Source organism: Paenibacillus sp. GYB004, from assembly GCF_036577605.1.
GTDB classification, from domain to species: Bacteria; Bacillota; Bacilli; order Paenibacillales; family NBRC-103111; genus Paenibacillus_AB; species Paenibacillus_AB oceani.
Map to the genome: position 1 here is coordinate 1 of NZ_JARBDB010000064.1, position 57,671 is coordinate 57,671.

The following is a 57,671-nucleotide window of genomic DNA, read 5'->3' on the forward strand; positions in this document are numbered from 1 at the left end:
AGGGTCATTCATCGTGGAAAAGGCTTCGTTTAGAAGCTTTTCTTATTTTCCGGAAAGGCTGCGCTTTCGCACGATTTTTCGGCAGCGGTAATAATTCCGCCGGATGTAGGAAAATGTATCAAGAGGAACTTTTTCTGTTCAACCTACCGGTGGGGAGGGACGCCGATATTGAAAGCCGCATGGATGATCGGACTGCTGCTGCTGGTCCAACAAGTGAACGCCCCAGGGGAAGCCGTAATCCAGCATGAGGGGCAGCGGGTGGCTACGGCCGTTCGCAACGAGTATGCGCTGCCGGGGCAGTCGATGGTCGATAGGGACCGGCTGGGCCGGCTGATGGACGAGCTCGACCGTAACATGTACCGGGCTCCGCAAAATGCGCGAATCGGCGCGAACGGCAGGATCGAGAAGGAGCAGCCCGGCTACAGGTTGAACCGCACCGCGTTCGAGGAGCGGTTTTATTCGTATTTTTACGGAACCGGCCCTTCGGTCATCGATCTGCCGAGGACGGCGCTGTATCCGAAGGTGGACAGCGAGCTGCTGGCCAACATCCGGGTCAAGCCGATCGGGCACTACGTCACCTACTACAATTCGAACAACAAAAACCGGATGCACAATATCTCGACCGCGGTAAAAGCGATTAACAACCATGTGCTCTTCCCCGGAGAGCTGTTCTCGTTTAATCAGGTGGTTGGCGAGCGGACCGAGAAAAGAGGATACCTGAAAGCTCCGATAATCGTAAGGGGAGAGCTGGCCGAGGGGATCGGGGGCGGCATCTGCCAGGTGTCGTCGACGCTGTTCAACGCCGCGGACCGCGCCGGCATGCATATCGTGCAGCGTTATTCGCACAGCCGCAACGTGCCGTACGTGCTGCCCGGACGAGACGCTACCGTGAGCTGGAACGGCCCTGATTTTACCTTTATGAACAAGTACAATCAGCCTGTTCTGATCCGCGCCTTCACGGGCGGAGGCAGTTTGTTCGTCAGCCTGTATTCGTCGGACGTGATCGAATACAAGCCGCGTGAAGTGCCCAGCACGGCGGTACGCATTCCGGAAGAAATCTCGATCGAAACGGATGCGGACGATCCGGGCGGCCCGCCCCGGGCGCGGCAGGAAGAGCGCGAGTAACCGGTAATTCGAGTGCGATGCCCAAATAAACCTCCAAGTTCGCGAGTTCCGCGGATTCGGGGGTTTTTCGCGTTCCGCCGATCAACGGAACGCCTATGCGGGCCGGAGAGGGGGTTCATTTTGTACAAAGATAAGGTTACGTTTGTCCATTGCCATGCCAAGCCATGCGAGGCTACAATAGTCAGGAAGATATTGAGAATCAATATCAATTACAAATACAAAACGTTTTGTTGCGGAGGAACGGGTTATGGTGGAGCCATTGGAATTGTACGACGTGACGATCATCGGCGGCGGCCCTGCCGGGATGTACGCCGCTTTTTATAGCGGAATGCGCGATTTGAAAACAAAGCTGATCGAGGCGAGGGAAGAGCTTGGCGGGCGTATGCTCATTTATCCGGAGAAGATGATCTGGGACGTAGGCGGCTTCGCCCCCGTCGTCTGTCAGCAGCTGATCGCCCAGCTTGCCCAGCAGGCGACCGTGTTCGACCCGACTCTCGTCTTCGGCCAGCATATTAAGCATCTCGAACGGAAAGAAGACGGCACGTTCGTGCTGATAGCCGATTCGGGTGAGAAGCATTGGACGCGGACGGTGGTGCTTGCCCTGGGCCGGGGGATCTTGAAGATGGCGAAGCTGGATATCGAAGGAGCCGACCGGTTCGAGATTACGAATCTTCATTATACGGTGCAGGAGCTAGAGCCGTTCCGCGGCAAACGCGTGCTTATATCGGGAGGAGGCAACTCGGCGGTAGACTGGGCCAACGAGCTGCAGCCGATCGCGCAAAGCGTAACGGTCGTCCATCGGCGTGACATGTTCGGCGGACACGAGAAAAATATTATCCGGATGAAGCAATCCGTTGCGGCTGTCCGTACTCCGTATGCGTTAACCCAGCTGCACAGCGAGAACGGGCAGACGATCGGCAAAGTGACGATCTGCCATGTGGAGACAGGCGAAACCGAGCAGCTGGAGGTCGATGCAGTTATTGTCAATCACGGCCTGAAGTCGGACTTCTCGGGAATAAACCAGTGGGGACTCGAGATGGACGATTGGAACGTGTACGTAAACGGCAAGCTGGAGACGAACGTGCCCGGCATCTATGCCGCCGGTGATTTCGTCAATTTCGACAGCAAGGTGAATCTGATCGCGGGGGCGTTCTCCGACGCCGTGCTGGCGGTCAACAGCGCGAAATTGCATATGGAGCCGGAGGCGCCGCGGATGGCGTACGTCTCGTCGCACAACGACCGGTTCAAAGAGAAAAACCGCGCGCTTGGCGTCGCGGACGAATAACAGCCGTCCCACTTCAGGGGCGGCTGGGCATGAAGCCGGGGCAGGGGGAGTGGCCGAGGCAGGGTTCAAATGTTGGCGAGGAGCAGGCGGGGAAGCGCATCGAGCAGCTTTTCCCGGGTCAGGGCGTCCCCGTAGTTCCATTTGGCCGCTTCCACGCAGTAGACACGGCCGTTCCGGACGGGAGGCAGGCTGTGCCAGAGTGCGCTCTCCATCAACTGCTCCATCGCGACTTTCGATTCGGCGTTTCCCGGCAGCAGCATGAAGATATGGTCTCCCGTATAGGCGGGCAGATGACGCTCCGTTATTTCCGCGAATCCTAAACCGGCGTCCAACAGATCGCGGATTTTGTCCACCGGCTGGAAGCCGTGCGGATGGTACAGCACCGAGGAAAGTCCGGAAGCCCCCATCACGAACAGCCGGTTTCCGTGATCGAATACGAATACGGAAGCCGTCTCGCCCGGCTCGATAACCGACCGAAGCTGCTGCCACACGACAGCGGCTTTATTGTTGTAGGTGTCCAGCCATTTTTCCGCTTCGCGTCTTTTGCCCAGCAGATGTCCGAGCGTAAGCAGCCGCTGGTCGAGAGGGGCGAAGGAGTTAAACGTTACCGTAGGAGCGATTTTCGATATTTTCGTATACTGCTTCTCGTCCGAGCAGGCGAATATGATCAGATCCGGCTTCAGCTCCATCAGCTTGTCCGGGTTGATCGGATTGCCGACGTCCTGCACGTTGCGTACTCGGTCTTTGAAGAAGGTTCGGTTTTTCCAGGAGATATTACCTCCGATCGCGTCGACTCCGAGAGCCAGCAGGTCGCCGAACGTTTCGCCGTAGTAAATGATTCGTTTCGGCTGGGCGGGGATATCGACTTCGTGTCCGGTCCAGTCTCTTACGCGCGTGTTATGCTTCATATATTTGGCATACTGCTTGGGCGTCACGCCTGTCGTTTGGCGGAAGCGGCGGTTGAAATAATATTCGTCGGCAAAGCCGACCCGGCCGGCGATCTCGCGCAAAGGCTCGTCGGAATGGACCAGCAGTTCCTTGGAGCGGTTGATGCGCAGTTCGGTCAAATAATCGAGCGGCTTCTTGCCGGTTAATTCCTGAAAGATCGGGGTGTACTGATAGTAAGGCACCCGGGCCATCTCGGCTAGCTGCTTCACGGTTACGCTGTGCATGTAATTGTTCCGCATATAACGGATCGTCGATGCCACCGCTTGCGTGGAGTTGGCGGGACCGGCGAACTCGAGGTTGTGCTCGATCAGAAAACGGATCAGTTCCTGAAGCCGGATGTGCCGGTTCATCGATTCGATATCGCCGTCGCTGTCTTTCGCGTCATACAGCTCCTCGGCGAGACGAATCAGCCTGGAGAACGGATAAGCGGTCATTTCGAGCCGGCCGGAGAACAGGCTGCCGGTGTACGTCTCGGTCCGTTGATCCGCGATATGGACGGCGGCAAAGGCAAGCTGGTAATACCGGAGCGAGCTGTCGAATCCGTTGACGGCCCGGTAGGTGCGGCCCGGCGGGAGCAGGTAGCATTTGTCGGTCTTCAGAAGGACCGTCGTATCGCCGGTATGGAGACTGCCGCTTCCGTTCGTTACGATCAGAAGCGTATACCGATCGCTGGTTTGTATATCGGAATCCCATCCGACAGGGCGGACGGACAGGCTGATGCCGGTCATATGAAATAGCAGGGAGCGAAACGGGACGGAAGTTGTCGGCTGTGAACCCATCATTCGTGCCTCCTTCAGGCAGGACATATTCGGAAGGATATTGATAATCATTATCAGTCATAATTCATGATATAAGATTTCGGATCGCCGCTCAACCGAAAAAACGTATTTTTCTCGGGAATGTTAAATTTGTACAAAAAAACTTTGATTTTGTCTATTGCCAAGGAGCGGTCAGCTGATCTACTATTTATAATTGAAATTGAGAATCAATATCAATCGTCATCTTGCTATAAGTGCTTGTTCAAAAAGTCCGGTTTTCAGCACCGAGAAGATGGGATGAAGCTAGGAAATGAGGAGCGGAGCGTAGTGAAAGCTTTTGTGAGCACCGGAAGTTCCGGCTGAATTCCATATTCGATGTCGAGCAGGCTTCCTGTATCTGCTTCGTGATCAAAAGTGGACTTTTTGAACTACCTCTAATAGAGGCGATCGAAATAATTGGTCCAACCAATGTGACAAAGGTGGCACTCATGAATCCAACAAGGAATGAAGCAACGGCTTCGAAGTCTCCCGTACAAGTCCGTTCCCGTCCGTGGGCGGCGACCCTCATCTTGATCGGAGGGGTGTTCGCGCTGATGCTCGGGATCGCGGTATCCGTGTCGTTCGGAGCGGCGGATATCAAGCTGTCCGTCGTATGGGAGGCAATCTTCAGGTTTAATCCCGATCTGACGCAGCATCAGATTATTCAGGAGCTCCGTCTGCCCCGCGTGCTGGGGGGAGCGATGGTCGGCGCCTGCTTCGCCGTAGCCGGGGCGATCATGCAGGGGATGACGCGCAACCCGCTTGCGGACAGCGGACTGCTGGGGCTGAACGCAGGCGCAGGTTTCATGCTGGCGATCTGTTTCGCCTTTTTGCCCGGCCTGCCGTTTATGTATCTGATCCTGTTCTCGTTCCTTGGCGCAGCGATCGGAGCCATACTCGTATACGGCATCGGCTCCCTCGCCAAAGGCGGCTTGACCCCGGTGCGACTCGTGCTTGCCGGCGCGGCGTTAAGCGCCCTGTTGTCGGCATTAAGCGAAGGAATCGCGCTATATTTCCGGATCGGCCAAGACTTGGCTTTCTGGTACGCCGGGGGAGTGGCGGGAACGAAATGGTTCCAGCTCAAAATTATGTTTCCGTGGATTGCCGCGGCCATTATCGGAGCGATTATTTTGTCGCGCTCGATCACGATGTTGAGCCTGGGCGAGGATGTGGCCAAGGGGCTCGGCCAGCGGACGGGACTCGTGAAGCTGGCCGGAACGGTGCTCGTGCTGATTCTGGCGGGAGCTGCGGTATCGGTCGTCGGCGCCGTCGGATTTGTCGGACTTATTATTCCTCACCTGACCCGTTATATGGTCGGCGTCGATTATCGCTGGATCATTCCGTGCTCGGCGGTGCTCGGCAGCCTGCTGGTCGTCTTCGCCGATCTGGCGGCCAGAATGGTCAATCCGCCGTTTGAGACTCCGGTCGGGGCGCTGATCGCGCTCATCGGCGTTCCGTTCTTCCTTTACCTGGCGCGTAAAGAAAGGAGGGAGCTGTAGGATGGAGCGTGTGTCTCTGATAAGAAGCGAGAAACAGAAAAGAAGGCGGAATGTTACCGTCCTCGTTGTACTCGGGCTGTTCATCGTCACCGCCTTTATGATCAGTATGAACACCGGTTATATCCGGCTTTCTCCGGTGGAGCTGATTCAGACGTTATTCGGGATGGGAACGAAGAAGCAATCGCTCATTTTGTTCGAATTCCGCCTGCCGCGCATCGTCATTTCGCTGCTGATCGGCGCCGGACTCGCCGTCTCGGGCTGTATCATGCAAGGGATATCGCGCAATGCGCTCGCCGACCCGGGTATACTTGGGATCAACGCGGGAGCGGGATTAACCGTGATGATGTTCATATCGTTTTATCCGGCGACGGCGGCCGCACCGGTCTTCATGCTACCGCTCGTCGCGCTGGTCGGCGCGGGACTGACTGCGATTCTGATCTACTCGCTGGCGTACAAGCGGCATCACGGCATAGCGCCGATCCGGCTGCTGCTGACCGGTATCGCCGTGGCCGCAGGGATTAGCGCGGCGACCATCGTCATGACGCTGCGGCTTAGTCCGGAGAAGTATCAGTTTGTCGCGACATGGATGGCCGGGAGCATCTGGGGGGCGAACTGGAAGTTCGTGCTTGCGCTGCTGCCGTGGCTCATCATCTTGCTGCCGTTCGTCTTCTACAAGGCGCGCGTCATGAATGTGCTGAATCTGGGGGATCAGACCGCGACCGGGCTTGGCGCGCCGGTGGAGAAGGAGCGGCTCGTCCTGCTCGCGGCAGCGGTCGGTCTGGCCGGCTCCTGCGTGGCGGTAAGCGGCAGCATCGGCTTCGTCGGGCTGATCGCTCCGCATCTCGCACGCCGCCTCGTCGGTCAGAAGCATCAGATGCTGCTGCCGGCCGCCGCGCTTGCCGGTGCGCTTCTGGTCATTACGGCCGATACGATCGGCCGCTGGATTTTACAGCCTTCGGAAATTCCTACGGGGATCGTGGTGGCCGTAATCGGCGCGCCTTACTTCCTGTATTTGCTGGCCAAATCGAAATCCTGATCGGTGAAGCCGGGCAAAGCGAGATGCGCTGTCAAGATCGATGCTAGGGGGATGTGGAACGGCGTGCCCGCCACGGCGGAATGCTCGTTGCAGGGCGGCGAGGAGGCGCGCATTTCCGCACGAGTGGCCGCGTATGTTGCGGACGGTTATTTTGCGCAAGCGGGCCGTCCGGCGTGTATCATAGGGATGAGCTATTCGAGCTCGACCGTGTGCTGACCGGGATCGGAGCAACGGACGACGTGGACATCCGCTTGAACGGCAGACCGTAGTAGGAGGCGCGGCTTGACGATTCGCTGCCGCCGGAGGCCCCTTTCCGAGAGAACAGGTCCCGCCGCGCGGAGGCGGGCTGCACCCCAACCGCGTTTGTATAAAAAAAGAGTAGAGTATGTGTATTGTGGCGCCAAAAAGATGTGAGATATAATGATCCCGAACGAAAATGAGAATGATTATCATTGAAATTCCGCTCTCTTTTCGTACCTTTTTGGTTAGACATAGGAGTGAACGCGGTTATGGCAAGATCACGTCGAATGCTGGCGGTAGGGATGACGCTGCTGCTCGTTCTGGCCGTCGGCTTGACAGGATGCGGAGCAACCCATAACGAGACGCCGGCAGCCGGCCAGACAGATGCGAACGAGGGGAAAACAAGGGTTGTCAAAGGGGAGTTCGGAGACGTTACGATTCCCGTCAAGCCGAAGAAGGTAGCGGGGATTTACGTCGAGGATTACTTGCAGGCGCTTGGCGTAACGCCGGTCGTCCAGTGGTATCACCCGAACTGGGGCAAGCAGGACTATTTGGGACTGAACGTGCCGACGTTCGATACAACCGGGAGCATCGAGGCGCTTGTCGCGGCCGGGCCGGATCTGATCATCGTCGACGGCGGGGTGGATGCGGCCAAGTACGAGCTGTACTCCAAAGTGGCGCCGACGTATCGTCTGCCGGAAGCCGTGTTGCAGAGCCCGCCGGAAATAGTAAAGAAAATTGCCGATGTGCTCGGCATCCCGGAGAAAGCCGAAAGCGTGCTGGCGGAATACAATCGGAAGATGGCGGACGCGAAGGCGAAGCTCGACAAAGCGGTCGGCGAACAGACGGTGGCGGTCGTCCGGATTAATGTGGGAGACAAATCGCTGGCTCTGTTCGGCATCAATAACCGGTATACCGGCAACATTTACTCCGAGCTTGGACTCGCGCCGCACCGGTTTGTCAAGGAGATGAAGGAGTTCCAGGCCGTCTTGTCCGAGGAGAAACTCCCCGAGCTGGACGCCGATCATCTGATCGTCTTTCCATCCAACGGAAGCTGGACGTCCGAGGAGAACAAGGAAGCGGTCAAGCTGCTGGACAGCCCGCTGTGGAAGTCGATTCCCGCCGTCAAGAACGGGCATGTGTACAAGGCGGAGCGGACGCACTGGCAGTCCGGCGCGGTTATGGCGAATAAGGCGAAAACGGACGATATTTTGAAATGGCTCGTGAAATAAGGAGACATGCCCCGCAGATCGGATAAAGCGGATCGGGAAAGCCGTCAACAGCAGTTGATGTGCTTTCCTTTTTTCTATATACTTAACTTGAAAATGATAACCATTCTCATTAAAGGTGAGCCGAAATGAAACAGGTAACGGAGCCGGCCCCGTTGGTCCGGACTTTGTTTTATGTGCTGAAGGATATCCAGTATAACGTAAGAGCTTCGAGATGGCAGGAACACGGTAAGACCGGCGGTCATTTTACCCTATGGGTCATTACCGGAGGTTCCGGAACGATCGATATCGGCGGCAACCGGCTTCCGCTCGGCCGGGGGACGTGTTGTCTCGCCGATCCGGATGCGGCTGTCGAACTGACGGCAGATGAGGACGGCCTGATCTACTATCGGGTCTCGTTCGAGCCGTGGAGCGTATGCGGGGCAGGCTCCGGCTCCGGGACCGGTCAGAACGAGCCGTCCGGCGGCGGATTTCCGTTCCAGGGAGAAGCGTTGTGTCATCCGTTCTCCACGTGTATGGACTATTTGGAATCAATCTACCGCCACCGGGATTCGGACGACGATCTGGAGCAGTTGGACAACCATGTGAGGTTTCAGGAATGGATGCGGTTCCTCTTGGCGCAAAATCGTTCCTCGAGCTATGAAGGAAATATGCGCCAAGCGGTGGAGCAATCGATCGAGCTTATTAAGGAGCAATACCGGGACGTGTGGACGGTGAACGCGCTGGCGGATCGGGCGAATGTCGCACGCTGGCAGTACTCGCGTCTGTTTAAGGAACTGACCGGACAAATTCCGCTGGATTACTTGAACGGGGTCCGGATCGACCGCGCCAAAAAGCTGCTGCTGACGACGGACGACCGGCTGTACGATATCGCCCAAAACGTCGGTTTCAGCAACGAATATTATTTCAACCGCCGGTTCAAGCAAACGCTCGGGATCTCTCCCGGCCAGTACCGCCGCCATTACCGGGAACATGCCCGCGTGTTCGCCCCTTTCCTGGAAGATTTTCTCGTGGCGCTCGGCATTACGCCGGTCGTCGAATGCTCCCACCGCGGCTGGGGGAGACAGGAATACCTCGGCTTGCACGATGTGCCCGTCCTCGACCTGGCAGAGGAGGATGAAGACGATCTATCCCGGCATCACCCGGACTTCATTATGCTGGACAGCGGATTCGACAAATGGATACCGAACGACCGGCTGGGCCGGCTGGCCCCGACCTTCCATATGCCGCATCCGGGTGAAGACTGGCGCTCGACGCTGCATAAAGCGGCGCGTCTGCTCGGGCGGACGGACCGGGTGGAGGAAGTGATCCGGCATTATGAGCAGAAAGCGCGCGACGCCCGCAGCGTGCTCGGCCGGTCGACCCGCGGCCAGACGGTCGCCTTTTTACGCATATCGGCGCTTGGCATAAGTTTGTACGCCGGGCCGGACTACGGTTATACCGGGCCGATCCTGTACAAGGATCTGGGGCTTGCACCGCATTCCCTCGTGATGGAGATGGAGCAGGAGACGAGAAAGATGAATTTGCCTCCGGAATGGCTGGAGCGGCTGGACGCGGACCATCTCTTTATAACGTTCGACCGGCGGCATTCCTCTGTGCCGGGAGAGGAACGGGCGATACTGGAGACGGCTTCGTGGCAGGCGCTGCCGGCAGTAAAGAAACGGTGCGTATACGAGGTCGATTTTATGACCTGGATGAACTACGGGGTTATCTCTAACAGCAAAAAGATCGACGATGTGCTGAAGGTGCTCGCTTGACAGGCGGGGGCATTCGGCAACAGCTTCTGCGGCCCGCTCGTTCGAGGGCGAACTGCATCTGTCGTCCGGCTGGACGGACGATAAGCGGCGACCGCACCCGCGCTGCACATTCGCGCCGGTAGCCGTGCGATCGCTGCTTCCGCTTACGCAGTCGCTTTCTTATCCAAGCGTAGAGCTTGAATAGGGAACGGCTGCGTTTTTGGGTTTATGAATGGGCGCCATCTCCTGCGGGCGCTTCGTGTATTGGGCATCTGCCCGAATATTTCCGCATCAGCTCCGCCGTCTGCAGGTCGCCTTCCATACCCCGCTGCTCCAATCCGCTGCATACCCGTGCGAACCGTTCCTCGTTCAAATGTTGGCCGAAGGCAAATTTGGCGGTAAGCGACTCCGCTGCCAGCCGCAGGACGGCCACGCCGCGAATTCGCGGCAAGTAATCCGGATCGGCCGGATCGATCGGCTCGTAGCCGCCTTCGGGCTGCAGCTTGCGCATCAGCGCCCCGAGCACCTCCGCTTTCTCCTCGACGCTTTCGACAAGCTCCGCCTGCCCCCGGATCAGGACGGATTTGAAATAGGCGGTCGCCGGGCAGGCCAGCTTCGGATCGCTGAAGTAGGAAGGGACGATGGCGTATTCTTTGCTGACGGAAAACGACACTTTGCCGCTCGCCCGGATCATCTCCATCTTGTGCCCCGCCTTGCTGCCGTGCAAATAGACCTGATTGCGGTGATAGACGAAGTTGACCGGCACGGCATACGGCCACTCCTCGCCCTGGATCGCCAGCGTTCCGTAGCTCATCTCGCTCATAAACCGGTTAATCTCTTCCTCGGACGTCATCTCGTACGCGGTTCTTCGGATTGTGCTCATACGGTCGGGCCCCCTTCCATTTTTTCTTATCATAAACAAAGGATTGACAACAGAAAAGCGCCAATTATGATAGAAATTAATAGACCATTGAAACGTTGGCTGCCGGATTTGTGACTTTGTTGGCGGATTCGGCTGTGAACTAAAGCCGCGGAAGGGTTGATTTTGCGCATCGGCGGTTTTTGAGGCGGATAGGCCAATTGAAGGGGAGGAGTACATATGACCGATTTTCATCTGCCATTAAATCTATATTTGGAGCGGTATCCGTTAAAATATTCTGCATTGTATCATGCGCTGAGGGATGCGATCACATCCAGCCGGCTGGAGTATGGCATGAAGCTGCCTTCGAGCCGGGAGCTCGGCGGGTTGTACGGGCTGTCCCGCGGCGTCGTTTGCCAGGTGTACGAGATGCTGGCGGCGGAGGGGTACGTCGTGTCCGGAGTCGGCCGGGGGACGTTCGTCGCTTACCGGCATGATCGTCAGCCGGAGGGAGGAGCGAACGTGCAAACCGAATTCGAGCTGTCCGCGTGGGGGCGGCGGATGTCCGGGCTGCCGCTGCGCCAGCCAGCTTCCGGGACGGACGGCGACATCCGCTTCGTGATCGGGTACAGCGACCGGAATCATTTCCCCAAGCAGGCTTGGAACCGGACGTTGTACGCCCAGGTGAGGGGGATGCACGGTACGTATTACGGCGACGGATTCGCCTCGCAAGGGCATCTGGCGCTGCGGGAGGCGATCTGCCGCCACCTGCTCCGGACGCGCGGTATCGAAGCAGTGCCCTCGTCCATCGCGATCGTTAACGGATCGATGCAGGCGATCGCGCTGCTCGCCCAGCTGCTGATCGACCCCGGAGAACCGGTCGTCACGGAAAATCCGTGTTATTCCGGCATCTTGTCCGCGATCCGGGCGGCCGGAGGCGAAGCGGTCGCCGCCTGCACCGACCGGCATGGACTCGTTCCGGACGACTGGGAGGCCAAGCTCATCTTCGTCACGCCGAGCCGGCAGTTCCCGACGGGAGCGGTGCTCAGTCTGGAGCGGCGACAGCAGCTGCTCGCCTGGGCGTCCCGGCGGGGAGCGGTCGTCGTCGAGGACGATTACGACAGCGAGTTCCGTCACCTGGGCAGGCCGATCGAGCCGCTTAAGCTGCTTGACCGCGAAGACCGGGTCGTGTATATCGGCACCTTCTCGCTGACGATGATGCACCATTTCCGGATCGGCTATGCGGTGCTGCCGGCGGCGCTCCGGGAGCCTTTCCTGCGCGCCCGTCAGCTGTTCGAGCCGCACCCGACCGCGATCCTCGAGCAGCGGGCGCTCGCCTCGTTTATGAACAGTGGCGAGTATGAGCGCCATTTGCGCCGGATGGGACGGTTATACAGCCGGAAATTCGAGCTGCTTCAAAGTTTGCTGAAGGACACGGAGCAGCTGGCCGAATTGTTCGAGCCGGTGGCTTCCGACGCGGGGCTGCACCTGTTTGCGCGGTGGAAGCGATCTGCTGACGAGTATGGCCGATTCCGCCAGTTCTGTCACGATTCCGGCGTCACTTGGACGGACGGCACCGGCTATTACCTGGAACGTCCGGTCCCGTCGGCCTGCTTCGGCTTCGCTCATTTGGAAGAGAATGAAATTAAGGAAGGTGTCGTCCGGATGGCGGCAGCTGCCGCTCGTTTGCAGCGCGTTATGCACGATTCGCCAGCGGGGAAGGATTTGGACTGAGGCTTTTTTTTAGTAGAGAATGTTTCATGGGAAAGGAAAGGGAAAGGGCCGATCCCGGCGCTTCGAGCGCGAAGAATCAGCCCTTCTGCCAAGATCGGCAGCGATGGATCAGGTTGGGGCATTAACAGCCGCAATGTTGATTTCGTAAGTTCCTGCTGTATTGAATTTGAATTGAAACTGACCGTCTGTCGTACGCAAGCGGATGCATGTCCATGCGCAGATTATTTGTCGATCAGCGTGCCCAGCGACTCGCCCATCTTTACTTTGCTGCCGACGGCGAGGTCGGATCGCGGCACGAAGATGTCATTTTCGGTTAACAGGACGACGGTCGAGCCGAATTCGAAATAGGCCAGATCGCCGCCCCGCTCCAGCTTGTCCGGAAGCGGTTCCGCATAGCGGATGCTGCTTACGTTGAGAGCGCCTACCTTGACGACGGCAATCTCTCCGCACTCGTGATCGATATACGTAATCAGCCGCTCGTTCCGGCTTAACACCCGCTTCATCTCACGAAGACCGAAATCGTTGACCGGGTACACTTTTCCTTTGACATGCTCCTTCTCCACAATCGTCCCGGTAACGGGGGAGTGAATCCGGTGATAGTCGGTGGGGCTTAAATACAGCACAAAAAAGAAACCGTTCCGGTAGTTTAACGTTCTGGGGGAACGGTTGAGCAGTTCATCCACGGTATAGTCCTGGCCTTTGACGTTCAGCATCGTGCCCGATTGAATCGATCCCATGCCGGTTATCAGCGCATCCACGGGGCTCAGCAGCGCGTCGGCCCGTTCGGCGAGCGGGCGAAGGCCCGGTTTTAGGCGCCGGGTAAAAAACTCGTTAAGCGACCGGTATTCCCCGATCGTCTTCTCCGCATCCTCGATCGGGATGCCGTAGGACTTGGCGAATTGCGGAATAAAGTACCGGCTTGCCTTGGACTTTGCGAAAGCGCCGGTCATGCGGGACACCCACTTGCGTGAGGAGAGTTCAGTCAATAGTCGAAATAACGGTTTCATTCAGTTCGTCCACCTGTTCCGTTCCCCGTCGTTAAGCGGTCCCGGTGCCGAAGCGGGAAACCGTTCGGCCGCGCCGCCGGGGGCAATCATACCTTAGTTTGACACAGAAACGAACGAAGCGCAACAAGTGCGGTCCCCATGAAGGCGAATCCCGGTCTCAGCCGTTCCGGCGTAAGCCGAAAGACGGCACGGAGGGAGCGGTCTGATCAGCCGCCTGACGCGATATCCTGACGCTCGTTCTTGTTGCTGCGCTTATATTCCTGGCAGGACAGACAGGTAGCGGTATTCGTATGTACCGGGATGGAGCAGCCGGAATACTTGACGCATTGTATCGGCGTTTTGTCTTCGGGATCCAAGGAGATTTGCACACAGAAGCGGCACCCGGAAATTAATTCGTGCGTGACGTTCAGCATCGTCTGCTTCAGCTTGACGATTTCTTTCATATTGTTGCGACTCCTTTGTCGACGTATCGGACCCATGGACACTCCTGCAAATAATCCGGATCGTACAGGCTTAGTCCTATCGTATCATACCAAAATGATTATTGTCACTATTTCCCAAATGATCCAGCGCGTTTATTCGAGGTCGGCCGGTCTTTGGAGCATGCGTTCCCGGATCTCCCTCCCAGTGGCGGCAATCGCTTCGTCCAGAGGCGTCGTGGAACCGGTGAACGGATGTTTCGCGCCGAACGTATGATCGCCTCCGGCTATGTGAATCCAAGGGACCGACGGAGCGGCCGATACGAGCTTCTCCGATCCGGCCCACAAGCTGCGGAAATCGTCCGTGCCTTGAATGAGCACGAGCGGCACTTGCAGCTGAGGGATTCGGGCGATTATATCGAACCGGTCGCGGTTGCGCGCCAGATCGTCCGCGATGACCCTCTCAAGCGGCATGCGCTGCTTCGTGCGCGCGTTGTCAATGTAGGCGATGCCGTCCTCGCGCATCGCGCGCAGCGCGGGCTCGCCGAATATCGCGGGGAACGACGTCGAGCCGTTCCAGGAGACGACCCCGTCGACGAGCGCCGGTTCATCCAGCGCCAGCACGATCGACTCGCCGCCGCCGCGGCTATGGCCTACAAGTACGACCCGTTCCGCTACCGGCTGTCTGCCCGCCACCGGCAGCTTGCCTTCGCGAACGAGGACGACGACATCTTTTAAATCTTCCAGATCACCGGTAAACGTTTGCTTTCCGAATTTGTCCAGCTCGTCGAAATCGGTTAGAGACGCCCCGACTCCGTTGCGGGACAGATTAAAGCGAATTACATCGAACGTCTCGGCGAGCCGCCCGGCCGCATAGGGGAACATTCCCCAGTCCTTGAACCCTTTGAAGCCGTGCACCAAAATGACGGTCGCTTGCGGGTTCGGGCGCAAGGCCGGGTGGAAATCCCCGCGGATGATCCGCTCCGGTCCTTGCTCATATTGAAACGAAATCGAACTCATGGTCAGGTCCTCCATTCCATATGTAATCGGATACAGCTTGGGGAAGCGATGTACGGGAATAAGCGGTTACATTCCCATGCGAACTAACCGATCAAAACGTTACCGATGAGGCGCGCCCGGGGTGTTGAAAGTGGTTTGCTTTCATTGAAGCATTGCTGCGGAGCTGTGTCAATTTGCCATGCTCCGAAATGGACGAATCGCTAAAGTATTCGCAGCGTTTGCCGGAAAAGGGGATATTGACAACAACATAAATCGTGTTAAGATAAGGGTGTCACTAGGGGAGCCCGGCAGGGCTGAGATTGGATGTGCGCACATCCTAGACCCTTCGAACCTGATCTGGATGATGCCAGCGTAGGGAAGTGGGACACCTGACCGTTCGAACCGATCGTTTCATTCGAATGCCAGTCCACCTCTAGGGGGGTGGACTTTTTTGCGTCTTACGGGTCCCGGCGATTGCCCGGATTAGGGAGCGAGGCTGTCCGCCGCATGCCGGCAGGCGGCAAAGAGACATCAATAGGAGAAAAGGAGAGGATACCAGTGTCTAACGTATTGCAAAGCTCCAAAGGATTAAAGCTGACCGACATTCTGGTCACGGTCGTCATTGCGATCGTCTTCGGCGTCATCTTCCGGGTATGGGGATCGGTATACGACCTCGTCAAAATTTTCGGCTTGCAGGCCGAGCAGCTCGCGTACGGCATGTGGTTTATTGCGGCTACCGTAGCGTTTCTGATTATACGCAAGCCCGGAGTCGCACTGCTTGGCGAAGTATCGGCCGCCGTGTTCGCGATGCTGATCGGTTCGCAGTACAGCGTAGAGTCGCTCACTTACGGACTTGCGCAAGGGATCGGAGCGGAGATCGTATTCGCCTTGTTCGGCTACCGCTCGTATTCGCTGGCCGTCGCCTGTCTGGCCGGAATCGGAGCGGGCCTCGGCTCGCTGGGAATGGACTGGTACAAAGGTTATCTGATCGAACTGCAAGGCTGGAACTTGACGCTGTACTTCGTGTTCCGCTTCATCAGCTGTATCGTCATTACGGGCGGCGTCGCCTATTATCTGGTCAAAGCGCTCGACGCAACCGGCGTTACCCGGATCGTACGTCCGGTAACCGAAGCGGACCGGCGCTCGCTGCACGATTAATTTTAGCATCGGAGTGATTCTGCATGAACGCTGCGGCGGGAGTCGAACAGCTAAGGCTTAAATTTCCCGGCGCGCCGGCGCTGACGTTCCGGGACTTGTCGTTTGAGGTGAAGCGCGGGGAAAAGGTGCTGCTGCTCGGACCTAGCGGATGCGGCAAATCGACGCTGCTGCAGGTGCTGTCCGGGTTAATCCCGCGGGCGGTGGACGTGCCGGTGACGGCCCACCTGATCGTCGTGCCGGAGCGGTGGGCGTTCGTTTTTCAAGATCCGGATACGCAGTTTTGCATGCCCTTTGTCGATGAGGAGCTTGCCTTCGTCCTGGAAAATCTGCTCGTTCCGCGCGAAGAGATGAAGCAGCGGATGGGCGCGCTGCTCAGTCAGGTCGGATTGGAGCTTGAGGAGCTGCACACCCCAATAGCGGCGCTGTCCCAAGGGATGAAGCAGCGGCTCGCGATCGCAAGCGCGCTGGCGCTTGAGCCCGACGTGCTCTTCGTCGACGAGCCGACCGCGCTGCTCGATCCGGAAGGGACGAAGCAGGTATGGGAGACGATCCGCAAGGCGGGGGAAGGGAAAACGGTCATCATCGTCGAGCATAAGATCGACGAGATCGTCGATTATATCGATCGCGTCGTCCTGTTCGGCAAATCGGGGGAGATTACGGCGGACGGCCCGGCGGCGGATCTATTCGCCAATTACGGTCATCGCCTCGCCGAAGACGGAATCTGGTACCCCGGCGTCTGGGACGATTATATCCGCAGCGGCCGTTATGCGCCATGGACCGAAGAGCCGGAAGCGGCTTCGGCCGGGCCGCTCATCCGACTCGACCGGTTCGAGGTATGGCGCGGCAAGAAGCGGAAGCAGTACGTGGAATCGGCGGAAGTGTCCGCTGGCGAATGGATCGCCGTAACCGGTCCCAACGGGGCGGGCAAAAGCACGCTGCTTCTCGGCTTGATGGGGCTGCTTCAGACGGCCGGCGGATACGAGCTGAACGGCAGGCCGGCGGAGCAGACACGCGAGTTATCGGCCGAGATCGCCTTCGTGTTCCAAAATCCCGAGTTTCAATTCGTCACCAACTCGGTTTATGACGAGGTCGCCTTCTCGCTCCGGCAGGAGAAGCGGCCGGAAGCCGAGGTGGAAGCGAAAACGTCCGGGCTGCTGGCGGACTTCGATCTGACGCAGCGGAAGGACAATCATCCGTTTCAACTGTCGCTCGGGCAGAAACGCCGTCTCAGCGTCGCCTCGGCGATCGTGAAGGAGCAGCGCATCCTGCTGCTGGACGAACCGACATTCGGTCAGGATGCGAAAAATACGTTCGCATTGCTGGAACGGCTGGAAGCATGGCGCAGACAAGGGACCGCGATTGTGATGGTGACGCACGATCCGGATATTGTAAGCCGGTTCGCCACCCGGATCTGGGAAGTTCGCGACGGACGGCTGGAGCACGATCTGCGCGGGACGCGGCAGCTCGCCGAGGCGGCAGAATCGGCAGAGCCGGCAGCGGCAGAGGCACTTCCGGAGAAGGAATCGGAACTCGTTCAGAGAGGAGGGAGCCGCTAACCGTGAATATCGAGTTTTCTTACCGGGAAACGTGGCTCCACCGGGTGAACCCGTCTCTCAAACTGTTGTTTTGCCTGACCTTGTTCATGTTCGTCCTGTTTACGCATAACCCGAGCGTGATGCTGAACGTTACGGCCGTTACGCTGCTCGGCTACGTCGCGGCAAGCGGCCATCCGTGGAAACGAATGGCGCTGTTCTCGCTGCCTGCCCTGCTGCTGTTCGTATCGTCGACGACGTCGATGATGTTTTACGGTAAAGGGGAAACGACCTGGTGGGACTTCGGGCTGATCCATATTACGAAGGAAAGCTTCTTCCGGGGCGTCCAGATCGGCCTCAAGTCGCTGTGCTTCGCCTTCGTCGGACTGCTGTTCGCGCTTACGACGCGGCCCGTGTTCTTGTTTTACTCGCTGATGCAGCAGTGCAAAGTGCCGCCCAAATACGCCTATAGCTTCATGGCCGCGATGCGGCTGCTGCCGATCATGTTCGAGGAGTTTCAGACGCTTCGTCACGCGCTGGCGGTCCGGGGCGTCGGCCGGGAGAAGGGGCTGAAGGGACTGTACCGGAAAATGAAAGCTTATTCGGTTCCGATGCTGGCCCAAAGCATCCGGCGCGCCCAGCGGATCGCCGTCGCGATGGAGGCGAAGCGGTTTGCCGGAAACGGCCGCCGGACGTATTACTACGTTGTCGGCTTCGGCACCGTAGACTTGTTCTTCGTCGCAGCGGCCGCCGCTTTATGCGCTGCGGCTTATGCAGCGGGAATTTTGTTTCCGTACGTCGATATTACGGATGTAAGATAGAGAAGGAGGAGAATCTTATGTTGTTTTCCAAACGTCTGAGAGAAGCCGCGGATGCAAGCTGGCAAGCCAGCTTTACCCATCCGTTCATAACGGGGATTGCCGATGGTAGCCTGCCGCTCGACCGGTTCAAGCATTATATGATGAACGACGCCTATTATTTGGCTTGCTACGCGCAAGTGCAGGCGCTCGGAGCGGCGAAGGCGCCGGATCTGCATACGTCGAGCCGGATGGCCGTCCACGTTCAGGGCACCTACGGCGCAGAGCTTTCGATGCATGAGAAATTTTCGGGCATGCTCGGCATTACCGACGAAGAGCGGGCGGCGTTCCAGCCTGCGCCGACGGCGTACGCCTATACGTCGCACTTGCTGCGTGCCGCTTATACCGGCCATTTCGGAGATATTATGGCGGCGATCCTACCTTGCTACTGGCTGTACTACGAGATTGGCGAAAGGCTCCAGGGCGCGACACCTGAGGAGCCGATCTATCGCGAATGGATTGCCGCATATGGCGGCGACTGGTTCCGCGATCTCGTGCAGGAGCAGGTCGACCGGCTCGACCGGATCGCTGAAGGCGTGACGGAAGCCGATCGGACGCGGATGGAGCGGCAGTTCCTGATCAGCAGCCAGTACGAGTACCAGTTCTGGGACATGGCTTACCGCAAGGAAGCGTGGCCGGTTTAATCAAACATGCGATGGATGTGACAGACAGCCGAATGGGATTCGGCTGTTTTTTTTAATCTGCCAGTAAGTTTAGGTTCTTTACCGTGCTAAAGGTAAGGGGTTTTCATACTTGGCGCTAGTGAACGTATACTCGGGTTCGATGACTAACGAATCGGATCGTGCTTATGGCTGAAAAACGACGTTATTCCAGTCGTAATGAATCCAGGCATCGTTATCGAACCGAAAGCGGAAAAAACGATCCGATTTGCGGGGAATAACCATACAAGAGTTCGTTACAAATTCAACGTCCGGATTCGGCTCTGATAACGAATGCCGGGTTCGTTAGCCATACCACCCACATGAAGACAACACGACTGCTTTTAGCGGACGGCTTTTCTTACTAACAGGAATGATGCTGTTGAATTTGTCGGGCGTGGGGAAGGAGATGGGTGCAGCTACGTGTAATATTGGAACGTATAGGAGAGGGGGCCGCGTATGATCGTAGCGAGAGCGCTGGAAAACGAGCTCTACTTTTTTCAATATTTGTCCACCCGGGATGAGATGTCCGAATCCGCATATTATTTTCATACTCACCAAGGGATCGAAATCTTGTATGTGTATGAAGGCAGCGGCCAAGTCATTCTTGACGATCGCTTTTATGCCGTTCATCCCCGTACTTTGCTTATTTTTAAACCGTTTCAGCTTCATTACATCCGCATGGACGTACCGCCGAAATATACGTGCTCGCTCATTAAAGTGAAGCCGATCTTCATGGAGCAGTGCGCGTCCGTTTTCCCCCAGTGCCACGACCTGATCTCCGGTTTTTTGAACGACGACGGGAGCAGTCAAATATTCGGGTTAAACGAAGCCCAGCACGCCCAGCTCCATGAAAAGTTTCGCAACTTAAACGATATTTTGCAGACGCCCGGCAGCCGCCAGCTTCAGGAAGAGGCCGTTATTTTGTTTCTGTTCACCTTTTTCGTTAACTTGGTCACAACCGTTATGCCGAATGCCGAGGCAGGCAAACCGGTCAAACCGCTGCGTACGACGCAGCACATCGGCAGTATCCTGAAATGGATCGATGCCCACTACAAGGAGCGGTATACATTGGACCGGCTGGCAGAGGAGCTGCATTTTTCGGTGAGCTATATGTCGAAGCTGTTTCGCCGGCAAACCGGGAAGAGCATTCACGAATATATAACAGAAAAAAGACTGGACCAGGCGCGCCTGCTGCTGCACACCCCGAAGTCCGTCGAAGCGATCAGCGAAGAGACGGGTTTTCACTCGCCGTCTCATTTCATTCGGACCTTTAAAGCCAAATACGGGGTTCCCCCGCATCAATACAGACTGGGCGCAGCCAAACGGTACGTCCCGCCGGAATGAGCGGATTATGCAATTTTTAAACCGGTTTCTGCTATCGGGGGTGTTGTATGCTTGAGGAGCGACGACCTCCCGGGAATGCGGATTGCAGCGGGCGGGAATTGTGCGGCGGTTCGGCTTGGCGGATGCGTTAGCGGTGAAGCATGAAGAAAACGATTATTTGTGTAATCGCATACACTTCAAAATCATCTTTTATTTGTAAAATTATTTGAACGCCGCCCAGCCGAAAAAAAACCGGTGAAAACAACAAATAGGGGAGATGTCGAATGAAAAAACAGGGGGCTGCGATGTGCGCCATCCTTGCTGCGGCCATGCTGGCCGGTTGCGGAGGAGGAAAGACGGGGGACGCCGAAGGCGAGACGGCCCGCAGCCCGGCCGATACGAAGCCGAAGGAGCCGGTGGAGCTGAAGCTCGTTCCTTATTGGCTTTCGATGAGCGACCGGGAATTCGAAGAACTGCTGTTTCAGCCTTTGAAGGCGAAATACCCGCACATTACGATGAAGCTCGATCGGACGGACCCGGCCCAATTGGCGGCTTCGGGGGAATTTCCGGATCTGTTTTACGTCGCCAACGTCAGGTACAGCACATTCAAAGATTTGGACATTCCGTACGATATGAGCGCGATGATCAAAAACAAAGACCATCCGATCGATCTGAACGCGTTCTCCAAGCCGAATATCGACTGGATCATCGAACTCGGTTCCAAGGGAGAGCTGTACGGGGTGCCTTTCGATCTGAATCATTACGCTTTGTTTTACAACAAGGACATTTTCGACAAAAGAGGGGTTCCTTATCCGAAGGACGGGATGACCTGGGGAGAGCTGCTCGAGCTGTCGAGAAGACTTACGTTCATCGATGCAGGCGTCCAATACCGGGGCTTCGTGCCTCCGAATCCGAACGTATTCTCCGGTACGAAAACGATGCCCATCTACGACCCGTCGACTAAAAAGGCGCTGCTGAACCGGGACAACCACAAGTCGATCCTGGAGCTGATCAAGCCCTTTTATGAAATTCCGGGCGTGGTGGTGAATAACGAGTTTCCGATCAAAGGCGCGGATTTCTTGAAAGACCGGACCGTAGCGATGATGGCGAACTGGCTGACGGACATACCGAGCGCGATGCAGGCGGGCAACATTCAGATGAACTACGATATTGCTGGCATGCCGTCCTTCGAGGACCTGCCCGGCGTTACGATTCATCCCGGCGCCAAAATGATGGGAATATCCAAGACGAGCAAGCATAAGGAAGATGCTTATCTGGCCATTCAGTTTTTCACTTCGCCCGAAGTGCAAAAGAAAATCAATCGGGGCGGGCGTTTGACCGCTCTGGCGGACGAAACGATCCGTAAAGATTTCGGTGCCGACATGGAAGTGCTGAAAGGCAAAAACATTCAAGGCGCGCTGGCGGTCAAGCCGGCCAAAATGATTCCTCCGCATGAATACAATGCGATCATCGACGGGTTGTTCAACGGGACGGCGGCGGGACTCGCGACAGGATCGAAAGATATCAATACGCTGCTGAGGGAAGCCCAGGAAGCGGCGGATAAAGCGATTGCCGAAGCGGAAGCGGCCAAGAAAAAATAAGTAGATACCGGAGGCTCACGAATGGGCGATTCGCAAACGATTCCGACGTATTGGAAAAGCAGTCTGGAGCATGTGGAGCAAACGTTGTCCCTCGTCAAACGGGGGCAGGTCGAGACGTTTGCCCGTTCGGCCGGCGGCAGGAACATCTATGCCGTCTCCTACGGGGAGAAGCAAAACTTTGGCAGAAAAGCGAACTACAACTCCGCTTGCGGGGTCGGCGATGTATCGGCTTATGCGCAGAAGAGCAGGAACCATAAACCCGTCATCTCGATCGTAGGGGGCGTTCACGGCGGAGAGCTGGAAGGCGTGGTTGCCGTCTTGAATCTGATCCGTTTGCTGGAAACCGGCTCCGATTGGGACGGGAAGGAGAGTGCGTATTTGTCTCGCTGTGCTGCCGGGCGGTTTCGGCTTGTGCTCATCCCGTGCATGAATCCCGACGGCCGGGCGCGCATTCCTTTCGATACGCTCGTAGGCATGCCTTTCGCCGACATGCGTTATTACGTCCAAGGTACTTGGAAGGATGGCACGCTGTGCGGCTGGCCGGGGTGCAAGGCGGTGCATCCGATCGCGGACGCGGTCGATTTTCTCGGCGGCTATTTTAACGATGACGGCATTAATTTGATGCACGACAACTTCTTCTCGCCGATGGCGGAAGAAACGAAACGGCTGATGGAGCTGATCGACCGGGAAGCGGCAGACGCGACCGTGCTTCTGCACGGCGGTTCCAATTCGGTCAACCATCTTTTGCCGACCGCTTACGTCCCGCCTTTTATCGAGAAGAAACAAAACCGTCTGGTCGATTTGCTGGCTGAAGCATACCGGGCGAAAGGAATTCCGTTCAAAGCGATCCATGGACGGGGAATCGGGGAGGAGGCCGGCGCTCCGCCTTCGTTTAATCTGACTTCGGCGCTGCACCACGTCAGCGGCGGATTGTCGATGACGTTCGAGTCGAACATGGGGCTTGACGCTCCCGGCCCCAGATACACGTACGAAGAGATGCTGCAGGGACATTATATCCTGTTTGAAGAGCTGCTGCGATTTATGGAGAAGGAGTGTCCGTTATATTCGTGAATTGTACGAGTGAGCGGATGAATCGCTGCTAGAACGGTAAAAAACGGTAAGGTGCGATGGCGGGGAAGAAGGCGAAGAAAGGGAAGAGCGCAGAGGTGACTTGGTCAAGACGCTGAGAAACATCCCACGCCGCTCGGCGACAGCTGTTCGTAGCGCCGAACGCTAGACCGTGAAGACCCGCAGACGGCGACGACTGTGAAGACCGATCAGACCGATCATACCGATCATACCGTCAAGACTACAGAGACTGCCAAGACCACGGAGACTACCAAGTCTGACAACGTGGCCGTTTGCTGACTCGATGAGAAGTAGAATCCGATTGGACCGCCGACCGAACATTTCTTTTCCTGCATGTATCCTTCCGGCCGCTTCTGTCCATGCTGAATGCAAAAGCGGCAGGGAGTGTGGGATGGTAGATGAAACTGTTAATCGTCGTTGGGACGCTGGTCGTACCGGTGCTGTTCGTTATGCTCCGGCGGATGTCCGGCCTGTTGGAGGCGCTGCTCGATGCGCTGGCGCTTGTGAGCGCCTTCGGCTTCGGCATCTTGTCCGCGTTTGCGGTTCAAGATATCCGGGCGCACGGAACGGTGTATGCGACGGAGGTGCACCGCGTGTTCGAAAGCTGGGCGTTTCTTCTATTCGGCAGCTATCTGGGGCTGTATTTGCTGTACCTTTTGCTGTGGAGTACGATGACGGCTTATCGGCGTGCGGACCGCTGATCAGTACGATAAGTGCTAGACACCGGCAGGGTCGCTGATCCGGGAACGCCGTTCCGGAAGACACTGGCAGGGTCGCTGACCCGGGAACGCCGTTCCGGAAGCACGGTCTCAGCATCGCCGGCCCAGGAACGCCGTCCCGGAATCCCGACCAGGATCAGCCAGCGTGGAAGCACCGGCTTCCGCTGGCATCGTGCTACCGGTCGTCGCGCACCGGTACCTTTTACGAAAAGTGACGCCGTACCGCGCCCAATATATGGCGGTAATACGCCGCCCCGTGCGGTACGAAATCGTCGCGGGACAGCTGTCGGGCAACTTCGCGGGGATGCCCGTCCGCTCCGGTCTCGATTCCGCTTGCACCGATTGAATCGATCTCGCCTTCGAACAGGCGGGAGGCGTCGGCCGCGAGCACCTTCACAAGCCCCACAACCTCGTCCGGCTGCAGAGTATATGCTTCCAACGGCTGGATGCAGCCGTACAGAAACGTATGGTAAAACTCGCGGTCGATCAAATCCCGGTAGCGGATCTCGACCGGAATCGTCCCGATCGGGATCAACTCGTCGAAGCGGACCCGAAGACCGAGCTCCTCTTCCAGCTCCCGCACGCCGTCCTCCACCGTTTCTCCGGCCAGCAGATGCCCTGCGCTCGTAATGTCGTATTTATCCGGATGCGTATCTTTGCCGGGGTGGCGTTTCTGGAGCAGGAGACAAGGTCCTTCGCTGCTCGGGGTGACGATCCAGCAGTGGAACGTCTGGTGCCAGTATCCGTTCTTATGCGTGTCTGCACGCGTGGCGGTGCCGATGATGTTCATCTGTTCGTCGAAAATATCGAATACTTCATGCTTCATAGCCTTCATCCCCTCTGTCTGGCGTTTCCACACATTGTACCACAACCGAAGGGAAAGACGGGCGACCGAACCCTCACGAAGCGAGCTTGGTCCAGCTCCTGCATCTCGTGTTCGGAATACGGCTCCGGCTGCAGACTTGCAGTTCGCGTTTGTTTTTCACCTTGAAAGTCTTGGCCCCCCCCTGTGCCTACTCCCTTATCGTAAACGCTCACACCGTAATCGGCAGCTTGTTCGGCATCTGCAGAAGTTTATGTAACCGCTAAAACAGGCGGATGGATATGGTAAGATAGGAGGGTGAGAAGATCAGGATTTGGCTGAGGAGGAAGGGGACGGGGTATGAACAAATTGGAACGGACGGTGGGCCAAGAGGGGGATCAGCGGGCGGACCAACCGGATAACAAACTTGCGGGCATACCGGAGCGCGGACCGAAGGATGCACAGAAGGACGAACCGAAATACGAACCGAAATACGAACCGAAGAACGAACCGGAAGAAGAACAAACGAAGGACGAACTAGCGGCCCCCCCCCCCGAGAATGACCCGGGGCACCAGCCGGATCGAGACCTGACCCACGTTCCGGCGATTCTGGAGCTGATGCCGGAAGAGGCGGAGATCGGGACGGGACTTGCGCTACGGGATCGCAGCGGCAGGCTGCTGTTTTTCGTAGCCGGGTCGAGACACCGGATGGAGGAAGGCGAACGGTTTTTTGCCGGTATTGGCGGGCACCTGGAGCCCGGGGAGTCGCTGACGGAATGCGCGGAGCGAGAAGCTCGCGAGGAGATCGGGGCCGAAGTGGAGCTGCGTCATGCGGAGCGCACGTTCCGGGTATCGTCTGCGGGTGTCGTGTCGGAGATCGCCGTCTCTGATCGTCCCGCTCCTTATGTCTGGTACGAGATGATTCATCCGCCGGGAAGCCCGCGCGAAGGCCGCCGCTACCAGATCGTGATCTATAGGGCAATTCTGGCCGGGCCGCTTTCCGAGCTGAAGGAGGACGAGGTGTGCGGAGTGATTGCGATGACGGATCAGCAGGTGGCCGAAGCGTCCGGGCGCAAGCCGACCTTGCGGGAGCTGATCGGCGAGGGGGCTGGGCTGGTGGCGGCGCTGCCGGGGCTCGAGCCGGAGACGAGGCTGTTTCCGATCGGGACGGCGGCAGCCTTGTCGTTTATCTTCCAAGCCGTCGGGAGCGATGAACGGATGCTGTCGTGAAGGCGGCTACGCGACTTGGGCAGAGGGGGAGATCGATGATGACAGAGGAAGGCGGCGAGACGCTCCGGACGATCGGAAGAAAGCTCCGGGAGCGGCCGGGAGGGACCGGAATCGCGATGATCGCAGCGATGGATCGTAACCGGGTTATCGGCGTGAACAACACGATCCCGTGGAGGCTTCCAGCCGAGCAGCAATATTTCAAGCGGGTGACGATGGGGCACACGGTCGTATCGGGCAGGCTGAATTATGAGGATATGAAACGACCGCTGCCGGGGAGAAGGAACGTGATTCTGACGCGGGACAATGATTATGCGGCTCCGGGCTGCGAGATTGCGGGATCGGCCGAGGACGTGCTGGAGCGTTATGCGGGAGACGAAAATTCCCCGCTGTTTATTATAGGCGGGGAACAAATATACCGGTTGTTTATGCCGGTAGCGGATATGTTGTATGTAACGGTTATCGATGCGGAGTTTGAAGGAGATGCCTATTTTCCCGAATTCCATGCATCGGAATGGACCGAGGTGTCGCGGCAAGAAGTGAAGGCGGACGAGTATAACAGCTTCGGCTATACATACTTGGTATACAAAAGACGGACGTCTGGTTAAGGGAGCCGGTAGCGCACCCACCAGAAGCACGAAGACACTTGCACCTGCAGTTCGGTTGCACGCGGGGTGAACAAGCCGATGAGATCGTCTGCGCGGTAGCAGTTTTTTATTATTTCTTGCCTGGTGCCATCGGACAGCGTTCTCAGCTTGTACGTGTCTTCCTCGCTTTCGCGTTGGAACAACTCGCCACCGGCCTCTTCGACGTAACTATGGTCGGCCATGAATACGACAGCCCCGGGATCAAGCCGGGCATGGAAGCCGTCCAAAAAGTCGTTCAGCCGGGATTTGGGAACATGGGACAGCCAGAAGGCAGCCAGGCCTGCATTGAAAGGGCCGGGTACTTTCTCGAGCGCGAAGGCGTCGGCGCGGATAAAGCGGACTTTGTCCGGCGATAAGTCTCTGGCGATGGCGATATCCAGCGATTCCATCGTCATGTCGGTAGCCGTCACCCGTCTGGCCGCCGCGGCTGCGCGCTCCGTCCAGTAACCGGCGCCGCAGGCGATCTCCAGCACATCGCACCCGTTCAGGGCGCCTTGCATGCAGCGTTCCAACTCGACCAGTTCGCTTCGGCAAGCGGGATCGTCGTGATGGTATGCGCTTTCGTGCTCGCGTGCCCGCCTGCTGTAATAGAACTGCATCGTCTTCCCCCTAGCGGTATCGGAATGGGCTGCGGTCCGGCCCCTGCAAGCAGCGGCCGCCGTCCGCAGGCGATCATCATCCTAGTATTCAATTCAATATAATCGTACCTAAATTAGGTTCGGGGAGTCCGGCGGATTTCCTCCATCTCCTTGCGCATTTTTTCCCGGTAACGCATCTCTGCCCGGATGGAATAGGCAAATCCGATTATACCGAGGATCAGAATCGTCACGATGACGGGAGTATTATAAGCGGCGATCACGTAATTTACACCTCCTTTCATCCCAATCAATATTTTCCATTGCATATATTTCAAATTATAACCCATGTCTTGAATAATCTTCAATAGTGTATTGAAGAAAATTCAAATCTTTTATACTGAAAGTCGAGGTGATAAGTAATGACTTTCGGTGCGAGATTGAAAAGCGCCAGAAACAGCAAGCGGCTCACCCAGCAGCAAGTGGCTGACAGTCTCGGCCTTAATTTTACGACAATATCCAAGTACGAAAATGATAAATCCCAGCCCGATAACGAGATTCTGCACCAGATGTCCATTCTGTACAATGTCTCGATCGATTGGCTGCTTACAGGGGAGACGGGCGGCGGAGCGGCCTCCGGACCGGGTAAGGCGAAAGTATACTTCGACGGCGAAGTGGAAGAGCTGACGGAAGAGGAAGCTCAGCACGTGCGGGATTCGCTCGAGATGTTTCGCCTGCTCAAGGAGAAGCGGGCCAAGTACGATAGCAGCCGGAAACCGGACGGCGGTCATACGGACGACGAGAGAGCGGACGATGAGAACGACTGAACAACAACGACTAACAACAACTACCAACGATTAACAACGACTAACCCTTATAATTAACGATAAATAACGAAGAAAACAAACAAAGAGAATATCCCAAAAGTGTCGGATGACAAGGGAACGTCCTGATATCCAAACGAAAGGACCTCAACTTCACGGTAACGTGAGGGCTGAGGTCCTTTTTTTTCGAGGAACGTCGGCTTGAAGCAGGACATGAATATTTAATCGCAAAATGACTTCGGGGAAAGCCCCCGTCTCTGCTTGACCCGGGACGGTATTCCATCATGCGGCGGCGGCCTGGCGGCGGACGAAAGATCCGACCGCTCATCTGGCGCACGAATAGTAGATGCTCTCGTATGCCTGCGCTTCCTGCTCCATTGTAGGGATCGGGTCGTTTGTCAGGTTCGCCTTGAACGTGTTCAGCAAGGCCGGGTTCTTAAGCAGCGTCCGGATTCGCGAAGCGAGGTGGGCCGCGTCGCCGAGACGGAACGTATAGCCGTTCACTCCGTCCTTCACTTTCTCCGCCATGCCGCCGGCATTCGAGACGAGAGCCGGGACGTTGAACGATAACGCCTCGTACAGCACCAGCGGATAATTTTCGTACCAGACTGACGGAACGATCGCCACATCGGCATTTTGATAAATGCCCGGGATCTCGTCTTCGGTATAGAGACCGCACAGCTCCACACGGCGGTCTTTGGCCGCTTCGAGCTGCAGCCTTTCCGTATAAGCGGCCGGTCCGGAGCCGTAGATTTTCAGCTTCAGCTTTTTGGACGGGACGAGGGCCATCGCCTCGAGCAGGAGATGAACGCCTTTGTGATCGTTCAGCGAGCCACCGTAAAAAAACGTCAAAGCGTCGCCGCGCTTGTAAGTTTTATTGTTTCCGAGCGCCGGATCACGATGGATGCCGTGGTTCAATACTTCCACCTTCAGGTCCGGCAGCGAATATTTCATCATCGAGGCGAGAAAGGCCGACGGGGACAAAATTTTACGTGCGGCTTGCAGCAGAGGAATATGCGTGGCGAACCGCTGCTCGACGCCCGGAATCTGGCAATGCTGAAGGCAGGCGGCGCCTTGCTCCGGGCCTGCGCACAGGTTGCGGCTTGTATGCAGCATAATCCCTTTCGGACACAGAAACCAGAAGTCCGTTAGAGTGATCACGTAAGGCACGCCGAGCCGCAAGCACGCCTGGATGAACTCCATCGCGCGCATAGGATGCCCGATATGGAGAAGATCCGGCTGCTCCTCAGTGATAAGTTCATCCGCGAAGGAGGCGAGATCCGGATGCCCGATCCCGAATGATCGGGCCGGGTCAAGGCTCTTGTGCCGATAGGCGATCACCGGCACTCCATCGTAGTCGTATTCCCGGTAGACGACCTCGCCGTGCGTGTGAGGAAACGTATCCGGCTCGCCTCCGCTGTAGGTCGCGACTTTAACGCGATGACCGCCGGCGAGCATCGACTTGGCCATCGTCAGGACGAATTTCTCGGTGCCGGTGTACGCTTCGGGATAAAACTGATGGACCAGATACAAAATATTCAGCTTTTTCCCGGGAGTCCCGGCAGAGACGGAGGCCGGATCGTAACGGGAAACCTCCGGCAGCTCCAGACTCGGCACATGAATGGCGGGGCGGGTTTCCCGCACCCGGACCGGGGAGAGACGGCTTCGCCGTTTGGCGGGCAGACGATCACGTTTGAAGCGGCGCTGCCCTTTTGCTGCGATCCGGCGCTTGTGCGCAAGCGATTTCTTCCTGCTTCCGCCTGCTGCTCCCGCCTTTCTTGCATGAATGCGGCCCGTTCTCTTGGACCGGAGACGCTTGAGTCGGAGGGGTGGTGACGACACTGGCTTTTTTCGTTTTTTTGGCGGCAATCGGAGAACCTCCCTGCACCGTTTTACGATCCCATCAGGCATATGTCGTATAGAGGTTGTTCAAAAAGCCCACTTTTGATCACGAAGCCGATCAGGAAGCCAGCTCGACATCGAATATGGCATTCAGCCGGAACTTCCGGTGCTCACAAAAGCTCGCACTACGCTCCGCTCCTCATTTCCTAGCTTCATCCCATCTTCTCGGTGCTGAAAACCGGACTTTTTGACACTTACGTATACTATATGCTCACAGCGCCCCCAAACTCGCGGGCGGATCTAACGGGTTTTACGATTCGTTCGATAGATCTTCTTCTGTCGAATCGCCGATATGCTGGGATAACTGCTGGACGAACAGTGCGGCGGCCAGCGACAACGACTGCTGCGGAGCCGAGACGACCCCGATCGAGCGGGCTGGAATCGGTTCGCGGGCGCGGATCTCAAGCAGAGCTCCCGATTCCAGTTCTTTGCTGACGAAATCGCGGGTAACGAAGGCGACGCCCATATTTTTGACGGCGAATTCGACGAGCAGATCGACGCTGCTAAGCTCGATATCCGGTTCCAGGCTTAGCCCGTGCGTCTGCAGGTAGGAGTGGAAAAAGGAACGCGTCCGGCTCCCCGCCGACAGCAGGACGAACGGCTCCCGCACGAGCTCGTGCAGCGAGACCGGGGACGAGGCGAGATGAGCAAAGGCTGGTCCTGCGACGAAGCAGTCCTGAATGCCGCGGCGGGCGGCAACGAGCGAGTCTTCCCGGGCCGGCAGGTGGATCATGCCGCAATCAATCGAGCCTGCGGCCAGACGCGTCATGATTTCTTCGCTTTTGCCATGCGACAAGATGATCCGGATGCCGGGCCTCCCGCTTCGGAACGATTCGAGGAAAGGCAGCAAGTAATGCTTGCACAACGAATCGCTTGCGCCGAGCCGGACGATGCCCGACATATACGATTTCATTTCCCCGATTTTCCGTTCCCCGGCCTGCAGCAGCCCGAACGCCTGCTCCACGAACCGGTGAAGCACCCGGCCTTCCTCCGTCACGTCGACCCCTTTCGATCTGCGGACGAGCAGCTTCACACCGAGCTGCTCTTCGAGCTGCCGGATCGCATAGCTGGCGCTCGGCTGCGTCATGTACAACTCCTCGGCTGCTTTCGTTATGCTTCCGAGCCGGACGGCTAGCTCAAACACTTTATACTGATCGATAGCACTCATGATATAGAACACCTCTATGACAAATATCCATAACATCAATTTTTCATTTATCATACTCCTCTTTATAATCAAACACAATGACAACGCGCCGAATGCTGTAGCGAATTCCGGAGAGCGGGGACGGGAAACGGGATCGGCGCGTCTGTCCCATTACACATGGGGAGGATGAGTGGGCATGAATCATACAGACGGGGATATGGAGGCGAGATCGCCGTGGTCCGGGCTTCAGGGTGCGGCGGAAGCGGAGCTTCATCCGCCTGTAGGGGCTGTTCATCAGCCGGAATGGATCGTCGCCGGCAGCAAAAGCGTCACGAACCGGGTGTTTCTTATGGCCGCCATGGCGGACGGGAGCTCGGTAATCGGCAATGCGCTGCGAAGCGACGATACGTACTGGTGTCTGAACGCGTTGCGCCGGCTTGGCGTAAAGGCGGATACGACCGGGGAGGACATCCGGATCGAGGGAACAGGAGGGGTGTGGCCTAACCGCAAGGCCGCTTTGTATGCGGGAGCAGCGGGAACGGTCGCCCGTTTTTTGCCCGGCCTTCTGGCCGGCGATGAGGGCGGCTTGTGGCGGATGGAAGGCAGCCGAAGTCTTCGGGAACGGCCGATCGCACCGCTCGTTACGGCACTGAGGGCGATGGGGGCGGAGATCCGGTACGCGGACGAGGAGGGCAAGCTTCCGATTGAGATTGCGGGGAAACGGCTGAGAGGCGGGGCGGTTTCCTTGTCCGGGTCCGTCTCCAGCCAATTTCTGAGCGGCGTGCTGATAGCGAGCCCTTATGCGGCTGAAGAGACCAAAATCGTCGTGCCGGACGGCATCGTGCAGCACGCTTATGTCCGCATTACGATCGAGCTTATGGAGCGTTTCGGAGTACCGGTAACGCACGGGGACCGCTTCGACCGCTTCGTGGTCCGGCCCCGGCGGTACAGAGGGCAGACGTTATCGATCGAAGCGGACGCCTCGACCGCTTGTTATCCGCTGGCCTTTGCCGCCCTGACCGGAGGTTATATCCGGATCGCCAATCTCGATCCCCGGACCCGCCAGCCGGATATCGGCTTCGCCGGACTGCTTCGGCGGATGGGCTGCCGGGTCGGCCTGGACGGCGGAGCGGTGGAGCTCTGGGGCGCTCCGCGTCTGCGCGGCGGATTCGAGATCAGCATGAAGGAGATGTCCGATCAGGCGATGACGCTGGCTGCGATCGCGCCGTTTGCCGATGCGCCGATCACGATTACCGGCGTCGCTCATATCCGGACTCACGAATGCGACCGGATCGCGGCGATCTGCGAATCGCTCGGCAAGCTGGGCATCCGGGTCGACGAGCGCGAAGACGGCATGACGATTCATCCGGGAATTCCGTCCGCGGCCGTACTTCCGACGTACGACGACCACCGGGTGGCGATGTCGCTCGCTTTGATCGGCGCCAGGGTGCCGGGCATCCGGCTGCTCGATCCGGGCTGCGTGTCCAAGACGTGCCCGACTTTTTTTGACGATATGAGCCGTCTGGGGCTGCAGGTCCGTCTCCATTCCGTGCGATAAAACGCCTAATAATTCCTGATTAAGGTACCGTTAATGAGCGCCAATCCCATGGGTCTTGGCGTGCATATTGCTGTCGCCGGGGAGCTTGTCCTTTCACCGATGAGGGCGGGCTGCATATACAAAAGCATAGGAAACCGGCAAATCCGGCGGGCGGGCTGCGCAGCAGCGAAGAGGGAAGGTCCCGAGGGAGACGGGGGAAGCCGGCTTGCCGCACAAGCGTGAAACTCCCGGCACGGTGCAATGCGTCACATGAAGGGGGTCCGCCCCATGGCTATGGTATGCCTCATACATGCATCGATGCACGGATGAGTCTTTCGCCGGAACGGCAGACACCGGAAGAGCAGCGCTCTCCCGGTGTCCGGGTTCGGCATGGCCCGGCAGTTCGCGCGGAGACCGGAGGAAGGCCGGCCGCTTTTTGCCGGGAACGTGTCAGGGCTGTCCGGTGCGCTCCGATTCGAGCAAATATTTGGCGTAACCGATCGGATTGGAATACGTCATCTGAAACATATCCGGCATATTGCCTTTTTGAAAGCTGTACCTCAAATCCCTCCCATTGCATTCAATGAACATGGGAAAACCGAACTCCGTCAAGCCGACGTCGAGGCCGATATCCGCCAGATGGGTCAAATGCTCGCTCAACTGCCTCGCGACACGGATCGAGAAGTCGCACAGATCGCGCTGAACGATACCGGGGTTCAACTGCGGATACGGCTCCAGCACCTCCTTCAGCGTACGGACGACTCCGCCTTGCGCTACGTTGGTGCGAAAGGCGCCTAGTTTGGCGACTTTGGCGGCAATGCCGCTTACTTGCCACTCCCCGGTTTCGCCTCGCTGCACGGTTACGCGCAGGTCGAACGGTTTGCCGTGGTAGGTGGCAAGCGGCAGCAACTGCTGGACGAGATAAGGCCGCGCCTTCAGCTTGCGCCGGGCAATCGCAGGGAGCCGCTGCTTGAATGCGATCGCCTTGCCGCTGCGGGTGGCGCCGTGGAGCAGCCAGCCGTGTGCGGTACGCTCCAGCTTCATAATGCCCATGCCGATGCTGCTGCTGTTCGGCTTCAGGATAAGCAGCGGATATGCCGCCATCATTTCTTTGATCACGGCCGGGGTCGCTTCGCGGGTCACCGGCAAGTGCGGACGGAGAGACGGGGACATCATGAGCAGTTGGTGAATATACCCTTTTCCGTAACGGTTCCACTCGTTAAATATGAACTTGCCGTCCTGAACGAGCTCCTGGATCGCGCGTTTCGGACGTTTCTTCGTGTACAGCGTCCGGTTGTGAATGACGTTCGGAACCGGGATCGTGATCCGTTTGTATCCGGTCTGCGTATGCACATAAGCGCTGACGACAGGCTGTCCGGGACGAATGTCCCTCAGCCGGAAAAAGCAAGGCGTAACTCCATGAAGCCTGCCGGCCTGTTCGTAATGGGGAAGCGATTCATGATACATGCGTCCGCTGGGTATGCGCCGGTACCATGCATCGCCCACAAGTATGCCCACAAAGGGTTTGTTCATGGCTGCTCCTTCACCTCCCGTAATACCTTATGCTTCCGGAAGGCCCGCGGTCTGGACGAGTGCTGTGCCGGGCGGAACTTTTTGTACGCGAACGCCTTGTCCGCGATTTCTTGCTGTGCTGGCCAGGCGCTCGTGCGGCGGTCGCACCGCGATAGCATCGCAATTGCGTTGCAATTGTCCCGTGATTCAATGGGGTTCATCCTGTGTTCCGCCTCTCGTGTATGCCGATGCGTCGGAGACGGCGCTTGACGTACGGCTATAATGCGGCGCACCCGGCTTCGGCGGGGATGTATATTTGGTCGAAGCTTCCATACACTAATCGGGCTTGGACCAATTCGAAAGGAAGTGGACCCTATGAGCCGCAATCAGGCGAACAACAACGGCAAGCGGAGCCAGCCGGGCAACAAGAGAGACTCCGAGACGGCACAAGCGGGAACGTCGAAAGAGAAGTAAGGTTGTATGGCTGTACGAGATGTATGCGAGGGTTATGTTTCGGGAAATGCCTGCTTAGCGGCAGGCATTTGCTCGTCGAGGTCCTAATAGGTAGAGAAAGCCTGCTTCGATGAAGAGAAATGTAAGCGTTTGCCCATTTGGCGCCGATGGGAGGCAAATTGCTGCCGGTCCGCATGAATGTACCTGTTGAGGCGCCCCGTTGCCTTTATGAGCTAACTCTTGCGGCTGACCGGCAGCGAAAAATTACTACGGACCTGTACAGAGGAACTCTTTGCGGAACGTCCGTTTTGATGAAAGGGGCTACTACAGGAAGAGGAGAGCTTGCGCCCTCCATTGAGGATTCAGTTCTCTAATCTGCAGCCTTAAATTCTTCACCGAACCAACCCCGTATTTGATGCCCTTTCGGGCGTTCAAGAATGTGCCAAGCCTGGATGGGGATTTGCTTTTTGGGCTCGATTATGGTGAATTTAGATGGAGGTTCCATTTATCGGTCAAGACCCCGTAAAATCCGATCCAGACCTCACGGCTGTGGGGGCTGCTGCTTATCCGACTTGAAACGCCGCTGTTGCCCATGCATATTCGGGATCTTCCTGCGCCCCGTCCTTGTAAGTGGCAATCAAAGCCCACCTGTCCTTGCCTGAGCTATTGGGATAGGAAGCATGATACAACAAATCGTGAAAAATGATCGCATCCCCCCGGAGTGCCGCCAGATCGACAATGTCTTGAGCGGAGATATCCGCATCATCAAGCCGATTTTGAAAGCCGAGCCCGTCCGTTGTATCGCCGCCGTGGCGAGCCGCGCCCAGCAGGTGCGAACCGGGAACGACTCTTAGGCAGCCGTTCTCCGGTGAAGCGTCGTCGAGCGCAATCCATACGGATATTTTATGGCTCCCTTTCCAATAAGGATAATCTTGATGCCAAGGCGAGCCGAAGTCGACGGAAGCGTTTTTGAATACGAGCTTGTCGTTCATAAATATGACTTGCTCCCCGATAATTTGCTTCAATGCGGCGACCAGCACCGGATGGGCAACCGCTTGTTTGAAAATCGGGCTGGCAGCGGTCATTCCTAGATATACGCCTTCCTTGCGTACGTCCCTTTGCTGCAGAATACCGCGTGCCGTTTCTTTATACAGGTCCACTTCTTCTTCCGTAAATAATCCTTTAATCACGTAATAACCGGTTCGTTCGAATTGTTCTTTGGCAAGTCCCGTCATGACGGACCTCCTCCTTCATGTGACAGTCAGATTTGTATTTGCTGTCTTATCACCAAGTTAACCCGATATCGGGCAATAAGAAAATGCACGGAATCCGATATTTTGTGTCCTGTTCCGCACTTCATGACAGGATAGGCTGCCCGAATCAAATGCGTGCACAAAATCCCGTTTTCCCTGCCTTTTAAAGACGGGCACAACTTGGTATAGTACGATTGACAATTTATAGGGAAGGGGGCGTAAACTATGTCGCCTGATTGGATTCATTCCGCGTTCGAATTCGGAGCCATCCGGCTCGTAACGTCCGGCGATTTTGTCGTGAAACCGGGTTGGGTGTACGGTCCGGTCTGTCATCGGAATTATCAAATCGTCTACTTTCCGACAGGTACCGAAACCCGGTACGTATGGGCGGACAAATCGATCGTATTGAACAAGCCATGCGTCATCATTACGCCGCCCGGTGAAACGCATAGTTATGAATTTGACAAATCCCACCCCGTCCGCCATCTCTTCATCACATTTTATGGGGATGACGGGGCCGTTGAATTTCCGAAGTTGCCGAAGCTAAACGAATCCGTCTGCCTGAATTCTGTAGAAGAGACGTTCGTGCCGCATATAATCAAGCAGATCCTTTTCTTGGCGCACAAGAAAGTATACCTGTGGGAAGAGAGGTGCAAGCTGCTGCTCGTTTCCGCATTGGCGGAGCTGGAAGGCTTGAAGGGCATGCGTCCAGCCGGATCGGCGGCCATCTCCGACACGAAAAACTCCTGGCCCGTATTGAAGGCGCTGGACTATATCGACCGGAACTTGAAGGAGACGATTACGATCGCACAGCTTGCTCGCGAAGCGGGATGGAGCCACGAGCATTTCACCCGCAAATTTGTCCAATATATGGGGATGTCTCCGCAGAAAGCGATCGTCAAGCGGAGAATCGATCGGGCCTGTCAACTGCTCGTTTATGAGAAGTGGAACATTTCCGAGATTGCTTATGCCGTCGGTTTCCAAAGCGTCCATTACTTTTACCGGACTTTTATGAAGGTAACGGGGATGACGGCTACGCAGTATCGCAAAAAATTTTCCTCGCCTCATCTGAAGCATTTGGCGCCGGTTACCGGATTGGAAGCTTCCTATCCGTTAAATCAATACTTCCGCTATTCCTGATCGCATCTTCTGTCCAATATTCCGGCAATGTGGTATGATTTTATATAAATGAAATAGTTATATCACATGAAGGGTAAAAGTGGAACGATATGATGCACAATTCGAAACAGAAACAGAGCCGCACTACGTTCAAAGAAAGACTGGACCACATGGTCAAGACGCTGAGGCATGACATCGCCGCCGGCAAATACCAAATTGGGGAGTATCTTCCTTCGGAAGCAAATCTGGTCGACATGTTTTCGTTGAGCATCAATTCCGTAAGGAAAGGACTGAACCAATTAGTTGCGGAAGGGATAATCGTCAAAAAAAAGAAAGTGGGCAATATGGTGGTCAAGGCCCCGGGTTCGGAATGCGTGACGATTACGTTCGGGTATCATCTCAGTATGGATGGAATCGCCGACATCAACTGCTTGATAAGCGAATTTGAAGCGAAGCACCCCCATATTAAAGTGGTTCCGGTTCAATTGTCGATTTTGAATTATAACGAGATCGTCAAAAACTATATGAACAACGATATGCTGGACGTCGTGACGATCAGGGAAACGGAACTGCAAACCTATGAGGAGCGGGGCGAGCTGGATTTGCTGGAGCCTTCGGAGGTTAACTCCGGGGCGTACTCGTTTTTGCTGGATACGTTCTCGCGCGAAGGTGTATTATACGCATGCCCGTTCGTATTTTCCCCGGTGATTCTATGCTACAACCGCGAACATTTCTTGGGCAAAGATTTGCCCGAACCGGACAGCAGCTGGAGCTGGGACGACCTGATCCGCATAACGTCGCAATTGTCCGAGCCTCCCGGACGATACGGCTTTTATTTCAATTATTTGTCCGAGCATCGCTGGCCGATATTTTTACTGCAAAGCGGGAAGCCGGATACGACGCGTTGGATGGATGCCGTTCGGCTATGTAAATCGATTATTGCAAACCGACAGCTTTTTCCGTTGTATGCGGAAGAACATGATATAGATGCGATGTCTTTATTTCTGGAAGAAAAAGTGTCCGTCATTATGACGACTTACTTCAATTTGAACCTTCTGAAAAACGCGCGGTTTTCATTCGATATTGCCCCGGTCCCCCATCAAAACGAGCAAAAAACGATGATGCTCGCGGTCGGGCTTGCCGTAAATCGATGGTCCAAGAAGAAAGCGGCGGCACGGGAGCTCGTTCATTTTTTGACGTCGGCGGAAGCGCAGCACCATATCCGCAAGCGCACTCTGAGCATTCCCGGATTGAAAAAAGCGGCGGAGTGGACTGGAGAAGAAGAAATGTATCGTCCTTCCCGTTATACGATGTACCGGGAAATCATCCCGACATTCCGGACGCTTGCGGACTTGCCGCTGAGCGCGGACGAGCTCCGTCAGCTGCAAAGGGAATTCAAGTTGTACTGGTCGGACATTGCAGACGAAGCGGCTTTGTCCGAATTCGTCGAACAAATGCTTTAAAATCCACGAGCAAGGGGCACCTAGAAAAAACCGTCGGTTCGAATCGACGGTTATTTTTGCTTTCCGTTACACTCAAACTTCGTGCCGGATCATAAAGGATTATTTGTTCACCTTGCGTTATCCTTTTGATGTGAAATAGAAAATCATATTGACGAAGGTATTGAGATTGTATTACGATTTATGTGAAATAGAAGTGAAGTACATCTAATGACTAGACATCATTTGCTGCACATAAGGGCTAAGTTCGGATGAGATGAAAAGGAGGTTGTCGACAAAGTGAATCTGACGTTTTATTGCTCGGAGCAAAACGATTTATTCCGGTTGCTGGTCGGGCAGGAAAGGCATTGTCCACGCTTCGGCGACATCGGCGCCGCACTCGAGCATGCGCGGCCCGGTAGCGGCGTGTTGCTGCTGGCCGACGCGTATCCGAAGGCGGAACTGGAGCTGGATGAGCGGCATTTGCGCCTCATTCGCGACAAGCGGCTGCGTGTTTATGCGGAATACCCCTCAAGCGCACCTGGGCTGGACATAGGCTCGCCCCGGCAAGCTTTATGGGAGAGAGGAGTTGTATCCTCCGAGCGATTCGCACCCGATGTGGAAGCGTTATCTATTTTGGCTTTGCACGGTTGCTGGTTTCTTCCTATCCGTAGTTCGGGGTTGACGCCGCATCTCGTACTGGCGCGGATCGCAGGTTACGACAAGGCCGTATTCGGGCTGCCGCCGGAAGTAGCGGGAGAGACGCATCCGCTTTTGTTCGATTTGCCGGGTACGAGCGTTTTGGCAGGGACCAGCAAGCTGAGCCATTTCGTAACGGGCAGGTACGGACCGATGGCTGCGTGGCAGTCGATCTGGCGCGGTATATTGGCCTGGCTCGACCCGGAGAACCCTGTGCCGCTGCTGCAGTGGAAGCCGGATGTCGCGGTCCGTTTCGGCAAGCGGGACGCAGTGCCCCCCTCATACGAAGCGGATGCACTGGAGCTGTCGTTCCGCTGGTTCGAGCAGCACGTGCTGTTCCAAACGGAAAAAGGCAAAGGAGCGATGGAAGGATACGTGTCGCACATCGACCATCACGGCCGGCAGATGCGGCTCATCTCCTCTCCCCGCGCCGATTGTGCCGCCGAAAGCGCAATGGTGTTCGCTTACGATGCGGTGTTGAACAGCAATCCCGCCTCGCGAAAGACGGCCAGACAGATCATGGATTACGTCTGGTCCGCACCTGCCTTTCTGCACGATCGCAAGGATAGCCCGGCGTACGGGCTCGTGAATTGGTATGACCGCGGCCCGATCTTTTATGGCGATGACAATGCTCGCGTGCTTCTCGCCGGGCTGGCCGTCAGCGGGCTGCTCGGTGACGAACGGTGGGACGACCATTTGCTGCGCTGCTTGCTGGCCAATTGGCGTACGGCCAGCTCAAGCGGTTTCCGCAGAAACTTTTTGCGGTATCCCGAATCGTTTCCGGATGGACGCGGGTGGCAGCATTACAAGAACGAAGACTTCGTCAACTGCGCTCCGCATTACCAATCTTACTTATGGGCCTGCTATATTTGGGGGTACGCGTTAACCGGCTACGAGCCGCTGCTTGCGACAGCCAAACAAGCGATTCGGATCACGATGGATGATTACCCGGACGGCTGGACATGGACGAACGGGCTTACTCAGGAAATAGCCAGAATGCTGCTTCCGCTATCGTTTCTGGTAAGCGTCGAAGATACGCCCGAGCATCGAGGGTGGCTCGAGCGGATGAGCGGCGAGCTGCTGCGGCAGATGCAGCCATGCGGCGCCATTGCGGAGAAGATCGGAGCGCTTGAGAACGGCAAGTATCCTCCGCCCCAATCCAACGAAGCTTACGGAACGGTAGAGGCTGCTCTTCTCCAGAGCGACGGCGATCCGGTGTGCGATCTGCTGTATACGGCGAATTTCGCCTTTCTCGGCTTTCATGAAGCGGCGGAGGTCAATGAGTTGCTTAAGACGGCGGAAGATCGGCTGGCCGATTTTTTATGCCGGATTCAGTTAAGCTCCGACAAGCATCCGTATTTGCACGGCGCCTGGATGCGCAGCTTCGACTACCGTTTATGGGAATATTGGGGAAGCTCGGCCGATCTCGGCTGGGGAGCCTGGTGCGTGGAATCGGGCTGGACGAACGCCTGGATCGCGGCGGTGATGGCTATGCGGCAGACGGGACAACGACTGTTCGATTTGTCTGCGAAGGACAGGTGGCAGCGGCGGTTGCCCGCCTTGCTGGAAGAAATGGGTTTAGATAAGGCGCTGTGAACGATAGAAGGGGAACCGATTTTGGCTGGGAAATACGGATTTCAAAACGTAATGCTTGGCGGAGTTCTAGCGCTTGCAGCTTGCAGCGGTGCGGGGACGATAAGCATCACGGTGGAGGAGAGAACGCGGTGGAACTGAAAATCGCCATACTGCCGGACCTGGTCGTGCAACGAAAATTGTTTGACGCAGCTCACCGTAAACAGCTCGAGTCGCTTGGCGATGTCGTCTACAATCGGACGGAGGGCATGCCTACTCCGGAAACGTTGAAGGATGTGATCGCCGGGGCAGATCTGGCCGTAACGTCATGGGGCTGCACCCCATTAACAAAAGAGATATTGGACCAGGCTCCGCGCCTCCGGGCAGTCGTCCACGCGGCCGGCACGGTGAAGCCGGTCGTGACGCCGGAGCTGTGGAGCCGGGGAATCCGGGTGGCCAGCTGCAACGATTCATTGGCCGTCGGCGTGGCGGAATCGGCGCTTGCCCTTACAATCGCTTCGCTGAAAAATATGTGGAGATTGTCGCAGATTACTCGCGAGGGGGGATGGGGACAAGGGAGAGAGCTCGTTCGCGAATTGTATGGGATTACCGTCGGCGTCATCGGCGCGGGGAAAGCCGGGCGGCACTACATTCGGCTTATGCGTCAATTTTCCGTCGACATCCTCGTCTACGATCCATTTAGTACGGCTGAGGAGATCACCCGCATCGGAGCGGTGAAGGCCGAGCTTAACGAGCTGCTGGAGGCAAGCGATGTCGTATCGCTTCATGCCCCATCTATACCGTCGACGTATCATTTGATCAATCGCGAGCGGCTGATAATGATGAAGGACGACGCGATCCTGATCAATACGGCGCGAGGGTCAATCGTGGACGAAGCGGCGCTGGTCGAACAATTGCAAAAAGGCCGTCTGTTCGCTTGTCTGGATGTCACGGCTCCCGAGCCTCCGGCGCTTGACCATCCGTTTCGCAGTCTGCCCAACTGCATAGTAACCCCGCATATCGCCGGCGCGGTCAATAACGGGATCAAGCGGTTAGGGCAATTCGCCGTAGAAGAGCTGGGACGGCTGGTAAGAGGAGTGCCGCTGCTCGGCGAAGTGAAACCCGAGCAGTTGGAAACGCTGGCTTGAAGAAGACGAATCCGACTCTGCCCGGCCGATACATACGCCGGCCGGGCGGAGAAAACGATAGGGGGAAACGAGCAAAATGAAAACGGTTACTTACATCCTGCTTTTCGTAATGTTGACCTTCATAATGCTGCTTGCGGCATGCAGCAACGGGACGGGAGGCGATACCGGGAACAAGGGGATCAGCACGGAGACGGAAGGGAAGGATACTCCGGAGCAACTGGCGAAGAAAGCGGCCGAAGATCAGGTGGAGCTCGTATTCGCCTCGTCCAGCGGGGCGACGGCGGAACAATTCATGGAGCAGCTAGGCGGCAACGAAATCCGCAAGAAGTTCCCGAACTTTACAATCACATTCGTGAACGGCGCCGTGCAGAACTTGATCACGGCCAACCAAACGATCGACATTTTCCTCAGCTCCGTCGGGCTCACTCCAGCTACGCTCCTGTCGTACGGCTTGCAGAGCGATATAAGCGATTTGATTAAAAAGTACAATTACAACTTGTCCCGGCTTGAGCCGTCAACCGTCGATATTCAGCGGGAGCTGGCAAACGGGGGAATTTACGGGCTTCCTGTGAATACGATTTCCGGCGCCTTGTTTTACAACAAAGATTTGTTCGATCGTTTTGGAACCGCTTACCCGAAAGACGGGATGACTTGGGACGAATTGTACGATCTCGCGAAGAAAATGACCCGAACGGAAGGCGGAGTCAACTATCGGGGCCTGACGTTCGCTTTCCAGCACATGATGTTCTTGAACCAGTATTCCGCACCGCACCTCGATCCGAAAACGAATAAAGCGCTGTTTACACAGGACAACTTCGTCCGGGCGTTCGAAAACATGGCCAGATTTTATAAAATCCCCGGAAACGGGCTGCCCAATCATACCTTTTCGCTGCCGGACCAGCAAAATCCGTTCTTCAAGGAGCAGACGATCGCCATGCTGATGACGTTGAGCGGCGGAGGCGCGGGCTTCGGGAATATGAACTGGGACATGGTGCAATTGCCGTTCCTGCCGGATAAGTCAGGAATCGGGCCGCAGTCATACCCCGCCTACTACTACATTACGAGCATGAGCAAAAAAAGGGATGCCGCGTTCCAGGTGCTTGCCTACGTGACATCGGACGAATTTCAAGAGTGGCAGGCCAAAGGCGGAACCCCTTCGATCTTGAAGGATCAAAGCAAGGTCATGCAAAACTTCGGAGTCAATCAACCGCTCTACAAAGGAAAAAATATGAAGGCGATCTTGCCCGCGAAGTTCGCGGCTCCAACGATGAAGACGAGGTATCAAGGCATCGCGGACAAAGAAGTGCTGACGGCTCTGGGCGAATACAGCGCAGGTAAAGATATCAACAGCGCATTGAGAGAAGCCGCCGAACGGGCAGACAAGTTAATTGCCGCAGAAGTCGGCAAATAAATCGAGCCTTTGTGTGAAAAAAGAGGCGATTGCGGGCTGCGGAGTTTCTCGAAGCGAAGGCGCATGATTTCATTGATCAAGGAGGAGTCGACCTATGAACCAAAACGAATCCGAAGTGAAAATCAGCAGGAGAAAATTGCTCGGAGCGGCAAGCACCGCCGCGGTTACAGGGTTAATGTTCGGCAGCGGCGTAGGATTTGCCCGGCAGGGAAGCGTCGTGACCGCAAGCGTCTATGGGAATGCGTCCGGCGACTGTTGTCCTTATCCGAACGCAATCCTTGTAACCTGCTTCGGAGCGACAGGCGACGGCTCGACGGATGACACGGCGGCGATTCAATCCGCGATCGACGCTGCCGCAGCAGGATCGACCGTTTATTTCCCGAGTGGTACGTATATAGTCACGTCTTTGACGATCGGCAAGTCAATCCGTTTCCTCAGCTACGATAGCGCGACAATCAAGTTTAAGAATTCGCTCGGCCAAAGAACCGTCATGTTCGATATCCAAACGAACGGAATCGATGTTTCTTTCGAAAACATGATTTTCGACGGGAATAAGGACAATCAAATAGCGCCGGATCAACTGAATCGGCTGTATTATCGCATCGTATACTGGTCGGCCCGGGATCGTGCTTACGTCAACGACAAGTCTTTTCTTTCCATACGGAAGTGCAAGTTTTTAAATACGCCTTCGAATGCCATCTTTTTAATCGGTTATGACGATGCGGACAAGGCGGATCTCGATCAATCGTTGCTTGTCAAGATCGAAGACAACTATTTTGAGAAAGGATACGAAAACGCCCCGGGCCATTTGGACACTAGCGTGATTGCCATCAGCGGCAACTGTAACGGCATCGTATCGGATAACACGTTCATTAAAAACGAGCCCATTGCGATGTATGGACTCGGGGCTATTACGATCACTACGGCAGACATCGCGGTCGAGGTATTTTCCAGTCTGGTCATTCGCAATAATCTGTTTAAACATTACGGCCGTCAAACGACGACGGGAGTCGGTCCGATCGGCGTAATCGATTTTTATGCATCCTGCGAAAAACTGCTTATTGACGGAAATCGTTTCGTCGACTCCTACTATGCTGCGATCAAGGGGAAAACCAATTCGCGGAATTGCATCGTCACAAATAATTGTATTGAAGGTGCCCTCATCAATGAAAAATCCATAATCAAATCGTTTGGCATATCGATTGGAAGAGGGACGTACTTCGGAATATACGACAAATACACCATATCTAACAATATAATTAAAAAGATTTACGGGAACGGGATTGAGGTTATCGGTTCCAATGCGGCCTTCTCTCCGGCTCCGGTGGGAAAAATAAAAGATGTCCTGGTGACGGGGAATTCCGTAGAGGTGATTGCAGAGCCGGGAACCGCGTCTTACGGCGTGCTGGTTCAGCATTTCGAAAATGCGGTTATCTCGCATAATATTCTCAAGAATAACGATCGCGCGATATATTGCAGTGATTGCAAGGTCGGTGCCGTCATTACGAATAACGAATTGTTCGATACGAAAAAAATATTTATTATTTTCCAAGGCTTTAATAACGGAGAGACCGGATATCCGGATTATAACGCCGATCTTATCGTCTCGAACAATCTGATGCGTACGACGATCGAACCGGATAACTTGAAATTTTGGTGTTTCTATTTCGAGAAGTTGAGCAATGTTGCTTCGACGGGGAATGTCGTTCGAATTTCGGGATCGACTGCAGCGGAAAATTTTATGCGGACGGGCGCTAGTATACTAGGAAATCTGTCCGTTCATCAAAATCTGGTGCAGGGAGCCGTATCTGCCTATTTTGCGGTTATATCCGGAACTGTGACGCAAACGCAAAATCTTCATAACGGAGTTATCGTCCCTTAATAGCTCCTGAGCTGATGGGGGCGCCAACCTTCGGCAACCTATCGGGATAGGCGCAAGACGCGTACAGGCCGTGAACGATGGACCCGCACAAGGCAATCCGTCTTCCAAACCTAATCTTGCACTTCGGTCCGATTATAGCGAATATCGCTCTATCATTGTTTTCTAGTGCATCCGGCGGCGTGATGGTAAGATGTAGCTATTCGCTATATTACAGCCGGAGGTTCTGCGCATGGCAAGGTTTTGGAAAAGCGAGAATAGGAAAAGTCGAAGCTGGCGTCTAACGGCCGCTCTCCTGCTGACAGGATTGCTGGCCGCGTATACTGCCGGCTGCGGCCCGGAATCCGCGAAGGAAGGCGGCGCGGACGGCGAGCCGGCCAAGCAGCAGACCGAACTGCTCGTATCGGCGGCGGCCAGCCTGACCGATGCGCTGAACGAGCTTAAGAACGTGTATGAACGCAGCCATCCGGCGGTCAAGCTGACGTTTAATTTCGGCGCTTCCGGAGCGCTGCAGCAGCAGATCGAGCAGGGGGCGCCGGCGGATCTGTTTCTGTCTGCGGCCGTGAAAAACATGAAGACGCTGCTCGATAAACAGTTGATCGACGAGAATGAGCAGCAGGCGATATTGCGCAATGAGCTAGTGGTGGTCGTGCCGAATGACGACAAAGGGGAGTGGCGCGCCGCAGCCGATCTGGCGGCGTCCAAGGTCAAACGGATCGCCATCGGCATTCCCGAAAGCGTGCCGGCGGGAAGTTACGCCAAGGAAGCGCTCACCGCCGCGAAGCTGTGGGAGGTGCTGGAACCGAAGCTCGTTCAGGCCAAGGATGTGCGCCAGGTGCTCTCTTATGTGGAGACCGGCAATGCCGACGCGGGCTTCGTCTACAAAACGGACGCGATGTCCTCGCAGAAGGTGAAGGTCGCCTTCACCGTCGATCCCTCGACCTATACGCCTGCCCTGTACCCGGCAGGAGTCGTCAAAACAACCCGGCATCCGGAGCTAAGCCGGGAGCTGTTCCGGTTTTTGCAGACGAAGGAAGCGGCTGACATTTTCAGCAAATACGGATTCAGCCCAGCCGCCCCCGGAACATGAGCGGTCTATCGCTGGAGCAGTTTCTCGCGCCGGTTGTCCTGTCGCTGCAAGTGTCGCTCCTCTCCGGCGTCTTCGTATTTTTCGCAGCGGCCGCGGTTGCGAAGGGGATGAGCCGTGCCCGGTTCCCCGGCAAAACGGCGGTGGAGACGCTGCTTCTGCTGCCTCTGGTGCTTCCGCCCACTGTTGTCGGATTCGTGCTGCTTCTCGGTCTCGGCCGAAAAAGCTGGCTGGGTCGCATGGCGGAATGGCTGTTCGATCAGACGATCGTATTCACTTGGCAGGCGGCGGTCATCGCCGCTTGCGTCGTAGCCTTCCCGCTCGTTTATCAGACGATGAAAACCGGCTTCGCCTCGGTCGATCCGGATCTGGAGGATGCGGCGCGTTCGATGGGCGGCGGGGAGTGGCAGGTATTCCGGTACATTACGCTGCCGCTTGCCCGGCGCGCCCTGGTGACCGCCTTCGTGCTCGGCTTTGCCCGCGGGCTCGGGGAGTTCGGGGCGACGCTGATGATTGCGGGCAATATCCCCGGACGGACACAGACGGTACCGACGGCCATCTATGTAGCGGTCGAGAGCGGCAATATGACGCTGGCCTTGCTGTGGACCGGCTCGATTATCGTTATTTCGTATGCGCTGCTTTTGTTCGTCTCCTGGAAAAAGGACGGATGAAGCGGCTGTCCGGACAGCAAACCGATTGGCGGAAGCGTTTATCCGCCGGTCGGTTTTTTTTGCGGTTAGGCAAGAAAGGACGGGGAGAGCCCGTTTCCCCGATGTCAGCCCGTGAAATGTCTGCATATAGTATAGAGTCCGATAGGCGGGTACCCCGCCTGGTTCGGCCGCACCATCAGTCAGTCAGGAGGGATGCCATATGCCGTCGCTCCGAATTATTGTCGATTTGTCCGACCGGAAGCTTCATCTTCTGGAGAACGATATCGTCATACGCACGTATCCCGTCGGGATCGGGAAGATGCTGACAACCACTCCCACCGGCGAATACAAGATAGTCAACAAGGAGCCTAATCCGGGCGGCCCTTATGGCGCTTATTGGCTGGGGCTTTCCCGCAAACATTACGGTATCCACGGAACGAACGATCCTTCCTCCATCGGCGGCCAAGTGTCGAAGGGCTGCATCCGCATGTACAACCGGGACGTTCTCGAACTGGCCCGCCAAGTAAGCGTCGGGACGCCCGTTACGATTCGTACTTAATGCTGCCCGCAGCCGTACGACCGTAAGTTCGATCGTATTCCAAATCAGCTGTACGGAACATTCCCGTACGTGCAATCGCAGAAGGAGGTGGGGGACGTGTCCCGGTTACGCGTCGCGATCGTTACACCCGGATCATTCGTCATCCCGTCAGGCAAGAGCAGCTCGGTCGAGCTTACTGTCATGCAGATCGGAGAACGCTTGAAGCAGCAGTCGGACGTTTGGATATTCGGCAAAAAAATGGGGAAGCGGCCGGCCCGCGAGACGATCCATGAGATTCGTTTCGTCCGTACAGCCGCCAAACCGTATATCCGTCACATTTGCCTGGCGCTGAAGCGCGAGCAGCCGGACGTCATTCAGGTGGAAAACCGGCCGAGGTATGCGAAATACGTCAAGCGGCTGTACCCGCAGAAACCTGTCGTGTTGTCGCTTCATTCCACCGTTTTTATTTCCAGACCGCATATCAGCTTGCCGTCGCTGCGAGCCTGCCTGAGAGCTGTGGATGCGATCGTGGTGAACAGCCAGTTTCTCAAAGACAAGGTCGCCGCCATGGACCCGTCGTCGGACTCCAAAATAGTCGTGAACCATCTGGGAGTCGATACCGGCCGGTTCGTCTCCAAGTGGGTCGAAGGGGAGCGCGGCAAACGGGAGGAGATGCTGGAGAGGCTCGGATTGGCAGGTAAAAAAATCGTGCTGTACGTCGGCCGCTTTATTCCGAAAAAGGGCGTCCACCATCTGCTTGCGGCTATGCCCGCCATTACCGCACTCGAGCCGGATGCGGTTTTGCTGCTCGTCGGCGGAGCTTTTTACGGCTCCAACCGGAAGACGGCGTATGTGCGCAAACTCCGCAAGATGGCGTCGATCGTCAAATCGAACGTCCGCTTCGTCCCGTTCGTGCCGCATGGCGAAATCGCCGACTGGTTCCGGCTGGCTGACGTCGTCGTCGTTCCTTCTGCCAGGCAGGAGGCGTTCGGGCTTGTTAACGTAGAAGCGATGGCGTCCGGAGTGCCGGTTGTCGCCACCGCCGTCGGCGGCATGACCGAGATTATCCAGCACGAGCAATCCGGACTTCTCGTTACGTCTGCCCATATCTCGGTAGGACTCGCAGAGAGTATCTGCTCGGTGCTCGCCGATCCCGGTTATGCGCAAAAGCTGGGCGAGAACGGCCTGAGCCGCGTACGCGAACGGTTCACATGGGAGCATTCGGCCAACCGGCTGCTCGAGCTGTACCGGAAGCTGGACGGCCCCAGGACGTGAGGGCTCCCATGCCGGTTGAGGCTGCGGCATTGCCGGGAGCGAGGTCCGAAGAGGGACGGTTGCCGGATTGGGGTGTCCGGATCGAATCGCCGGCGAGCCGATGCGGGGTGCATGAAAGACGGCGAAAGGAAGCGGAAGAAACCAGGAAAAGCGCAGCGGACTCCCATAGAGCCGGAGCGCTTTTTGGTTTGTACAGGAAAGCGGGGGTGAAACCGCGGCTATTTTATCGGAGCTTCCTGCTTCCGAGCAGGAAATTGTGCTTGTACTTGGAACCGGACTAGGCTGCGGAACGGAGCACGTGTGGGCTCTCACAACACATAAGATATCCGTATACATCACCAAGGGGCGCCGATCGGGGCTTCGATAGCTAATAGGGAGATTTGAAGGCGGAGAAGATAGAGGTAGCGGAAGTTTGAGTTCCTCTAAGACTACGATGGAGAGGTAAATCGGTCGATAGAGGAAGATTCGTTTCCGCTAATCTCTTGATTTGACGAGAATTAGCCCGATTAGGTGCAAATAGCGGCAGCAATTGTTCCGCTAAACCCCCACGGACGGCTGCATACGCAAAATAACGGAAGTAAAACTTCCGCTGGCAAAGCCGGCTCGCCGAGAAAGTCCACAGCCTAACCCCGCCGAAGCAGCATCCAAGCGAGAGTACCCGCCGCCGCCCCCCGTCCGAAGCAGCTTCCCGAGCGAGAAGCTCCGCTGCCGAGCCCACCGAAGCAGCTTCCTACGCGAAAACCACACGAAAAGCCCTCACCGTCACCCTCCGTCGAAGCAACATCCCAAGCAAGAAGCCCCGCCGCCGAGCCCCGGCAGCCGCGTACTTACTCTACAACTTCTCCAGCTCCTTCAGCACGATCTCCCGGCGTTCCTGAATGTAGCTGCGGAATACGTCCGGTTCGGAGGCGAAGGTCCGGTACGGCCACTTCCGGTTGCTGTCGTGATACAGGTAAGAGGAGATGCGTTGATGCATATTTTCGACGACCGGCATAATCCGGGTTGTCGTAAAGGCGGTGTTCACCAGCTGTTCGAGCAGCTCGCGGTACCGGCTGCGGACGGACTTCCGGGCGAGCATCGCTTCGGTCAGCTGATTGTAGCCCGTGATCCGCACCAGATTGGCAGAGCAGCGCTCTCCGTAACAATTCCTCCCCCAAGTTCCTTCGTAGTCCCACGGGATGATGCGATATTTGCCGGAGGGCGCATGTTCGTACAAGGCATAGTTTTGGTCGAAGCCGTCATAATTGCCCGTCAACACGGCGCCGGCGAGCCAGCGCAAGTAATTGTCGGAATCCAGCCTGCGCTTCAGATGCGCCGGGCGGCTTTTTTGGAGCTTGTTGACGTTGTGCACGAACCGTTTCAGTTTCGTGCGGTCGGCATCGGAGCCGATGACGAGCCGGTATCCTTCGAACAGCGTGCGCTTCCTCTTGCGGGTGTCCGGACTGATCAAGGAGAAGTTGGCGCTGTCGTTGTCGGCGTACACGAGCGAGCGGACCTTGATTTTCCTGCGCCGGAAAAACTTGCGGTTAACCGCTTCGATCAGCAGGTAGACGCCTTCGTTAACACCGTTTATATATAGCTCGCAGTGGCGGGTTAACGGGCTCGGCACCCCGATCGTTTGAAAAAAATGAAAAGACATTGCGTTGCGCATCATCGAAGGATCGTCATATTCGGCATTAAAATGATACGTAATATCGCCGATCCGGACCTCGTACGATTTTTTCGGGTAGTTGCGCGTATGTCCGCCGCGATACCGGATACGGACCGCAAACGGCTTCCCTTTGAAATGAAGGCGGGCGTTAACGAAGGTGCCGTCCCATATATGTTTCTTCATCATTTTCGTTTCGTAAGCGCCTAGGTCGAACTTGTACACGGGCAATGCCATAACATCCGGTCCGCCTTTCCTGATAAGCAACAGCCTACCTGATCAGGTAGGCTGTTGTGGGATACTTTATGCGGAGGATACGTGGCGTGCGACGGCATATGCCCGGTTATCGGTTGCTGGATGACGCGGCTGGCACCTGGTCCAAGCTCTGCATGCGTGCTTGGAAGAGTGAAGCCCGTCTAGCAGCGTTTTTTCTTTTTGACAGGGCGTCTGACAACTTTCCGGCACGGCTTGCAGCATTTTTTGGGGCTCGCTTTCCGTTTGCCGTGCGTACGGTGGCCTCCGGTCAAGCTGCCGAAACTATGATGGGCGCCTTCGGTGCGCCGGCCGTGGGAATGATGCTCTTCTCCGGCATGCTGGCCATGAGAATGATGGGCGCCTCCGGTGCGGCTGCCGAGCGTGCGATCGCCGCCCGTACGCTTGCCGTGCGAATGGTGGGCGCCCCCGGTACGATGGCCCTGGGAATGATGGGCGCCGCCGGAACGGTGGGGGTTGCACGCTCCAAAGGAAGGATTCCAACCGAACACAAAATCGGACACTTTTGTTTGATCAGACATCTTCGTTTTTCCTCCCCTCTAGCTGATTCGATATTAATGTATACTCGTCCAGAAGGTTTGGTTCTAGTTACGGGCGTAATTCTTGCAAAAATAGGAAGATAGCCTGATAGGCGGCGCTATGAAGGTGAAAAACTGATTTTTTTTAAAACCGAATCGATGAAATCTTTCTAGTTGATATCCGATTTCGCCTCTTCCATTTGCGGTCCGGGAAGCTAGGCGCTTATCTAAATCGCCGGGCTAATGTGACCTGTGCCCATATCGGTGCATATGTTACAGATGACTACTCCTGGAAGAAGAAAGGTGACCCGGATGAAAAGGAACAAACCGAATGACGGATCGCGGGCCAAAAAACAATCCGGACAGCGAATCTACAACTCCAAGATGAATGAGCTAAGCTGGCTGGACGACGATAAAACGCAAAAAGCGCCGCGACCCAAACGTAACGAAAGCGGACCGGAGGCTACGGAACGCCAAGAAGCCGACCGCGCCCCCGAACCGGAAGCCAATGTAGCCCGGATCGCCGCGGCGCCTGCGGCGGAAGCACCCGCCCCGGACAAAGCCGCCGCGGAAAAGCCCGTTTCAGAAAAGTCCGTTCCGGAGAAGCCTGCCGTTCAAGAGCCGGCAGCGCCTGCGGGCGGAAGTCCCGCCGACAAAACGATCCAGAAGGTGGAGGTGTACGAGGAGCCGACGGATATATCTCCGGTGCTGCTCTTATTCGAACGCGCCCAGCACGAAAATGTGGCTGTCGTCTACACCGACGATATCGTCGACGAAGCGATTACGAACGAGAAGATTGCCAGCCGCGCGATCGACGGATCGAAGCTGAAGCCGAACAGCATCGGGCGCGATTCCATCGCGGATTACGCCGTAGATAACACCAAGCTGGCTGAGGGAAGCGTGACGGCGAATAAAATCGCCCTGGCTTCGATCGAGGACCGACATATCGTTCACGGGACGATATCCGGCAAGAAGCTGAAGCCGAGATCGATATCCGGGGAGAAGCTGATCGACAACAGCATTACGTCCGAGAAGCTGGCCGACAAAACGATCGATTCGATGAAAATCGCCGAAGGCTCCATCGAGGCGAAACATCTGCACGTACAGTGCATCTCCACCGACTTGATTCAAGACCAGTCGATCGTCAGCGAGAAAATAAAAAGCGGAGCGGTATTGTCCAGCAATCTGGCCAATGGTTCGGTAAACTCGGCCAAAATCGCCGACGGAGCCGTTCTGACGGAGAAACTGCGGGATGGGGCCGTTACCGGGGAGAAGATCGGGGAAGCGAGTATCGACTCCATTCATCTCCAGAAAGGATCGGTATTGGGGGAGCATTTGGCGGCTGGGGCGGTGGCCGCGGAGCATCTAGCGGCAAACAGCGTCCAGACCGATCATTTGGCCGAGGAATCCGTAGGAACCGTCCAACTGAAGCCGCAGTCGGTAACGTCCGGCAAGCTGGCAAGCGAATCCGTAGAATCGCAGCACCTGCAGCCTCAGTCGGTCCAATCGTCGCACCTGAAGCCGCAGTCCGTGCTGGAAGAGCATCTGGCCGACGGAGCGGTAACAACAGGAAAGCTGGCATCGCAGGCCGTAACCGGAGCCGGGCTGTCCGACGCAGCCGTTAGCACGTCTAAGCTGGAGAACGGTGCCGTGACGGAGCCGAAGCTGGCGTCTGGCGCCGTTTCCGGCAGAGTCATCGCCGAGCGGGCCATCGACCGGCGTCATCTCTCCCCCGGCACCGTCGGCTCCGACGAGCTGGAGGAGGAGGCGGTCGGCGAGACGGAGCTGGCGTCCGGCAGCGTGACGACCGGCAAGCTGCGCGACGGAGCGGTAACCGGGGAGAAGCTGGCGGACGGCTCCGTCACCTCCGGCAAGCTGGCGCTCGGAGCGGTGAACGAAGAGACGCTTGCCGAAGGCGCGGTGAAATCGCAGCATATCGGAGCGGGTGCGATCGGTGCGGAACATTTTCAGAAAATGTCGATTGGCAACGATTCGATTCAGGATTATGCGGTCACGTGGAACAAAATCGCGCTAGGTTCAATAACGCGCAACCATCTTGTTCAGGGAACGGTGTACACGCACCATATCGTGGACCACGCGGTTACGACGTCGAAGCTCGCCCCCGAGACGGTGTCCACGGACAAAATGACCGACCTGGCGGTGACCTCATCGAAGCTGGCCGATGCCAGCGTAACGGCGTCGAAGCTGGCGCCCGGAGCGGTTCGTGGTGCGCACCTGGCGGACAATGCCGTTACGTCGGAACATTTGACGCAAGGAGCGGTGCTTGGCGAACATCTGGCTGCGGACTCGGTCAGCCAGGAGCATTTGAGCGCCGGTTCGGTTGCCTCCGAGACGATTCGCAGCGAAGCGGTCACGGAAGCGAAGCTGGCGGACGGCTCGGTGACCGCGGCCAAACTCGCGCCGGATAGCGTAACTGGCGGCAAGCTCGCCGCTTCATCGGTGGAGACGCGCCATATCGTACCCGGTTCGGTGACGCCGGAGCTGCTGGCCGAAGGGAGCGTCGGATCAACCCATCTGGCCCAAGGAGCGGTCACGGGCCGCCATATCGGTAAACGGTCGATCGTCTCGGAGCATGTCCATGAAGGTACGATCGTATCGCGCCATCTGGCGAATAACAGCGTCGTCGGATCGCATGTGGCGGAGGGCGCGATCTCGACCCGGCATTTGTCGGCCGGCAGTATCGACGGCACTCATCTGAAGAGCGGCGCGATCCTTCCGAACCATATCGGCGAAGGCGCCGTGGAAGCGGCGCATCTGGCGGCCGGTTCGGTCGGCTCTGTGCATATTGCCGACGGTGCCGTCTCGGAGGATGCGATTCAGGACGGAGCCGTAACGTCCGGGAAGCTGGCGGTCGGCTCGGTGAACTCGGAGCGGCTCGCCGCGCAAGCGGTCACGGGCGACAAAGTGGCGGACGAAGCGATTACCGCCAAACATTTGAAAAATGAAACGATCCAGAGCTGTCACCTGAAGTCCGGCATTATCCGGCCGGAGCATCTGGAGGCCGGAGCGGTAACCGCTGGTCATCTGTCGCCGGAGAGCGTCGCGGGCGGCAATATCCAGACGTCGGCGATTACGGAAGAACATCTGGCGGACAGCGCGGTTACACAGAGTAAAATCGCCCCGGGCGCCGTGCAGGCTGTTCACCTGGCGGGCGAATCGGTACGCACCCGTCATCTGGCCTCTCAATCCGTAGCCGAATCGCATTTGCAGGAGCAGGCGGTCTCGACGGTGAAGCTGCAGACGGGGGCGGTCACGGAAGAGAAGTTGGCCGAACGCGCCGTCACCTCGGAGAAGCTGGCTGCGGAAAGTGTCCGGAGCGAGCATATCCAGGCGGAAGCGCTGCGGGGCTACCATCTGCAGGCCGCTGCGGTCAAAGGCTACCACATCGAGCCGGGCGCGCTTCGGGCGGAGCATCTCGCTGCCGGCATCGTCGGCGGCGACAAGATCGCGGCCGGTTCCATCGGCCAGGATCATCTGCTCGACGGGGCGGTGACGGGAGAGAAGCTGGCGTTCGAGTCGGTGAGCGGGGGCCATCTGCTGAACGAATCGGTTCAGTCTTGTCATCTGGCGGACGGCGCGGTGGCCGAGGAGCATATTCAGGAAAATGCGATCACTTCGGCGATGCTGCAGGATGAAGCGGTGACGGGAGCGAAGCTCGCGGCGGACGCGGTCAGCTCGGAGAAGCTGGCGGACGGAGCGGTGACGGAAGAGAAGCTGGCGGCGGGCAGCGTAACGGCCGACAAGCTGGCGGACGGCTCGGTCACGTTGAAGAAGCTGGCGCCCGGATCGCTGTCCGGTACGGTTCTCGCCGGCGGCAGCATCGAAGGCAGCCATATTCAGCAAGGAGCGGTACAAGGGCTGCATATCCGCAAAGATGCGGTCGGCCGGGAGCAGTTGCAGGACGATTCTGTAGGAGCGGAGCAGCTCGCGGCCGGGAGCGTCGGGACGGAGCATCTGGCGGATGGCAGCGTAAGCGGGCGGCAGCTGGCGGACGGAGCGGTGACATGGGAGAAGCTGGCGTTCGAAGCGATCGATACGGAGCGGCTCGCGGACGGCTCCATCACCTCCGCCAAGCTTGCCGACCAATCGGTCACCTCGGGCAGTCTGGCAGCCGGCAGCGTCGTCAGCGGGCATATTCGTCCGGGCGCGGTCCAGAGCTACCATATCGGCCCGGAGGCGATCCGGCCCGCCCACCTTCAAGCGGGTTCCATAGGAGCGGAGCAGCTCGCGGCCGGGAGCGTCGGGACGGGGCATCTGGCGGAGGGCAGCGTAAGCGGGCGGCAACTGGCGGACGGAGCGGTGACATGGGAGAAGCTGGCGTTCGAAACGATCGATCCGGATCGGCTTGCGGACGGCTCCATCACCTCCGCCAAGCTTGCCGACCAATCGGTCACCTCGGCCAGTCTGGCGACCGGCAGCGTCGTCAGCGAGCATATCCGTCCGGGATCGGTTCAGAGCTTCCATATCGGTCCGGAAGCCGTGCAGTCGGCACATCTCCAAGCGGGTTCCGTAGGAGCGGAGCAGCTCGCGGCCGGGAGCGTCGGAACGGAGCATCTGGCGGAGGGCAGCGTAAGCGGGCGGCAACTGGCGGACGGAACGGTGACATGGGAGAAGCTGGCGTTCGAATCGATCGGCGAGGACCGGCTCGCAGACGGCTCCATCACCGCCGCCAAGCTGACTGACGGAGCGGTTACCGGCTCCGCCCTCGCGGCAGACAGCGTCGATAGCGGCCACCTTCGCGACGGCGCGGTTCAGAGCCGCCATCTCGAGCCGGGGGCAATCGGGGAAGAACATCTCGGTCCGGTCGCCTGGATCGCCGACCGGCTGCCTGACGACAGCATTGGCGGCGGCAAGCTGCAGAACTCGTCGGTCACCGCGGAGAAGCTGGCGGCGGCAAGCGTAACGACGGAGCAGCTCGCGAACCGGTCGGTTACATCCGAGAAGCTGGCGTCGCGGTCGGTGACCGGCGCGATCCTGGCATCCGACAGCATCGAGGGCATTCATATCCGTCCGGGGACGGTTCAGAGCCATCACATCGAAGTCGGTGCGATCAAGCCGCATCATCTCGAAGGTATCGCCTGGCCGATGCGCGACCCCTCCCAGGAGGAAACTTCCGGAGGCAGGCTGAAGAGCGGCTCCGTCGCTTCCGTACATGTGGCCGCAGCCGCCGTTACGTCCGAGAAGCTGGCGGACGGAGCGGTCACGACGGAAAAGGTTGCCGCCGGAGCGGTAACGTCCGACAAGCTCGCAGCAGGTTCGGTCACTCCGGGCAAGCTGGCCGAAGGAGCGGTCGGCGCCGAGCATATCGCCGACGGCTCGCTCCCGGCAAGCAAGCTCGATTTTGCGGCGGTGCAGACGACCGGGCGGACGGGGAGAGCGCTGCAGCAATTCGGAGCCGCTCCGTTCCGATTCGCGGTGAACGACGAGACTGTGTACATCGAAGTGACGTTCGAGGAGCCGTTCGCCGATACCGGCTACGTGCTGGTGGCGATGACGAATCATTCCGCCTGCTATTCCGTACTGAAAGCGAAAACCGAGCGGTTTGCAACCGTAGAAATTGTACGGACGAAATTTACCCCGGAACCCCAAGGCATGATTAACTGGATCGCGATCGGCACCGGCGTATAACAAGGTGTTCATGCGGCAAGGCCGGCCCCCTGACCGGCCGGCAGCGAACAGACGGCAGCCTCTCCACTCCGCTTGCGGAGCGGGAGGCTGCTGTTTGGCTTGGAGCGGATTTTCATTCTTTTTGCGGCCCGCTGCTCATTCCGTCACTCGCCGTTTTTGCGGCAGCTACAGCCCTTTTTATCGGACAATCGGCGGATGCCCTTTCGTCTAATGCGGATTTTCATAGAATGACTCGTAAGAAAAGCAACCATAGCGGCACCGCGGCGCGATGCCGGGCAAGCCGCGGGGAAGCGATTCGCACAGGCGGATGTAGCCGATAGTTGCACAGGTTCCTCATGAAATCGGAGGTGAATGATGTTGAAGCCGCGAGCCGGCAACAGAAGGAGAACAAGCACCCGCTTACACCGGAAGAGAGCGGCCGCCGGCCGTCTCCATTCCCGCCGCACGACGGTCAGACCGGGAGTTCCCGCCCGGGCCGGGCAGCCGGACTACTCCGGCGGTCCCGCCGTATCGGTCGTCATCCCGGTCGTGAATGAACGCCGGACGATCGAACGCGTTATCCGCCAGGCGTTCCGCGTCCACCGGAATACGGAAGTCATCGTCGTAGCCAACGGCACGACGGACGGAACACGGCAATTGGCGGAATCGCTCGGGGCGCGCGTCATTACGTATCCGGAAGCGCTTGGCCACGACGTGGGCAGAAGCATCGGGGCCAAAGAAGCGAAGGGGAAGATCGTGCTGTTTACCGACGGGGATATCGTCATTCCCGCTAAAGATCTGATGCCGCTGATCAAGGCGGTGGAGAACGGGGTCGACATTGCGCTGAACAGCTATATGGGGCCGACGGGCAAACGGAACGTGCATGGGGTCGTGCTTGCCAAGCACGCGATGAATATCGCTTTATCGCGGCCGGATCTGAAAGGTGCGTCGATGACGACGATTCCGCACGCCTTAAGCCGGAGGGCGCTCGAGACGATCGGCTTCGAGGAGCTTGCGGTTCCGCCTAAAGCCCAGGCGGTCGGAATATGCCGCG

The 57,671-nt window shown here is 57.1% G+C and carries 45 protein-coding genes and 1 riboswitch (1 of these 46 running past the window's edge); of the genes, 31 read left to right on the plus strand and 14 right to left on the minus strand.

Translation table 11 applies throughout. From position 1 onward, the window contains the following. Positions 1–168: 168 nt before the first annotated feature. Positions 169–1,125 carry a VanW family protein gene (locus PV433_RS28420; RefSeq protein ID WP_332075382.1) on the plus strand — a complete coding sequence of 319 codons (957 nt, stop codon included), beginning with the start codon at positions 169–171 and terminating at the stop codon, positions 1,123–1,125. A gap of 247 nt (positions 1,126–1,372) precedes the next feature. Continuing rightward, a complete protein-coding gene (locus PV433_RS28425; RefSeq protein ID WP_332075383.1) occupies positions 1,373–2,410 on the plus strand; it encodes an NAD(P)/FAD-dependent oxidoreductase in 1,038 nt (345 codons plus the stop codon). Positions 2,411–2,475: 65 nt separating this feature from the next. On the opposite strand, the gene PV433_RS28430 is transcribed toward PV433_RS28425, so the two are convergent. After that, positions 2,476–4,140 (minus strand): AraC family transcriptional regulator, encoded by a 1,665-nt coding sequence (locus PV433_RS28430; protein WP_332075384.1) that lies wholly within the window; start codon positions 4,138–4,140, stop codon positions 2,476–2,478. Between the two features lie 464 nt (positions 4,141–4,604). Between PV433_RS28430 and PV433_RS28435 the strand changes: the two genes are divergently transcribed. The 4 genes from PV433_RS28435 (at position 4,605) to PV433_RS28450 (ending at position 9,916) form a co-directional block, all read left to right on the plus strand. Then, positions 4,605–5,654: a FecCD family ABC transporter permease gene (locus tag PV433_RS28435; protein ID WP_332075385.1), complete on the plus strand. Its 1,050-nt coding sequence runs from the start codon at positions 4,605–4,607 to the stop codon at positions 5,652–5,654. Between the two features lies 1 nt (position 5,655). Continuing rightward, complete coding sequence (locus PV433_RS28440) at positions 5,656–6,690, plus strand: FecCD family ABC transporter permease (protein WP_332075386.1); 1,035 nt, start codon at positions 5,656–5,658, stop codon at positions 6,688–6,690. A 509-nt stretch (positions 6,691–7,199) separates the two neighbouring features. Next, positions 7,200–8,162: an ABC transporter substrate-binding protein gene (locus PV433_RS28445; RefSeq protein WP_332075387.1), complete on the plus strand. Its 963-nt coding sequence runs from the start codon at positions 7,200–7,202 to the stop codon at positions 8,160–8,162. Positions 8,163–8,287: 125 nt separating this feature from the next. Further along, complete coding sequence (locus PV433_RS28450) at positions 8,288–9,916, plus strand: AraC family transcriptional regulator (protein WP_332075388.1); 1,629 nt, start codon at positions 8,288–8,290, stop codon at positions 9,914–9,916. 205 nt (positions 9,917–10,121) lie between these two features. Here PV433_RS28450 and PV433_RS28455 read toward each other — a convergent pair whose 3' ends face one another. After that, complete coding sequence (locus PV433_RS28455) at positions 10,122–10,778, minus strand: pyridoxamine 5'-phosphate oxidase family protein (RefSeq protein WP_332075389.1); 657 nt, start codon at positions 10,776–10,778, stop codon at positions 10,122–10,124. A 216-nt stretch (positions 10,779–10,994) separates the two neighbouring features. On the opposite strand from PV433_RS28455, the gene pdxR reads away from it, so the two are divergent. After that, a complete protein-coding gene (gene pdxR / locus PV433_RS28460; protein ID WP_332075390.1) occupies positions 10,995–12,488 on the plus strand; it encodes a MocR-like pyridoxine biosynthesis transcription factor PdxR in 1,494 nt (497 codons plus the stop codon). Between the two features lie 221 nt (positions 12,489–12,709). Here pdxR and asd read toward each other — a convergent pair whose 3' ends face one another. The 3 genes from asd to PV433_RS28475 all read right to left on the minus strand — a co-directional run bounded on the left by asd (position 12,710) and on the right by PV433_RS28475 (position 14,934). Further along, complete coding sequence (gene asd / locus PV433_RS28465) at positions 12,710–13,495, minus strand: archaetidylserine decarboxylase (protein WP_332075391.1); 786 nt, start codon at positions 13,493–13,495, stop codon at positions 12,710–12,712. A 206-nt stretch (positions 13,496–13,701) separates the two neighbouring features. Continuing rightward, entirely contained in the window at positions 13,702–13,938 is a 237-nt protein-coding gene (locus tag PV433_RS28470; RefSeq protein ID WP_190924292.1) for a hypothetical protein, read from the minus strand. Positions 13,939–14,070: 132 nt separating this feature from the next. Continuing rightward, positions 14,071–14,934: an alpha/beta hydrolase family protein gene (locus PV433_RS28475; RefSeq protein ID WP_332075392.1), complete on the minus strand. Its 864-nt coding sequence runs from the start codon at positions 14,932–14,934 to the stop codon at positions 14,071–14,073. 266 nt (positions 14,935–15,200) lie between these two features. After that, positions 15,201–15,309: riboswitch (TPP riboswitch) on the plus strand. Positions 15,310–15,471: 162 nt separating this feature from the next. Between PV433_RS28475 and PV433_RS28480 the strand changes: the two genes are divergently transcribed. The 8 genes from PV433_RS28480 (at position 15,472) to PV433_RS28515 (ending at position 23,836) form a co-directional block, all read left to right on the plus strand. Beyond that, a complete protein-coding gene (locus PV433_RS28480) occupies positions 15,472–16,071 on the plus strand; it encodes an ECF transporter S component (protein ID WP_332075393.1) in 600 nt (199 codons plus the stop codon). A 23-nt stretch (positions 16,072–16,094) separates the two neighbouring features. Next, entirely contained in the window at positions 16,095–17,627 is a 1,533-nt protein-coding gene (locus PV433_RS28485) for an ABC transporter ATP-binding protein (protein WP_332075394.1), read from the plus strand. A 2-nt stretch (positions 17,628–17,629) separates the two neighbouring features. Next, entirely contained in the window at positions 17,630–18,424 is a 795-nt protein-coding gene (locus PV433_RS28490; protein ID WP_332075395.1) for an energy-coupling factor transporter transmembrane component T family protein, read from the plus strand. A 17-nt stretch (positions 18,425–18,441) separates the two neighbouring features. Beyond that, positions 18,442–19,104, plus strand: a complete 663-nt coding sequence (tenA, locus tag PV433_RS28495) for a thiaminase II (RefSeq protein ID WP_332075396.1) — start codon at positions 18,442–18,444, stop codon at positions 19,102–19,104. A gap of 474 nt (positions 19,105–19,578) precedes the next feature. After that, complete coding sequence (locus tag PV433_RS28500; RefSeq protein WP_332075397.1) at positions 19,579–20,466, plus strand: helix-turn-helix domain-containing protein; 888 nt, start codon at positions 19,579–19,581, stop codon at positions 20,464–20,466. Positions 20,467–20,729: 263 nt separating this feature from the next. Further along, positions 20,730–22,046, plus strand: a complete 1,317-nt coding sequence (locus tag PV433_RS28505; RefSeq protein WP_332075398.1) for an ABC transporter substrate-binding protein — start codon at positions 20,730–20,732, stop codon at positions 22,044–22,046. 21 nt (positions 22,047–22,067) lie between these two features. After that, complete coding sequence (locus PV433_RS28510; protein ID WP_332075399.1) at positions 22,068–23,117, plus strand: M14 family zinc carboxypeptidase; 1,050 nt, start codon at positions 22,068–22,070, stop codon at positions 23,115–23,117. Positions 23,118–23,533: 416 nt separating this feature from the next. Continuing rightward, a complete protein-coding gene (locus PV433_RS28515; RefSeq protein WP_332075400.1) occupies positions 23,534–23,836 on the plus strand; it encodes a transposase in 303 nt (100 codons plus the stop codon). 220 nt (positions 23,837–24,056) lie between these two features. Here PV433_RS28515 and PV433_RS28520 read toward each other — a convergent pair whose 3' ends face one another. Next, a complete protein-coding gene (locus PV433_RS28520) occupies positions 24,057–24,680 on the minus strand; it encodes an NUDIX hydrolase (protein ID WP_332075401.1) in 624 nt (207 codons plus the stop codon). 336 nt (positions 24,681–25,016) lie between these two features. Between PV433_RS28520 and PV433_RS28525 the strand changes: the two genes are divergently transcribed. Beyond that, complete coding sequence (locus PV433_RS28525; protein WP_332075402.1) at positions 25,017–25,886, plus strand: NUDIX domain-containing protein; 870 nt, start codon at positions 25,017–25,019, stop codon at positions 25,884–25,886. 116 nt (positions 25,887–26,002) lie between these two features. After that, a complete protein-coding gene (locus tag PV433_RS28530; protein WP_332075492.1) occupies positions 26,003–26,491 on the plus strand; it encodes a dihydrofolate reductase in 489 nt (162 codons plus the stop codon). Here PV433_RS28530 and PV433_RS28535 read toward each other — a convergent pair. Next, the gene (locus PV433_RS28535) at positions 26,488–27,129 is read right to left on the minus strand and encodes a class I SAM-dependent methyltransferase (protein WP_332075403.1); all 642 of its coding nucleotides are present in this window, start codon (positions 27,127–27,129) and stop codon (positions 26,488–26,490) included. The genes PV433_RS28530 and PV433_RS28535 overlap by 4 nt on opposite strands. A gap of 113 nt (positions 27,130–27,242) precedes the next feature. Then, positions 27,243–27,389, minus strand: a complete 147-nt coding sequence (locus tag PV433_RS28540; RefSeq protein ID WP_190924316.1) for a hypothetical protein — start codon at positions 27,387–27,389, stop codon at positions 27,243–27,245. Positions 27,390–27,527: 138 nt separating this feature from the next. Between PV433_RS28540 and PV433_RS28545 the strand changes: the two genes are divergently transcribed. Further along, positions 27,528–27,932, plus strand: a complete 405-nt coding sequence (locus PV433_RS28545) for a helix-turn-helix domain-containing protein (RefSeq protein ID WP_332075404.1) — start codon at positions 27,528–27,530, stop codon at positions 27,930–27,932. A gap of 321 nt (positions 27,933–28,253) precedes the next feature. Here the strand turns inward: PV433_RS28545 and PV433_RS28550 are convergent, their stop codons facing one another. Both PV433_RS28550 and PV433_RS28555 read right to left on the minus strand, forming a co-directional pair. Next, positions 28,254–29,798, minus strand: coding sequence for a glycosyltransferase family 4 protein (locus PV433_RS28550; RefSeq protein WP_332075405.1), 1,545 nt, complete (start codon positions 29,796–29,798; stop codon positions 28,254–28,256). Positions 29,799–30,081: 283 nt separating this feature from the next. After that, on the minus strand, positions 30,082–30,999 hold the full coding sequence (locus PV433_RS28555) for a LysR family transcriptional regulator (RefSeq protein ID WP_332075406.1): 918 nt from the start codon (positions 30,997–30,999) through the stop codon (positions 30,082–30,084). Positions 31,000–31,174: 175 nt separating this feature from the next. Here PV433_RS28555 and aroA point away from each other — a divergent pair, with 175 nt between their 5' ends. Next, entirely contained in the window at positions 31,175–32,536 is a 1,362-nt protein-coding gene (gene aroA / locus PV433_RS28560) for a 3-phosphoshikimate 1-carboxyvinyltransferase (RefSeq protein WP_332075407.1), read from the plus strand. Positions 32,537–32,965: 429 nt separating this feature from the next. On the opposite strand, the gene PV433_RS28565 is transcribed toward aroA, so the two are convergent. Further along, entirely contained in the window at positions 32,966–34,048 is a 1,083-nt protein-coding gene (locus PV433_RS28565; protein ID WP_332075408.1) for a YheC/YheD family endospore coat-associated protein, read from the minus strand. Between the two features lie 995 nt (positions 34,049–35,043). Next, entirely contained in the window at positions 35,044–35,715 is a 672-nt protein-coding gene (locus PV433_RS28570; protein ID WP_190924327.1) for a phytanoyl-CoA dioxygenase family protein, read from the minus strand. Positions 35,716–35,958: 243 nt separating this feature from the next. Here PV433_RS28570 and PV433_RS28575 point away from each other — a divergent pair, with 243 nt between their 5' ends. From PV433_RS28575 to PV433_RS28620, 10 genes are all read left to right on the plus strand, one after another. Continuing rightward, positions 35,959–36,873: an AraC family transcriptional regulator gene (locus tag PV433_RS28575; protein WP_332075409.1), complete on the plus strand. Its 915-nt coding sequence runs from the start codon at positions 35,959–35,961 to the stop codon at positions 36,871–36,873. Positions 36,874–36,962: 89 nt separating this feature from the next. Continuing rightward, positions 36,963–38,315, plus strand: a complete 1,353-nt coding sequence (locus PV433_RS28580; RefSeq protein ID WP_332075410.1) for an extracellular solute-binding protein — start codon at positions 36,963–36,965, stop codon at positions 38,313–38,315. A 276-nt stretch (positions 38,316–38,591) separates the two neighbouring features. Beyond that, positions 38,592–40,586 (plus strand): hypothetical protein, encoded by a 1,995-nt coding sequence (locus PV433_RS28585; RefSeq protein ID WP_332075411.1) that lies wholly within the window; start codon positions 38,592–38,594, stop codon positions 40,584–40,586. Between the two features lie 128 nt (positions 40,587–40,714). Continuing rightward, complete coding sequence (locus PV433_RS28590) at positions 40,715–41,710, plus strand: hydroxyacid dehydrogenase (RefSeq protein ID WP_332075412.1); 996 nt, start codon at positions 40,715–40,717, stop codon at positions 41,708–41,710. A gap of 76 nt (positions 41,711–41,786) precedes the next feature. Then, entirely contained in the window at positions 41,787–43,121 is a 1,335-nt protein-coding gene (locus PV433_RS28595) for an ABC transporter substrate-binding protein (RefSeq protein WP_332075413.1), read from the plus strand. A 94-nt stretch (positions 43,122–43,215) separates the two neighbouring features. Further along, the gene (locus tag PV433_RS28600) at positions 43,216–45,003 is read left to right on the plus strand and encodes a glycosyl hydrolase family 28-related protein (RefSeq protein WP_332075414.1); all 1,788 of its coding nucleotides are present in this window, start codon (positions 43,216–43,218) and stop codon (positions 45,001–45,003) included. A gap of 229 nt (positions 45,004–45,232) precedes the next feature. Next, a complete protein-coding gene (gene modA, locus PV433_RS28605; RefSeq protein WP_332075415.1) occupies positions 45,233–46,090 on the plus strand; it encodes a molybdate ABC transporter substrate-binding protein in 858 nt (285 codons plus the stop codon). Further along, positions 46,087–46,758 carry a molybdate ABC transporter permease subunit gene (modB, locus tag PV433_RS28610; protein ID WP_332075416.1) on the plus strand — a complete coding sequence of 224 codons (672 nt, stop codon included), beginning with the start codon at positions 46,087–46,089 and terminating at the stop codon, positions 46,756–46,758. The genes modA and modB overlap by 4 nt, the downstream gene beginning before the upstream one ends. A 199-nt stretch (positions 46,759–46,957) precedes the next feature. After that, positions 46,958–47,296 carry a L,D-transpeptidase gene (locus tag PV433_RS28615; RefSeq protein ID WP_332075417.1) on the plus strand — a complete coding sequence of 113 codons (339 nt, stop codon included), beginning with the start codon at positions 46,958–46,960 and terminating at the stop codon, positions 47,294–47,296. A 96-nt stretch (positions 47,297–47,392) separates the two neighbouring features. Further along, positions 47,393–48,550: a glycosyltransferase family 4 protein gene (locus PV433_RS28620; RefSeq protein WP_332075418.1), complete on the plus strand. Its 1,158-nt coding sequence runs from the start codon at positions 47,393–47,395 to the stop codon at positions 48,548–48,550. 832 nt (positions 48,551–49,382) lie between these two features. Here the strand turns inward: PV433_RS28620 and PV433_RS28625 are convergent. Both PV433_RS28625 and PV433_RS28630 read right to left on the minus strand, forming a co-directional pair. Then, positions 49,383–50,435: a CotH kinase family protein gene (locus tag PV433_RS28625; protein WP_332075419.1), complete on the minus strand. Its 1,053-nt coding sequence runs from the start codon at positions 50,433–50,435 to the stop codon at positions 49,383–49,385. 179 nt (positions 50,436–50,614) lie between these two features. Beyond that, entirely contained in the window at positions 50,615–50,992 is a 378-nt protein-coding gene (locus PV433_RS28630; protein WP_332075420.1) for a hypothetical protein, read from the minus strand. Positions 50,993–51,301: 309 nt separating this feature from the next. On the opposite strand from PV433_RS28630, the gene PV433_RS28635 reads away from it, so the two are divergent. Next, positions 51,302–56,638, plus strand: coding sequence for a WIAG-tail domain (locus tag PV433_RS28635; RefSeq protein WP_332075421.1), 5,337 nt, complete (start codon positions 51,302–51,304; stop codon positions 56,636–56,638). A gap of 354 nt (positions 56,639–56,992) precedes the next feature. Continuing rightward, positions 56,993–57,671: the 5' portion of a glycosyltransferase family 2 protein gene (locus PV433_RS28640; protein WP_332075422.1), read on the plus strand. 200 nt of this gene lie beyond the right edge of the window; 679 of the gene's 879 nt are visible here — the first part of the coding sequence; it begins with the start codon at positions 56,993–56,995; its stop codon lies off the right edge, out of view.

Excerpts from the sequence above, each read along its gene's own strand:
- PV433_RS28505 (WP_332075398.1), top strand. The coding sequence starts at position 20,730 with ATGAAAAAACAGGGGGCTGCGATGTGCGCCATCCTTGCTGCGGCCATG.
- PV433_RS28530 (WP_332075492.1), top strand. The coding sequence starts at position 26,003 with ATGATCGCAGCGATGGATCGTAACCGGGTTATCGGCGTGAACAACACG.
- PV433_RS28565 (WP_332075408.1), bottom strand. The coding sequence starts at position 34,048 with ATGAACAAACCCTTTGTGGGCATACTTGTGGGCGATGCATGGTACCGG.
- PV433_RS28510 (WP_332075399.1), top strand. The coding sequence starts at position 22,068 with ATGGGCGATTCGCAAACGATTCCGACGTATTGGAAAAGCAGTCTGGAG.
- PV433_RS28595 (WP_332075413.1), top strand. The coding sequence starts at position 41,787 with ATGAAAACGGTTACTTACATCCTGCTTTTCGTAATGTTGACCTTCATA.
- aroA (WP_332075407.1), top strand. The coding sequence starts at position 31,175 with ATGAATCATACAGACGGGGATATGGAGGCGAGATCGCCGTGGTCCGGG.
- PV433_RS28575 (WP_332075409.1), top strand. The coding sequence starts at position 35,959 with ATGTCGCCTGATTGGATTCATTCCGCGTTCGAATTCGGAGCCATCCGG.
- PV433_RS28445 (WP_332075387.1), top strand. The coding sequence starts at position 7,200 with ATGGCAAGATCACGTCGAATGCTGGCGGTAGGGATGACGCTGCTGCTC.
- PV433_RS28555 (WP_332075406.1), bottom strand. The coding sequence starts at position 30,999 with ATGAGTGCTATCGATCAGTATAAAGTGTTTGAGCTAGCCGTCCGGCTC.
- PV433_RS28455 (WP_332075389.1), bottom strand. The coding sequence starts at position 10,778 with ATGAGCACAATCCGAAGAACCGCGTACGAGATGACGTCCGAGGAAGAG.
- PV433_RS28545 (WP_332075404.1), top strand. The coding sequence starts at position 27,528 with ATGACTTTCGGTGCGAGATTGAAAAGCGCCAGAAACAGCAAGCGGCTC.
- pdxR (WP_332075390.1), top strand. The coding sequence starts at position 10,995 with ATGACCGATTTTCATCTGCCATTAAATCTATATTTGGAGCGGTATCCG.
- PV433_RS28425 (WP_332075383.1), top strand. The coding sequence starts at position 1,373 with ATGGTGGAGCCATTGGAATTGTACGACGTGACGATCATCGGCGGCGGC.
- PV433_RS28635 (WP_332075421.1), top strand. The coding sequence starts at position 51,302 with ATGAAAAGGAACAAACCGAATGACGGATCGCGGGCCAAAAAACAATCC.
- PV433_RS28580 (WP_332075410.1), top strand. The coding sequence starts at position 36,963 with ATGATGCACAATTCGAAACAGAAACAGAGCCGCACTACGTTCAAAGAA.
- asd (WP_332075391.1), bottom strand. The coding sequence starts at position 13,495 with ATGAAACCGTTATTTCGACTATTGACTGAACTCTCCTCACGCAAGTGG.
- PV433_RS28500 (WP_332075397.1), top strand. The coding sequence starts at position 19,579 with ATGATCGTAGCGAGAGCGCTGGAAAACGAGCTCTACTTTTTTCAATAT.
- PV433_RS28630 (WP_332075420.1), bottom strand. The coding sequence starts at position 50,992 with ATGTCTGATCAAACAAAAGTGTCCGATTTTGTGTTCGGTTGGAATCCT.
- PV433_RS28435 (WP_332075385.1), top strand. The coding sequence starts at position 4,605 with ATGAATCCAACAAGGAATGAAGCAACGGCTTCGAAGTCTCCCGTACAA.
- PV433_RS28450 (WP_332075388.1), top strand. The coding sequence starts at position 8,288 with ATGAAACAGGTAACGGAGCCGGCCCCGTTGGTCCGGACTTTGTTTTAT.
- PV433_RS28430 (WP_332075384.1), bottom strand. The coding sequence starts at position 4,140 with ATGATGGGTTCACAGCCGACAACTTCCGTCCCGTTTCGCTCCCTGCTA.
- PV433_RS28525 (WP_332075402.1), top strand. The coding sequence starts at position 25,017 with ATGAACAAATTGGAACGGACGGTGGGCCAAGAGGGGGATCAGCGGGCG.
- PV433_RS28440 (WP_332075386.1), top strand. The coding sequence starts at position 5,656 with ATGGAGCGTGTGTCTCTGATAAGAAGCGAGAAACAGAAAAGAAGGCGG.
- PV433_RS28475 (WP_332075392.1), bottom strand. The coding sequence starts at position 14,934 with ATGAGTTCGATTTCGTTTCAATATGAGCAAGGACCGGAGCGGATCATC.
- PV433_RS28570 (WP_190924327.1), bottom strand. The coding sequence starts at position 35,715 with ATGACGGGACTTGCCAAAGAACAATTCGAACGAACCGGTTATTACGTG.
- PV433_RS28485 (WP_332075394.1), top strand. The coding sequence starts at position 16,095 with ATGAACGCTGCGGCGGGAGTCGAACAGCTAAGGCTTAAATTTCCCGGC.
- PV433_RS28515 (WP_332075400.1), top strand. The coding sequence starts at position 23,534 with ATGAAACTGTTAATCGTCGTTGGGACGCTGGTCGTACCGGTGCTGTTC.
- PV433_RS28600 (WP_332075414.1), top strand. The coding sequence starts at position 43,216 with ATGAACCAAAACGAATCCGAAGTGAAAATCAGCAGGAGAAAATTGCTC.
- modA (WP_332075415.1), top strand. The coding sequence starts at position 45,233 with ATGGCAAGGTTTTGGAAAAGCGAGAATAGGAAAAGTCGAAGCTGGCGT.
- PV433_RS28535 (WP_332075403.1), bottom strand. The coding sequence starts at position 27,129 with ATGCAGTTCTATTACAGCAGGCGGGCACGCGAGCACGAAAGCGCATAC.
- PV433_RS28470 (WP_190924292.1), bottom strand. The coding sequence starts at position 13,938 with ATGAAAGAAATCGTCAAGCTGAAGCAGACGATGCTGAACGTCACGCAC.
- modB (WP_332075416.1), top strand. The coding sequence starts at position 46,087 with ATGAGCGGTCTATCGCTGGAGCAGTTTCTCGCGCCGGTTGTCCTGTCG.
- PV433_RS28520 (WP_332075401.1), bottom strand. The coding sequence starts at position 24,680 with ATGAAGCATGAAGTATTCGATATTTTCGACGAACAGATGAACATCATC.
- PV433_RS28625 (WP_332075419.1), bottom strand. The coding sequence starts at position 50,435 with ATGGCATTGCCCGTGTACAAGTTCGACCTAGGCGCTTACGAAACGAAA.
- PV433_RS28615 (WP_332075417.1), top strand. The coding sequence starts at position 46,958 with ATGCCGTCGCTCCGAATTATTGTCGATTTGTCCGACCGGAAGCTTCAT.
- tenA (WP_332075396.1), top strand. The coding sequence starts at position 18,442 with ATGTTGTTTTCCAAACGTCTGAGAGAAGCCGCGGATGCAAGCTGGCAA.